Source organism: Halobacillus sp. A1 (assembly GCF_024189295.1).
Taxonomy (GTDB): Bacteria; Bacillota; Bacilli; order Bacillales; family Halobacillaceae; genus Halobacillus_A.
In genome coordinates, this window is the sequence record NZ_JAIZEN010000016.1 from 1 (window position 1) to 57,671 (window position 57,671).

Genomic DNA, 57,671 nt, shown 5'->3' on the forward strand with positions numbered 1-57,671 from the left:
GATAGCTGACAGGTTCATTGAAATACCTATGGACGATAACCAATTTTTCTTCCGGGGTTAATTTTTTCAAATGACGCACCTCCAATTTTTGGATGAAGGTGTGTCCAATAATTGGGGTGCGGTACACGTCCCGTCCTGCGGGATCTCACCAAGCACTCTCTTCCCACAGGAGTCTCCCCATTCCCCGCCGCCCCTTACTATAGATATGCTTCTCGAAATCCACTTAATAAGAAAATTCTTAATTAAAGAGGGAGAACCACAGCCTGGAGCAGCGGTCCACAATCTTAAATTAGTTTACGTCTCTTCCTATGCAAGGTGGATAAGAAAATGGAGAGATTTTAATCCATGCTCTCTCAACACATAGCGACAGAGGAGACTTTGTTCACTTCTGTACGGTAAGGAAACATCAATCCCTCCGTTCTTCGTGTTCTCCTTTTTCATCGCTAACTCAGTCCAGTCCATACGCCGCTGACCAAAGCGCTTCTGCTTTTCATAAAGAGCCTCCAGCTTTCCAACTACCCCATTCGATAGAGGTGAAAAACGGACCCTTTTATCAAGAAAGAGGTCCTCTATATGCCTGTCGAGTGATAAGATGGCGCTTTACATCTTTAACATAGGACACTTGTTATGAAAATTAGAAACATTTGCTTTTTCTTGAAGATATAGATGGCTATTAGGCAGAGGGGCGGAGGGAAACGGTGAGACTCCTGGGGGGAAGAGCGGGACAGGTGAGACCCCGGAGAGCAAAGCTCGAGGAGGCTCAGCGCCCGCCCCCCGGAAAGCGATCCGTTTCCCGGAGCCCCTAGATTCTCAATATGCCTCGAAACTGAGTCTTCCGCTAAAGGGAGCTTACATGAAGATCAACACGGAACTTTTACAAAGCCTTTCATTTAAGCAATAGTTTTAGTACAAAAACTAAAAGAGCAGTGCCGATAGTCTGTTAAACTCTCGGCACTGCTCTAATAATTTATCCCATAACTTTCTTTATGACTTTCAATCCTAGCTTAGAACCTGGGTATCTGAAGTTCTGATCGAATTTAGTCGTCTGTTTTGTAATACTTTTTTCATGAGTGAAGGTTTGGAAGCTTGCCTTGCCATGATAGCTTCCGATACCACTCTCACCTACACCGCCAAAAGGGAGGTGAGGGTTAAGAATGTGATAGAGTGTATCGTTAATGCATCCACCCCCAAATGAAAGGGACTCCGTTATTTTCTTCTGGTCGTCTTCGTTTTCTCCAAAATAATAAAGGGCGAGAGGTTTCGGGCGTTTTTCTACACGGTCGATGACTTCATCTAATTCATCATAAGTCAGGATAGGAAGTATAGGTCCGAAGATTTCTTCCTGCATTACGGAGTCTTCCCATGTAATCTGATCCATGACTGTCGGTTCGACACGCAATTTATTAGAATCGATACGTCCGCCGATCAATATTTCCCCTTCATCCAAATAGGCTGAAAGTCGATCAAAGTGCTGACGGTTGACGATCTTCACATAATCTTCATTAAGAAGAGATTCTTCACCATAGAACTCATGGATATATTTCTTGATTGCTGCAACCAGGTCGGCTTTTATTTCATGATGGACATAAAGATAATCTGGAGCGATACAAGTTTGCCCTGCATTAGTGAATTTCCCCCATACAATTCGTTTGGCAGCCAAATCTATTGATGCATCATGGTGGACAATTGCTGGACTTTTGCCGCCTAATTCAAGAGTGACAGGGGTAAGACGTTTACTGGCTTGTTCCATTACTTTTCTGCCGACAGCGACACTGCCTGTAAAAAACACATAATCCAGAGGCTGATCGAGCAGCTCCTGTGTCGTCTCTTTATCACCTTCTACTACGGCAATATAATGAGCAGGGAAGTACTGTTCGACCATACGTTTGATCACCCAGGATACGGTCGGTGTTAATTCTGACGGTTTGATGATAACGGTGTTTCCCCCGGCAATGGCTCCGATAACTGGGGCTAAAGCCAGCTGGATAGGATAATTCCAGGGGGCAATCACAAGTGTCGTACCATACGGCTCCTTAATAATATAATTTTTTGTTCCTGTATGGGTGAGGGGTGCTTTGACCTTCGTAGGAGCCATCCATGTTTTCAGGTGTTTTAAATGATCGTTGATCTCACTTTTCAAAAAGGCAATTTCCGATGTATATGCTTCATACTCGGATTTTCCTAAATCGAATTTTAGAGCTTTCAATATCGGTTCTTCAAAAGTATCAAGCATTTTTTTCATCGTAAGCAGCTGTTCTTTACGAAACTCATAGCTTTTTGTATGACCATCGCTATACCATTCTTTTTGTAATTTCACTAGCGTATTCATGTGAAACCTCCTCGGTTTACGTTATTTTGTGCTGATAGAAATCAAAAGCGAGAGTAGTATTCGGAAATATATCTTGCGCTTCCTGCTCTAATTCTTTAATCAACTCTCCATGATAACGAGAGGAAAGATGAGTTAAGATTAATTCTTTTACACCTGATTGTGCAGCTAACGTAGCAGCTTGTTTCACTGTGGAATGATAATAATCATATGCCATTGCTTCTTCATCACTTGCAAAAGTTGCTTCATGAACTAGGACATCCAAGCCAGACAGCTTTTCTTTCAATTCTGGGAGGTAACGCGTATCTCCTAGTATAGCCAGTCTTTTTCCTTTTTTAGGAGGGCCGAGGACATCTTTCCGATGAATGATCTGGCCGTCATCCAATCTGGTGGTTTCTTGCTGTTTGATTGTTTGATAAACAGGTCCAGGGTTAACGCCTAACTCCTTTAGACGTTCAGGCAGAAGTTCACCGAGTTTATCCTTTTCGTGAATGATGTATCCGAAACTTTCCAAACCATGCTGCAGTTTTACTGCTTCTACCTTAAAAGAATCATCTTCGAATAATAATCCTTCCTCTACTTCTTCCACAAAAAGCGGATATTTAAGCCTTGTTCCACTTACATGCAAGCTGATTTCAATAAAAGATTTTAAACCGCTGGGTCCATAAACCGTTACAGGGGTTTCTCCGCCCTGGAATGAACGGCTGCTAAGCAATCCCGGCAGTCCATAAATATGGTCGCCGTGAAGATGGGTGATGAATATTTTTTCAATGCGTCTAGGTCTAATATTCGTATTAAGAATTTGATGTTGGGTCGCTTCTCCGCAGTCAAATACCCATGTCGTACCACGCTTCTCGAGAAGTCGCAGCGCGAGTGAGGAGACATTGCGGTCTTTAGATGGTACACCTGATCCTGTACCGAGAAAAAAAAGTTCCATATATGTATCCTCCTTCCTATCTATAATACCACTGAGCCTTTACGGATACACATAAATTTCCCTATACAAAAACTGCCGAATATCAATGGCAGCTGAAATTTTTTCGAAGCAAGCTCTTTATAAAAAGAATAGCTCAGTTTGGGGAATATATATTTAATTAGTCAATTTTATTTTTGTAGAATTTTTTCAACTCTTTCAGGGAATAACGCTTATTGCGCCATTCGATGCCTCCGCGTAAATAAGTGAGCAGTAATGCCCTCATTAACATGTAGATAAATAATAAAGCAGAAAAAGGCAGACCGAGAATGATCCAAACTGGATAGTTTGTGAATCTCCGGGTCGACATACCGTATAAGTGAAATAATAGAATAACGATTAATACGCTAAGGATTCGAACTGACAAGGGACCGGACACGATAAAATAGAACGGTAATACTTGAGAAATGAAAACCCCTGATACAGCAAAAACAGCCAAGGTAATCGAATAATTCAACCCTGCCAGGGCATTTTTTTCAAATCCTTTGAGAGCACTGCGAATGTTCGGGTACCATTCAACACTTAGTAAATGAAGAGCTGTAACTAATCGTTGATGATAACCGGCTTTTTTGACGTTTACTCCTAAGGCTAAATCATCGTCTGGACGAAGTCTTATTTTCTTATGACCGCCAATAGCCTCGTAACATTCACGCTTGATCATCTGAAAAGCACCTATGCCGATGCCCCCTTTATTAGAAGAACTATTTGCGCTCCAAGGTCGTTTTAAATAACTGAAACCAAACAAAAAGAAAGAAATCAATCCTTTAAGTCTTAGTGAGGAAGCATGTAAATCAGGAGCAGCGGTCACATGATCTGCCTCCGAATTTTTCATGTAAGTAAAGATGCGGGCTAATGCATGTGGTTTAAAATGGATATCGGCATCCGTAAACACCAGCCAATTCCCTGCAGCCACTTTAGTTCCCATGTGTAAAGCATGATTTTTCCCAAGCCATCCCTCAGGAAGCTCTCTTATACTGACCAGCTTTACATTCCCGTACCTATTAGAAAGAGACTGTGCGATTGGTTCCGTAGAATCTGTGGAACGGTCATTAATGATAATGATTTCAAGATTGACTTCTTTTTGCTCAACGAGAGATTGTATAGTCTGGTGAATTGCCGAGTCCTCATCTTTAGCGGCAACAATGACGGAAACGAGCTCAGTATTAGTTTGATAGGGGTAATGATCAATGGAGGGAATCTTGCGGAATCCCCTTTGAAATTCTATCCATACAAGCACCCAGAATAGGAGCAGCACGGCATATAAATACGGCCACATTTACTTTTTCTCCGATCTCTGGATTTGAGTACGGTATTCCACAGCTTCGTAAGGACAATCTGTAAAAATGGCATCGCATTTCATTTTATAGCATCTCTTCATATCAGCCGGACGGTTTATGGTATAGACACGTAACGATATTTTATTTTTATGACAATCTTTCACCAGCTTTTTATCTAATAATCTGTAACGGACATGAAGGGACGTCGTTCCGAGCTTTTTTGCGAATTTCACTATATTGTAACGCTTTTTAGATGTCAGAAAAGCTGTTTGGACGTGTGGGTCGATGTCATTGACCGTCTTAATACTGTTGAAGTTGAAGCTGGAAATGACCGTGCGATCAAGCATTTGATGGAATTGCAAAGCATCATAGACTAAGCGTTCGATTCCTTTATATTCAATAACGTTTGTTTTCAGTTCCAGATTTAATAGCATGGGTAAAGTTTTAAACCAGCAAAGAAATTCATCCAATGTTACAATAGAACAGTCAGAAAATTTTGTAGAATACCAGCTGCCTGCGTCCAGTTTCTTGATTTGCTCACATGTGTATTCCTGAACTAAACCGGTACCATTCGTAGTTCTACGGACGTTTTCATCATGGATAATGACGGGTACCCGATCTTTAGTCAGCTGGACATCAATTTCAATTCCTTCAGCTCCTGATTCGCAGGCTAGCTGAAATGCAGGCATCGTATTTTCCGGAGCTAGACTACTTGCTCCTCTATGAGCATATATCAAAGTTTTCGACATGAATATCACCAACGATCTTTTTAAGTTTATTGTAGCTTTGGGAAATGGTTTTATGAAATTTTGGATGGTTAACACAATGCTTGATTCTTCATAAAAATCTATTCAACGTTATGGCAGTATTGTTGAAGACGATTCCGGGGTAATCGGGATTCGTAACCTTATACCGAATAAATTGTCTTACTTTGATATCAACAAGGACATCTAACAGAACCTTAAAAAAGGAGCGTTTCTAATGCACAAATGGCAAACGAAGCAGCAATTGACTGATTTACTTTGTTCACTAGTAGAATACCCTAGTATAACAGGTACTAAAGCAGAGATCGCTATTTTCGAATATCTCAATTATATTCTAAGTGATCATGAATATTATGAAAAACATCCTGATCATTTACAGCTGCATCCTTTAGAAGATGGCAGGCAGCTTCTATCAGCATTCGTAAAAAAAGATGAAGCGAAAGAAACACTGGTGCTGATCGCACATGCCGATGTAGTATCAGTCCAGGATTATGGTTCTTGGGAAAATCTGGCTTTTTATCCAGAAGAGTTGACGCAAGAGTTACATAAGAACATCGATAAATTACCCGTGGAAGCCGCTCGCGACCTAAAAACCGGCAATTGGATTTTTGGAAGAGGTACGATGGATATGAAAGCCGGGTTGACGGTACATCTATCTTTGCTCGAGAAAGCGATGGATGGAGAGTTCGATGGCAATTTACTGCTGCTTGCTGTGCCTGATGAAGAGGTGAATTCAGAAGGAATGTTAGCCGCACTCCCGGTCCTTGATGAGATGAAGGAAAAGTTCGACCTTAACTATAAGGCTGCAATAAATGCAGAACCAATGTTCAGTAAGTTCCCTGGGGACCCTTCTTACTATTTGTATACCGGTTCCATTGGCAAAGCTCTGCCCGGCTTTCTTTGCTATGGAAAAGAAACTCACGCAGGGGAGCCTTTCGGAGGGCTTAATGCTAACTTGATGATCAGTTACTTAGCTAAAGAGCTTGAACTGAATGAAGCGTTCATTGAAGAAGTAGACGGGGAAAGAACTCCTCCTCCAATAAGCTTGATGCAAAGAGATTTGAAAGAAGAGTATTCTGTTCAGACTCCTCAGGCCGCTGTCACGATGTATAACGTGTTATATATGAAGCAATCCATTAACGATATCAACGCTAAATTATTAAAAGCAGCGAATCGAGCGAAAGAGAAGATCATTGAGCATTATCATAAACAAGCTTCATTTTACTTGCAAGATGAGCAGCAATCAACGTTTGATCCATTCATTCACGTAATGACTTACGATCAGCTTTATAAAGCTGCGGTATCCCGATATGGAGAAGGAGAGGTCAAAAGAAGGATCAATCTGCTCATCAAGCAGCGTGATCAAGGCGATCGTGATTTTTCTACAACTATCGTCCAAAGTTTGGCAGCTCTCTGTAAAGACTTAACCCCGATGATGGTACTGTTCTATAGTCCGCCATTTTACCCGGCTGTCTCATCTAATAACGATCCTCTTATTAAAGAGACGGCAAAGTTTGCAATGGACTATGCTAAACAGCATTTTGGAGTAGATGTCCAGACACAGGAATATTTCCCTGGCTTGTCAGACTTGAGCTTCATAGGTCCCGTATCTACGAGTTCCTCTATAAATGAATTAGTCCAGCAAATGCCGATTCAGGGGAAAGGTTTTAACCTGCCATCCAATCTGATGGAGTCCGTGACGATGCCGATTATTAATATCGGTCCGTTAGGCAAGGATGCTCACCAGTGGACAGAACGTCTTGAGCTGACATACAGCTTTGAAAAACTTCCACAGATTTTAACTAGTACCATTCATCAATTATTTAAATCTTGATCGTACCGCCGGTCGGTTTCCGGCGGTTTTTTATAATGGATAAAAAAAGTTGCTTGTTTTAAGTCGTAGGATAATCGTTTTAATCATGCTACAATAAAAGAAACGAAATGAATGAGTATTCATTAATTTTGGGGGTTCTTTATGAAAACTTTAAAAGATACGATCCATAAACTGACGATTCCTACTCCATACGCTGTAGGGGATGTGCATGTATATATACTGGAAGGGGAAGCGGTGACTTTAATTGATGCAGGTGTTAAAACTGAAGAAGCCTGGGAATCCATGAAGAAGCAGCTTCTGGAATTAAACATCACCCCTGAAGATGTTGAACAGGTGGTATTGACTCATCATCATCCTGACCACATGGGTCTCGTTGAAAATTTTCCTAACGTTCGTCGAATAGCCGGCCACCCTAAATTGAAACCTTGGCTGGAGCGTGATTCTGAATTTTTTGATAGGTACGAACAATTCTTTCATGATATGTATAGTGAAGCTGGGGTGCCGAATGAATACTTTCACTTGTTGAAAGGGTTACGTAAGCCTTTGAAATGGACAGCTGAAGGGAAACTGAACTTAGAATTACTTGAGGGAGACTCGATACCTAATCATGAAGAATGGCGGGTTATAGAAACACCGGGCCATGCGCAGAGCCACCTATCCTTTTTTAGACATGAAGACGGGGCTCTGTTAGGAGGAGATCATTTACTCTTCCATATTTCTTCTAATCCCTTATTAGAGCCTCCATTTCAGCCCAATGAACCACGCCCTAAACCCTTAATCCAATACCGTCAATCTATGAAAAAGTTATTGGAATATCCGATAACAACTGTTTATCCTGGTCATGGTAAAACCTTCAATGGAGTAGAAGAATTAATAGAAAAGCGGATTCTCAAGCAAGAGGAACGGGCACTTAAAGTCAAGGAGATGTTTGTGAACGGACCGCTGACAGCTTTTCAAGTCTGTGAGCAGTTATTCCCTAAACACATTACGACACAGTTCGGTCTCACCATGTCAGAAACGATTGGACAGCTTGACTATCTCGAGGAAACAAATCAAATAGAAGTAAACCATCAAGGTAGACTGAAAAAATATTATGTAAACAGGTGAGGTTATGAAATCATTAGCAGGGAAAAAAATATTAGTTACAGGCGCTTCTAATGGATTAGGAATGTATTTAGCCATTCATATAGCGATGCGGGGCGGGGAGCCGATATTAGCTGCTCGTTCTTCAGAACGTTTGAAGAAGTTAGCAGAAGTGATCAAAGTTAAATTTGGTGGAGAAGTGCATTGGTATTGTGCTGATTTATCTAGAGATGAAGAGTGGAAGAGTATCCTTATGAAGATTCGTGATGAACAGGGACCGGTTGATGCTGTCATAAATAATGCGGGAATTGGAAGGTTTAGCGAAGTAGCAGAATCAAATTGGGAAGATATAGAAAATATGCTGTCTGTCAACGTTACTTCAGTCTTCAGAACGACCCACCACGTACTGCCCGAATTACTTCAACATGGAAAAGGTCATATCGTAAATATTGCGTCTCAAGCAGGGAAGATGGCGACCCCGAAATCCGCTGTCTATTCTGCGTCTAAACATGCAGTTCTCGGTTTCACGAATGCTCTGAGAATGGAAGTGAAGAACCAGGGGGTATATGTCACATCGGTGAACCTCGGACCGGTAAAGACTAATTTTTTTACACAAGCCGATCCGTCCGGTACGTATCAAAAAGCAGTAGAGCGATTTATGCTTGACCCTAACAAAGTCGCTCATAAGATCGCCGACAGCTTATTTACTCCTTGCCGTGAAATCAATTTGCCTGCCTGGATGAATACAGGAAGCAAATTGTATCAACTCGTGCCGTCCGCTATGGAGAAATTGTTAGAGAGTCAATTCCGAAAAAAGTAAACGTGTGATTTGAATTGCTTAAGAAAATTAATTAGGATAATGGAAAGAGGTGATAAAAGTGAAATTAAACATCACAGATGCAGCCCATGAGCAATTGAAATTGCTTCAAATTGAAGAATATTCTTATTTGAGATTGTATTATGATACAGAAGGAATGGGGTGCGGGGTCAATGGATTACCTACCATCCGTTTAACGAATAACTATTATGATAAAACAGATGAACGAGTTGAAAACGAACAGTACAGTGTCATTATCGATCATCAGCAAGCTACGTTTTTCAGAAAAGAAATGAAGCTTGATTTTATAAAAAACACATTCCGGTTATCCAGTCCAGAAGGGGTACTGAACCCGATCATTCCAACAGTAAGTGTTAAGAAAGAGGCAGTATTATGAGGAAGCATAAAGATGAAAAAAAGTCACTTTCATTGAATGATGATATGCTGAATAAACTCCGCTCTAAGAAAGAAGAGTTGAAAAAACATGAAGATGAACGTTTAGAGAATGAACGACAGCAAAGAATTCAACAGAGAAAAGAACGTGAAGCTAATAAAAGCTTCGAAGAGTTACTGGAAGAAAGTGAGTTGGATTGGGAGAATTTCAAAAAATAAAGTAGACAAAATCAATAAATACGCATAGTTAGTATTGCACCTGGAGAGGAGACGTTCGTTCTTCTCCATTTCTCTTCAAGGAGCGTTTATTTACATGTGTATTTTTCTTCATAAAAAAGGAAATTCCGTGAATTCGGAATTTCCTTTTTGAGATTATAATCTTTTTTCTACAAATCTTTTCATGCGCTCCATCGCTTCATCAAGCTGTTTAATAGAAGTCGCATAAGAACAGCGGACGTAACCTTCACCACCAGATCCAAATACTTCGCCAGGGACGACAGCCACTTGTTCTTCTTGTAATAACTGCTCCGCAAATTCTGCGGACGATAATCCTGTTTCCTTGATAGAAGGGAAGGCATAAAATGCGCCGCCCGGGTTAGGGCAGGACAAGCCAATTTCGTTCAAGCTGCTCACTATGAAATTCCTTCTTTGTTTATAACTTTCAGTCATCTCCTGAACACTTTGGCGACCATTTTTCATGGCTTCTAGTGCAGCGTGCTGAGCCATCGTAGGCGCGCACATCATCGTGTATTGGTGAATTTTAACCATAGCAGCTATGATATCGGCCGGTCCAGCAGCGTAGCCGAGCCGCCAGCCCGTCATAGCGAATGCTTTAGAGAACCCGCTGATCAAAATAGTACGCTCTTTCATTTTTTCAATGGAAGGGAAGCTCGTGTAATTATCATCATATGTGAGCTCAGCATAAATTTCATCTGATAATACAAGCAAGTCATGTTTCTCAATAACTTTCGCTAGCTGTTGCAACTCTTCTTTATTTAAGAAAGTACCAGTCGGGTTATTTGGGTTACAGAGCATGATCGCTTTTGTTTTTGGCGTAATGGCCTCTTCGATTTGTTCTGGTTTAAGTTTGAAGTCATCTTCCGCTTTAGTTTGAATCGTAATCGGAGTTCCGCCTGCTAAACTCACGATCGGCACGTAGGCTACAAAGCTTGGTTCAACAATAATTACTTCATCTCCAGGCTCGACCACTGTCCTTAATGCTAAATCGATCGCCTGACTGGCCCCGACAGTAACAACGAGCTGTTCATTTGGATCGTAATCCAATTGAAAACTGCCACTTAAATAGTTGCTGATTTCCTCGCGCAGCTCAATCATACCTGCATTTTCAGTATAAGACGTATAGCCCTGTTCAAGCGCATGGAAACTCTGTTCGATAAAATTCCAGGGAGTAACAAAATCCGGCTCGCCTACTCCGAGAGAAATAACATCATCCATCTGTGCTGCCAAATCAAAAAAACGTCTGATTCCAGATGGTTTCAAATTTTCAACTTGCCTGGATATATAAGAAGTTGTCTTCATGGTGATACCACAATTCTTTTATCATCGTCATCATCATCATGTAATATAATGCCGTCATGTTTATACCTTTTCAAAACAAAATGTGTTGTCGTCGATAAGACAGAATCGAGAGCAGATAGTTTTTCAGAAATAAACTTACCTATTTCTGTCATCGTTTTTCCTTTCACAGATACTGACAGATCGTATGCACCTGACATTAAATAAACTGCTTTCACTTCTGGGAACCGATAAATACGTTCGGCTACTTTATCAAATCCAACGCCACGTGCAGGTGTCACTTTGACGTCCACCATTGCTGTAACTTCTTCTGTATCCAGGACTTTTGCCCAGTCTATCAGTGTTGAATAGCCTAGAATGGCCTTTTTCTCTTCCAAATCACGCAGTAACTCCGAAACTTCATCTATACTTTTTCCCATTAACTTTGCGATTTTTTCAACTTTTAAGTTAGCATTTTTTTCAATTAGCTTTAGTAATTCCACTTCGATTTCTTTCATTTTAAACACCTACTTTTTCTCTGGTTCCTATCATTCTATCAGTATTGATAAAGAACGAAAACCCTATCGAGTAGTTATTTCTCAAGCTTGTCCATCTGGTGTTCAACTTTCCTTCCAATTCGTTGAAAGCCAGATTTATAAAATGAAAATTGTAGAGAAGGAGAAACGGAGGATGAGCGATCAGGAAGACAGTAAAAAATGCGCAGAAGAAGCCGTCTCTGCGCATTTTCTACTTAGTTAATTTACCTGTGCTTATCGTACATATTGGCTTTTGTCATCGCTTGGATCTCCCCGAAAATCTGTTCTGTCAAAGGGGCTGCCTCTAAATAGCTCAAATTATCTTCCAACTGGTCTACTGAACTTGCTCCAAATACAGCAGAAGCTACTGTATCATGGTGAAGAATGTATTGCAGAGCTAAAGCTTCAGACGAACGCTCAGGAGCTTTGTAATCCTGCCATTTTTTCACAACGGCGAGTATCTCTTCGTAGCTGTAGCTCAGAAAACCATCTTTACCTTTCTCTTTTGCTTTTTCTTCTCCGTTCGAAGAAAGCATTCCTTTTGCGAGAGGACCGCGAGCCAGCACACTGATTTCATTTTCTTTCAATAGACTAAGAATTTCTTCTTCTGGTCTGCGGTCAAGTGCGCTGTACTGCATCATGACACTGGCAATATCAGATTTTTCCACGAACTCTCTTATGACATTCGGACGAATGGAAGAAATTCCATATTCTCTAATAAGTCCTTCTTGCTTTAATTCATCAAACGCTTCAATGGTCTCATCTATGGGATCATCGATTGTTCCGCCATGCAGCTGGTACAAATCGATATAATCTGTGCCTAGACGCTGAAGACTATCTTTGACCCCGCTTTTTATGTGAGATTTGGAGGGGTCCCACGTCCACCCGTCTTGACCAGGGGTGAAATTGTTGCCCACTTTTGTACCGATAACCAAATCTTCTCGTCTTCCTTTTATCGCTTTTCCTACTATCCGCTCATTTTCACCAAAATCATATAAGTCGGCTGTATCAAGGTAATTGATACCAGCATCTAGTGCACGATCGATTATGGATTTGGCTTTCTTTGAGTCTGTGCCAAGGGACATACATCCTAAGCTGATTTCTGATATTTCAATAGATGAATGGCCGATTTTTCGAGTATTCATGAAATCTCCCTTTCTGCTTACCTTTTTAATTCGAAACCTTCCTTCTCTATGATAAACTTACAATAAATCGAAAGAGAGGAAGACGTATATGCGCAAATTTGAAGAAGTGACTACACATACAGAAGAGATATTTAAAGGTAAAATCATAGATTTGAATGTAGACACTGTTACATTACCCGATGGAAATACATCTAAACGAGAACTGATTAAACACCCTGGCGCTGTAGCTGTAATTGCGGTTAAAGAAGATGGGAAAATTATCTTTGTAGAGCAATATCGTAAAGCACTCGGAAAAAGCACACTGGAAATTCCAGCAGGTAAATTGGAAAAGGGAGAGGAACCTCTAATTACAGCCAGAAGGGAATTAGAAGAAGAGACCGGATACACTTCTGACAATTTAGAGTTAATCAATTCATTCTACACATCTCCGGGTTTTGCTGATGAACTCGTCCATATATATTTTACAGACGATCTAAGGAAACTAGAGGAAAATGTAGAGGGGGATGAAGATGAATTTGTCGAACTGGCCGAGCTCGACATAGAGGAAGCCGTGCAGCTTGAAAAAGAACAAAGAATTCACGATGCGAAAACGTCCTATGCTTTACTCTACCTCAAGCTGAGAGGGATCAAGTAAGTAAAAGTGTTTATGGAATTACATATCCATAATGCCAACTGTAATGGAAGAATTCTAGGATATCTCTCTTAAAGATGGTCTATTTCACTCCTTTTCATCATAGATTGTTTAAAGATCGTTGATGAGAAAGGATGAAGAATCCATGCAGCGCGGTGTCAAAATGGTCAGAAATGATATCAATAACCATATGAGTATTTTTGTATTTATCTTTGTACTATTTATCATGGGAATGGTCTTTGGTGCTATCATTGTGAACAGCATGAATTTTGTTCAGAAAGAGGATCTCTTTTTTTATCTGAAACAATTTTTCGAACAGATGGTGAACATGGAATCCACAGATAAAACAACTTTGTTAAAGGACAGTATTCTTTATCATGTAAAGTATATGCTCTTATTATTTTTTCTGGGAATATCTATTGTAGGTATGCCGATCATCACGGTTTTACTATTTATCAAAGGTTTAGTAGTAGGTTTTTCAGTTGGTTTTTTAGTGAATCAGATGGGGTGGTACGGGCTGCTATTGTCTTCTGCATCGATTGCACCACAAAACTTATTGATCATTCCTGTTTATTTGCTGGCGGGCGCGCTGGCTTTGCTCTTTTCTTTAAATCTATGCAAGCAATTGTTCATTAAAAGGGTGCATCAGCCTATCCTGCAAGCCTTCGCAAGATACAGCTTGCTTTTTGGAGCCTTATTATTGCTGCTCATCGGGGCAGCTGTAGTGGAAGTATTTATTGCCCATCCACTATTAGAAGTGGCAGTGAAATGGGTCTATAAGTAATCGGAATTATGTAATAATGATTATCATTAACAGTTTATAATGATTGTAATTTGACACTCTTTCCTTCTCTGCTTATAATGAAATTGGAATTACGAGGGAGGGACGAACGATATGGAACATCGAATGGAACGTATAAAGAAACAGTTACATTCCCAAAGTTATAAGCTTACACCCCAGCGTGAAGCGACGGTAAGAGTTCTTTTAGAAAATGAAGCAGACCATTTGAGTGCTGAAGATGTTTACCTCCTCGTAAAAGAGAAAGCACCTGAAATCGGCCTTGCTACCGTTTACCGTACATTAGAATTGTTATCAGAGCTTAAAGTTGTCGATAAAATAAATTTTGGGGACGGCGTATCACGCTATGACCTTCGAAAAGAAGGGGCTGAACACTTTCACCATCACCTTGTATGTACCGAATGTGGGTCTGTAGAAGAAATTGAAGAGGACTTATTAGGAGATGTTGAGAAATTAATTGAGGGCCAGTGGAACTTTAAAGTGAAGGACCATCGACTAACGTTTCACGGAATTTGTCGAGTTTGTCAACAAGTGTCAGTTCCGGATGACGATTCCTCTAAATGAATGGTATAATACGATAATGAGTCACTATGAATCTAGTATTCATAGTGACTTTTTTAGGTGGCATGTTTTTATTTACAAACGTGCAAAAATCGTGTACGTTTAATTTGTATGAGTGAATGGAAGGTATAATTAAGTGGTTTTCTGGCATATCCTTTATAAATGCTAGTTATGGAGGGTCATATGTCGATGAATAAATCACAATTCCGAGAACTCATCAAAGTGCTTGTCATTTTCACAATTTGTACAAGCGTATTCTATGTGGCATTACGCGTGGTTCATGCCCAGCATGAAAGAAGCCATCGTTATGACCCGCCAAGCGGAGCAGCTGTCAAAGTGATGAACCCGCTGGACCAGGAGTGGTCCGAACGTTTATCAATTTTCTTTCAACTAGGAGAGTAGAAAGAATGAAATTTGCCTTAGAGGATTTCTTTCATTATTTAACGGTGGAACGCGGACTATCAAGCAATACGATTCAATCTTATAAAAGAGATTTAACTCAGTATCAATTGTTCCTGGAAACAAGTTTGGAGCTGTCACATTGGGAACAGGTTTCCAGATCCCATATTATGAAATATTTATATGACTTGAATGATAAAGGGCGTTCATCTGCAACGATTGCAAGACTGCTATCGTCCATTCGACTGTTTCACCAATTTATGATCCGTGAAAAGATTACGACTCAGGACCCAAGTCTACATATCGAAACGCCAAAAAAAGAAAGAAAGCTTCCGAAAGTCTTATCTTCAGATGATGTAGACAAACTGTTGAATATTTCTGCAGTCGATCCATTATCCTCAAGAAATAAAGCTATGCTTGAAATTCTTTATGCTACAGGACTTCGAGTCACTGAGTTAATTACATTGAAGGTCAGCGACTTACATTTGACTATGGGGTTTGTCCGCTGCATGGGTAAAGGTTCAAAGGAAAGAATCATACCTTTAGGTGACTTAGCAAAACAAGCATTAGAGGACTATCTTGAGGGGCCAAGATCCCAGTTGGTCAAGCGCAAACAAACAGAAGAACTGTTTGTAAACCACCACGGTTCTCCATTGTCCCGACAGGGTTTCTGGAAAGTGTTGAAAGCGGTTGCCCTGGAGGCAGGAGTGATGAAGGAAATCACCCCTCATACGCTCAGACATTCTTTCGCTACACATCTTCTGGAGAATGGAGCGGATCTAAGGGCGGTCCAGGAAATGCTGGGACATGCAGATATTTCAACAACTCAAGTTTATACTCATGTTACAAAGTCAAGATTAAAAGACGTATACCGCTCGTATCATCCACGAGCGTAATTTCTTTTTTAAAAATAGTTGTCTGACATCCTACAACTAGTAAATTTGACTATTTTAATTAAGCTTTGGGAAAGTAATGATTAGGAGGGAATTAAACATGAATACTTTTAAACGAGTCTTTTTGATTGTATTGGATTCAGTAGGAGTAGGTGAGGCGCCAGATGCTGAAAAATTTAACGATAAAGGGGCACACACATTAGGGCACATTGCGGAACATATGAACGGCCTGAACATGCCCAACATGGCGAGTCTTGGACTTGGAAATATTTCGTCTATACAAGGAATCGATGAGACAAACCAGCCAAAGGCACATTATACGACTATGGTGGAAGCGTCAAACGGAAAAGATACAATGACCGGACATTGGGAGATCATGGGGCTTAACATCCAACAGCCTTTCCGCACTTTCCCGGAGGGTTTTCCCGATGAACTTTTAAACCAAATAAAGAACAAAACCGGACGCGGGATTGTTGGTAATAAACCGGCTTCTGGAACCGAAATTCTAGATGAATTAGGTGAGCATCACATGAAAACCGGTGATTTAATCGTGTACACATCAGCTGATTCAGTATTGCAGATTGCAGCTCATGAAGAAGTTGTGCCTCCAAAAGAACTTTTCGAAATTTGCGAGTATGCACGGGAACTGACTCGTGATGAAAAGTACATGGTCGGACGTGTCATCGCGCGTCCTTTTATTGGGGAGCCAGGTGCGTTTGAACGAACCTCCAACCGTCACGATTATGCACTGAAGCCTTTTGGGACAACAGTGATGAATCATTTGGAGAATGCAGGCAAGGATGTAATAGCTTTAGGTAAAATCTCTGATATTTATGATGGAGAAGGAGTTACACAATCCATCCGTACGAATGACAATATGGATGGGATGGATAAGCTTGTAGCTTCAATGGATGAGGATTTTACAGGATTGAATTTCTTGAATCTTGTCGATTTCGATGCAAAGTTCGGCCATCGCAGAGACCCCGAAGGGTATGGTGAGGCGCTGGAGGCATATGACCGACGCCTCCCTGAAGTATTGAGCAAGCTAAAGGAAGATGATCTGCTGATCATTACAGCTGATCACGGAAACGACCCAATTCATCATGGAACAGATCACACCCGAGAGCTTGTACCTCTTCTCGTTCACCATAAAGGAATTGAAAAGGGAGAACGGCTTGAACAGCGCAAAACTTTTGCCGATATCGGCGCTACGATCTCAGATAATTTCTCTGCTAAAATGCCGGAACATGGGCAAAGCTTTTTAAAAGACATTCAATAGGGGGAGTTAAAATGAATAGTAAAAGAAAAGAAGCCGCAGTTTTCATCCAGGAAAAACTAAATGTTGAGCCTACCGTAGGCTTGATTCTAGGTTCGGGGTTAGGTGTACTGGCTGAAGAAATAGAAAACCCGACAGTTATCAGCTATAAAGATATACCCCATTTTCCTGAATCCACAGTTTCTGGACACAAGGGCCAGTTAGTTATCGGACAGTTGGAAGGGCGGCAGGTCATTGCCATGCAGGGCCGCTTTCACTATTACGAAGGATATGATATGAAACAAGTGACATTTCCTGTCCGCGTTATGAAAGAGTTAGGTGTAGAAACTTTGTTCGTAACGAATGCCGCTGGCGGTATTAATGAGTCATTTGATGCTGGAAATTTAATGATCATTACCGACCATATTAACAATATGGGGGATAATCCGCTTATGGGAGCCAACGATGATGAGCTTGGTGCCCGCTTCCCTGATATGTCTGAAGCTTATGACCGCGCATTGATCCAGCACGCTGTGAAAAGTGCAGAACGTCTGAGTTTGCCGGTGAAAAAAGGTGTATATGTCGGTAACACTGGTCCGGCATACGAAACCGCTGCTGAAGTCCGTATGCTGCGTACTCTTGGCGGGGATGCAGTAGGGATGTCTACTGTTCCAGAGGTAACCGTAGCTAATCATGCCGGCATTCGTGTTTTGGGAATCTCCTGCATATCAAATATGGCCGCAGGAATTTTGGATCAGCCGCTTACTCACGACGAAGTGATCGAAACGACAGCTCAGGTACGTGAAGATTTCCTCGGCTTTGTAAAAGATTTACTAAAGACTCTGCCAGCATAAATTAAGAGGGGTGAAACTGATGAGAATGTACGACGTTATCGTTAAAAAAAGAGACGGCGGAGAGCTGTCTAAAGAAGAAATCGAATTCTTTGTTGAAGGTTATACGAACGGCGAAATTCCGGATTATCAGGCGGCTGCTTTGACGATGGCCATCTATTTTAAAGGGATGACTCAAGAGGAAACGGCTACACTTACTCAGGCGATGGTCGATTCAGGAGAGACTATTGATCTTTCTGCTATAAAAGGCCACAAAGTAGATAAGCATTCTACAGGCGGCGTAGGAGATACTACCTCGATAAAGACGACAAATTTTCATCTCAACCTTTCAAAGGGATTGAAGCTCAATTACTTTGAATGGCAAAAAAACATGTCCACACTAAAACCCGTTCTCTTTTTTAAACATTTCTCATCCAAGTCTCTACCCCTTTACTTAATAGGCGATAAGCTGACCCCTTATCGGCTACATAAACAAACTGGTGTAAGTTATTACAGTTGTAGGTCTTATTTAAACAGCCGACAATGTTTACCGAACCCTGACACAATTGATAAATTATTATCTACATTCGGAAAGAACATTGAGGATTTCATTAAGTATCTAGGGTTTTCCTTCGTGAATACAAGTGTATTCAATGACATCCTTGTACAAACAAATAGATGGTCAAAGCACTTTAATCCCAAAAATTCATTTACTACCTGAAGGAAAAGGTTGATTAATCTTTATGTTTGGTATTGATGACTTATTAAGAGTTAAACCAAAGCCTAAATATAATTTCAAGTTAAGAATGCATTCGTTGTCTAAAAGTGAGACGTATGATTATCAACACTGGATTGAAAATGCATGAGAAAGTGAAAAAAGGGTTTTCTAAATGTATAACTGTAAACCTTATAGCAATGGGGCTAGAACCCAACGCTTTAAACTTGAGTAAAGTCACAGGAATTACAAAAGATACATGTAGGAGATATCTAAGAGGCGAAAGTATCCCCAAAAAGCAATACATGCTTAAAGTTTTTGACGGACTTAATTACCCTATTGAAGGTTTTATAGCAATGCTCCATTTAAACTTAAGTGTCAAAGAATTTTTCATTTTGCTCAATAGTGGTGCTAAACCTAACTTACCGGAGAGGTGAAAATTATGAGAATGGTCGATGTGATACAGAAAAAGAGAAATGGTGAAGAACTAACCGAACAAGAAATCAGGTTCTTCGTTGATGGATATACAGAAGGAAGCATCCCTGACTATCAAGCTTCAGCTTTAATGATGGCAGTTTACTTTCGAGGTATGAATGATAAGGAAACTGCTACATTAACGCAAGCAATGGTTGATTCTGGCGAAACGATTGACTTATCCTCCATTCAAGGACATAAAGTAGATAAACACTCCACTGGCGGAGTTGGAGATAAGATTAGCTTCCTAACTGGACCGATTGTTGCATCTGTTGGGGTTCCAGTAGCAAAAATGAGCGGACGTGGTCTTGGTCATACTGGTGGTACTCTTGATAAGTTAGAATCACTAAGTGGTTTTAACGTAGAAATTACTAAAGAGCAGTTTATCGAGAATGTAAACAAAAACAAGCTTGCTGTGGCAGGACAAACTGGAAACCTTGCTCCAGCGGATAAAAAGCTTTATGCACTTAGAGATGTAACCGCCACAGTTGATTCTATTCCTCTAATTGCTGGTTCAATTATGAGTAAAAAGCTTGCTTCAGGAGCAGATAGTATTGTACTCGATGTAAAAACAGGTTCAGGAGCATTCATGAAGACGCTTGAAGATTCTGAAGCGCTTGCTCGTGAGATGGTTAACATCGGCAATAACTTAGGTAGAAACACTGTGGCAGTAATTAGTGATATGAACCAACCTCTAGGTTATGAAGTCGGTAACGCAAATGAAATCAAAGAGGCAGTAGAGGTTCTGCAAGGTAAGCGTGTAGATGATTTGAGAAGACTTTCACTCGAACTTGCTTCTCATATGACAATTCTTGCTGAAGTGTTCGATACTTATGAGGAAGCTTATGCCAAGTTAGAAGAGAACATCGAAAACGGTAAAGCGTTTGAAGCATTCCGTAAATTCATTGAGGCTCAGGGGGGCAACGTAGCAATGATTGATGACTTGAGCAAACTTCCATCCTCCAAATATCAGGTTGAAGTTAAAGCACCTAAGAGTGGATATGTTTCAGCTATTGATGCAGAATCAATTGGTGTAGCAGCTATGTACCTTGGTGCAGGAAGAGCAACTAAAGATGACGAAATCAATCATGGTGTAGGCATTTCACTTAAGAAGAAGATTGGTGATGAAGTATCAGAAGGTGACACTCTAGTTGTACTTAACTCTGATGATGAAGATCCAACGGATTCGATTGAGAAAGTACTAAGTGCATATGAAATAGATGCTTCAAAACCGGAAGAACTAACATTAATTCATAAAGTAATTAAATAAATGAACTCGCCAAACCTTCAAGGTAGTAAGATACCTTGGAGTTTTTTTGTACATAAAATGTTGAATTTGTTGTTCTTATGTCCAAATATACATTGAAAACCGTTGATGAAATTTGTCTAGGATAGTACTATTGAAATAAGAAAATATTGGTAAGGATTGGTGTTGCATGGCAAAAAATTTTGAAGAGAGTACATCTGCTGATAAAACTTCTCTAGGTTTCGAATATCAACATTACTATTTTATTTACCAATTATTGAAACTTAAAAAAGGAGAGAGTTTAGGCTACGAGGTAAAAGATGATGTTCATATTGAGAAAGAGAATATGAAGTTAGATTTAATTCAAGTGAAGCATACTCTTAAAGAAAATAAAAGTGGAACTAGTGCAAACCTTACAGAATTAGATGTGGATCTATGGAAAACATTAAGTAATTGGATAAGTCAGATATCTGAAAAAAGTGACAATAATAAGTTCATAGAAAATTCGAACTTTATTTTGGCTACTAACAAAAATGAAAGTGTGAGAAATAAATTTTTATCTAAATTGACAAAATACCAAAAAGAAGAAATCGATTTAAATGCTTTATATTCTTACACAGAAGGTTTATTAGGTAAAACACAAAATAAAGAAATAAAAAAATACATTCGAAATGTTTTAAGTATAGATGAAGATAACCTTTCAAACTTTTTTCTCAAAATAAACTTCGAGTATGCATTAGAAGACATTATTCAGATGATAAAGGATGAAATCAAAAATAAGTATATATCTGAAGAAAGAATTGAACAAGTTCTTTATTGTATAGAAGGCAATACAAGGATATGGAAATATGATCAGGTGAAAAAATACGAAAAAATTATAATAACATACGATGAAGCTTTCACTAGATTAAAGAAATGTTTTGAAGATAATCACAGAAGAATTTTGCCTAAACGAAATGTGGATACCACGATTGACGAAATTAAAGATTTAAAACAATTACCTTTTATAAAGCAATTAATCGATATAGATGATATTGAAGAAGATGACTTTACTCAGATGGCTGAGTATAACACATATATGCTAAAACTTAAAAATAATATGGAAAGATGGATAGCAGAGGGGGAGTTAACCGAAATAGATCGAAAAGACTTCATAGATAACAGTTATACTCATTGGTCTAACGTTCATAAACGGAACCATAGAGAAATAAATAGAAATCTTAAACGAGGAACAGTAAGTATATCCGAAGATGAAAAGATTGATGCTGCTCTAAAATGTTTGGATGAAATAAGAGACATTAGTTTAAATCTTGATGGAACAGAATTAGGTATCCAGTTAAGTAATGGTCAATTTTATTATTTATCTAATGATGGAATGATCGGTTGGATATATGATTGGAAGGAAAAATATGGATGAATATAAAGGTAATAATTATGAATACACCTTCAATGATAGCGCTTATACATTTAATAATGAAGCCATTGGTATGGTTGCCATAGCTTCTGTATTGAACTACATGCAAAGGGTTTCTATCTCAAAAGCTATGCTTATACTTCCTTTAGCGTTACATGAACCAACTATAAATTATTTAAAATTAAAAAGTGTTAAAGTTAAGAGTTTGGAACAACTAATTGCTGATAAATACCATCTTTTGACAAACTTTAACAAAAGATATAAAAGCCTAATGCCAATTAGTCTTAACTCCCTGTTCTTATTAGAAGAGATGGAGATTATAAGTATGAAAGGTGGAATAATATCATTAGAGAAAGAGATTAATTTTGATGATTCACGACTTGGTAAAAGAGGAAAAAATGTAAATAAATCAGCTCTCAATATTAAAAATATATTGGATGATGATGTTGAATACCTATATTTACAATTAAGGGTGGAATTATGAAATTTTCAATAATTAATATATTACTTTGGTGTGAAAATGGGACCTTAAGAAAGCTTACATTTAAAGAAAATAAGGTCAATGTAATAACGGGAGAAAGTGGTACAGGAAAAACGGCAATATGGTCAATTATTGATTATTGTCTATTAAACTCTGAGAATATAAACATTCCAGAAATAACAATTGGTGAAAATGTTACATGGTATGGAATTAGAATAAAACTAAATGGTCAAATTTATACCATTGCGAGAAATTCTTTCCTTTCTAAATCAAAACCTGCTTCGATTTTTTATTTGTCAGGAGTGGGTGAGATTCCAGACCTCCCTCAAGACAACATTAGAGAAAAGGACTTAAGAAAAATCATTGAAACAGAGTTTTCCATAGATAGTGATGTGAGGGTGCCTTATGGAGGTAAAGTTATAAGAAAAGGAAGTAAGGTGTCTTTCAGATATTTTTTATTATTCAATACTCAAACACAAAACGTAATTATAAATGATAATGTATTTTTTGATAAACAAAGTAGTACTAAGTATTCGGAAGCACTAGAAAGGATTTTTGATCTAGCTTTAACAATAGATACTATTGAGGGTACTTTGATAAGAGAAAAAATTAATGAACTACATAAGAATTTGAATAAACTGGAAAGAAAAAAAGAAGCACATGAGAAACAACATGAAGTGTTTCATGATGAAATATCAGAATTAATTAGAAAGGCTAAATATTATTCTTTAATTGATGACAATATTAGTGTGTATGAAGATGCTATTGATCAGTTAAGAGCTATTGTGAAAGATGTTACTAAAATTAATCAGAATACATCAGATGATAGTAACCAGCTAGAACCTTTGTTAGACCAGAGAAGGTTATTGAAGAGGAAAATTCGTAGCTTAAAGAATTTCATTAGTGAATATAATGAATACAAATCTGTCTTAGGTAAGACATACGAAAGTTTGCTACCTATAGAATATATTAAGAATAACGATATTGAATTACTCAGCGATAGTATATCTGATAACTTCATTAATCAATTAGAGGGTCAATTAAAAGATATTAAAGTGAAATTAAAAGAAAAATCACCAATAACTATAAAAACTGAAGCTAAAATAAAGGAATATAAGCAAGAGTTGAAGGGTTTAGAAAGTAAAATTGACATATTTAATACTGAAAAGCATGAAGAGCAAAAAGATTACTTGAAAAGGTATATGCTTCTTGGAGAGATAAAGACTAAGCTTTCTTTATATGATACAACTAAACTAAATGAGGATTTCGACAGTCAAATAGATGTTGTAAATGAGGAAATTAATATACTGAATCGTCAAATTAGCTCAAGAGATGAAGAAGTTCAGGTCATTATTTCCTTATTACAGGAATTAATACAGGAATATTTAGACAGAAGTAAAGTTGCATTAGAAAATTATGCAGGATATAAAGCAGTGTTTGATTACAAAAATAAGGTTTTAAAATTGAGAGAACCAAACAGTTCAAATATAATTAACACAGTAGGTAGTAGCTCTAATGATTTATTTCTCCATATATCTCTGTTCTTAGGTTTACATGACTTATTATTGTTGAGAAAATCACCTTTTGTTCCTCAGTTTCTATTCTTTGACCAACCAAGTAGACCTTATTATGATAGCAAGCCTGAGGTAGAAGAACCATTAGAAGGTACAGATAAACAAAAAATTTCTATTGCTTTTGAAGTATTAAATTATTTTATGAGAAAAATAAAAGAACGTGGAGAAAGCTTTCAAATGATTATTGTAGAGCATATACCTAAGGAAATATGGGAAGATCAAAATTTAGAGAATATATATCTTGTTGAGGAATTTAGAAATGGAAATAAGTTAATAAATGATGTAAATAAATCTTAGTATTACTGTTGTATTAATATAACTAGTGAATGTTAGTTTGGTGGTGTAGGCGATAAAGTAACATTTATTGTCGGACCTCTGGTGGCTTCGGTTGGAGTACCGGTAGCTAAAATGTCAGGCCGAGGGTTAGGTCATACAGGCGGGACCCTCGATAAATTGGAGTCTGTTAAAGGGCTTCAAATAGAAATGTCCAAAGAAGAATTCATTCATAATGTCAACGAGCATAAACTATCAGTTGCCGGCCAAACAGGTAATTTAGCGCCTGCAGCTAAAAAGCTTTATGCGCTTAGAGACGTCACAGGTACTGTGGATTCCCTGCCGCTGATCGCAGGTTCCATTATGAGTAAAAAACTCGCTTCCGGCGCGGATAGTATCGTATTAGATGTTAAGACAGGAAGCGGCGCCTTCATGAAGACGCTTGAGGACTCAGAAGCTCTTGCCCGCGAGATGGTAAACATCGGCAATAACTTAGGTAAAAATACAGTAGCTGTAATCAGTGATATGAACCAGCCTCTTGGATTTGAAGTTGGGAATGCCAATGAAATCAGGGAAGCAGCTGAAATCCTTCAAGGAAAACGTGTAGAGGACTTAAGAGAATTATCGTTAGAGATCGCTTCCCACATGACAGTGTTAGCTGAGGTGTTTTCTGATTATGAAGAAGCTTATCAAGCTCTTGAGAAAAATTTAGAAAACGGTAAAGCGTTCGCTTCATTTAGAAAGCTTATCGAAGCACAGCACGGCGATACTGCGATGATTGATGATTTAAGCCTCTTGCCGAAAGCCTCCTATGATATCGAAGTAACTGCTGAGATGGATGGCTTCGTTTCAGCAATTGATGCGGAATCAATTGGTGTGGCCGCGATGTACTTAGGAGCAGGGCGAGCAACCAAAGATGATGAGATCAATCATGGCGTAGGAATCACTCTCCAGAAAAAAATCGGAGATGAAATCAAGGTTGGAGAAGCTTTAGTGATCCTACACAGTGATGATGAAAATGCGCAAGCATCTATAAATAAAGTCAAGGAAGCTTATAATATTTCTAAAGAAAAAGTTGAGTCTCCAACGCTTATCCATAAAGTAATTAAATAAAAATAGTGTGCCAAAGAACTTCACGTTAGTGAGGTTCTTTTTTTATTGCATAGAAGCAGTGTTTCAGGGAAAAATAGGAACACTTACAGAAGCAGGAGGTAATAGAGATGCATAGGTTTATTTGTTTATTATTCACATTAATTATCATGTTCACCACGTTGCAGCCCAATCAGATTCAAGCCGAAGATAAAAACGATTCTATAGCAAAAAACGCCCAGTCAGCTATTTTGATGGAAAAAAATAGTGGGATGACACTTTACGATAAAAATGCTGATAAAGAATTGCCCCCGGCCAGCATGACAAAAATAATGACTTTGCTGCTCATTATGGAGGAGTTGGATAAAGAAAACCTCAAACTTGATGAGAAAATAAGAATCAGTGAGCACGCTGCGTCTATGGGAGGTTCACAAATCTTTTTAGAGGCAGGGGAAGAAATGACAGTGGAAGATCTGTTGAAAGGGGTGGCGGTAGCGTCAGGAAATGATGCTAGTGTTGCATTAGCCGAACGAATTGCCGGAAGTGAAGAAGAATTTGTAAAGCAAATGAACCAAAAAGCAAAAGATCTGGGGTTAAAGAACACAAAATTCCAGAATCCTACAGGACTGCCCGCAGATGACCATTACAGTACAGCTCATGATATGGCCGTTATGGCTAGAGAATTATTAATACATGAAGAAATCACAGACTATACGAGCATTTATGACGATTACTTAAGGAAAGGCGAGAAGAATGAATTCTGGTTAGTGAATACGAACAAATTAATCAAGTCTTATCCCGGAATGGATGGACTGAAAACTGGATTTACTGAAAAAGCGAAATATTGTCTAACCGCTTCAGCAAAAAAAGATGACCTGCACATGATTGCAGTAGTTATGGGAGCAGAAAAACCGAAAGAACGTAATGAAGCGATTACGAGCCTTCTGGATTACGGATTTGGACAATATGAAGGAATTAAGCTGCATGGAAAAGAGGAAGTACTTCATGAGATGACTAATCCAAGAGGCACTCCTAATACATTAGCGTTAGTTCCAGAAAAAGATGTCGTCGTTTTGAAGAAAAAGAATGAAGCAAAGTCGAATTACCAAACCTCCATCACTTTGAATGAAAAGGTTGAACTTCCAATCAAGAAAGGTGATCACATGGGGTGGGTAACTGTCAATAATGGTAAAGAAGAGGTTTCCAAAGTTCGTTTAGAAGCTTCAGAGCCTGTAAACAAAGCAAATATACTTGAATTGTGGAAGCGTTCTTTTAGAAATTTGGCAGGTTTTGAAAAGTTTTAGCGAGACCGCACTAGTTTTGTTTTAGTGCAGGAATCTACAGGATAAACTGCGAAAAGACTTAAGTAACTTTAATTGTTAAGGAGGAACTACACTTGAGTCTTTCCGTAGAATTCATTATCAAAGAATCCGTGTTACTTGTGCGCTTGGAAGGCGAGTTGGATCACCATGAAGCGACGAACCTTCGAGAAGAGTGGCAAGCTCAGCTGGCTCAGAATCAAGTAGGACATGTGATCGTTAATTTAGAGAAGTTAACATTTATGGATAGTTCGGGTCTTGGTGTCATGCTTGGACGCTATAAAGAAATACAGGCTGCAGGCTGGGAAATGGTGATTTGCTCAATATCTCCTGAAGTCCGCCGTTTATTTGACCTATCCGGTATGTTCAAAATCGTCAAACTCGTTGATAACGAAGACTTTGCCCTGCAAATGTTAGGGGTGGCCTCATGAAAAATCATATGAGAATTGAGTTTGCAAGCATCAGTCAAAATGAATCGTTAGCACGTATAGCCGTCGCTTCATTCATCAGTCCCCTGAATCCTACAATGGATGAGTTGACGGATATAAAAACAGTTGTTTCAGAAGCTGTGACGAATGCGATTATCCATGGGTATGAGGAAGACCCTGACCAATCCGTCATCTTAGAATGCCGTATCGAAGAGAGCCAGATTGAAATCATCATTAAGGATCATGGTACAGGAATTGAGAATATTGAGGAAGCCAGAGAACCATTATTCACCTCGAAACCCGAGTGGGAAAGGTCAGGTATGGGTTTTACGATCATGGAGAATTTCATGGACCAAGTTGAAATTCAATCGTCCAAAGATGAAGGAACCACAATTACGCTTTCAAAGCAATTAACCTCGACGAAAGCAATTTTTAATTAGGTCATGAATATGAAGACGGATACTAAACAGGTACGTCTATCCGATGAAGAAGTTCGCAGTCTCATAAGAAGAAGCCAATCTGGTGATCAAAATGCGCGGCATTTTTTAGTGGAAAAAAATACGAGGCTGGTATGGTCAGTCGTTCAGAGGTACTTGCGGCGAGGGTATGATCCTGATGATTTATATCAAATCGGTTGTATTGGTTTGTTGAAATCTGTAGATAAATTTGACCTTAGCTTTGACGTTAAGTTCTCCACATACGCTGTTCCAATGATTATTGGAGAAATCCAACGATTTATACGAGATGATGGCAGTGTAAAAGTGAGCCGCAGTCTGAAAGAAACATTTCATAAAGTGCGTGTAAAAAAAGAGGAACTCCTCAAAGAGTTCGGCCGGTCTCCGACGATTAATGAATTAGCTGAATCGTTAGAGCTTACGAGTGAAGAGGTCATTCAGGCAGAAGAAGCGGGACGATCTCCGCAATCTATTCACGAAACGGTTTATGAGAGTGAAGGGGATCCGATCACGCTAGTCGATCAGATTGCTGAAGAGGATTCGAGGTGGTTCGAACATTTAGCTTTGCATGAAGTGATGGATACTCTAGAAAAAAGGGAACGGTTGATCATTTACCTGAGGTATTTTAAAGACCAGACGCAATCAGAAGTAGCAGATCGCATAGGGATATCCCAAGTTCAAGTCTCCAGGCTGGAAAAGAAAATATTAGAGCATATGAAAGAATCAATGAGTGATTCATCTTAAACTACGCTAATGCGTAGTTTTTTTTATGTTCATTTTCTGTTTTCATAACTTTAGCTTTGGCATTATTGTATGAATTTGTATTGATTTCACATACTAACGAAGAGACATTCTGCCAGGAGGCGAAATGATGACAAAACCGCTATATATCCGTATGAAACAGTCGATTCGCATTCCACCGAAGCAAATGATCAGAGTATATGATGTGGCTCGTGTTACTGGGGATAGCCGAAAAAAGCATATGGTTGAACATATGATCCTCCATACCGTAAAACCGGAAGATAGGAATATCATCGTAGTTGACAGCTTCTCTATTATTGAGAGGATACTCAATCGTTTTCCCGATAGTGATGTAGAAATTCTAGGACCGAATCAGTGTGTCGTCCATGTGGAGGGTCAAAAGAGAAAACCGAACGTATTTCTAGTCAGTTTTATTTGGCTGCTGCTTTTTGTTGGGGCGGCGATGGCTATTATGAATTTTCACTATGATGTCAGTATGGAAATGGTTCAGCAAAAGCTTCACTTTATGCTGACAGGAGAAGAGGAAGAGTATCCTTTATGGATTCAAGTTCCTTATTCGATCGGACTCGGTGTCGGCATGATATTATTTTTTAACCACTGGTTCCAAAAACGCTTCAATGAAGAACCTAATCCAATGGAAGTAGAAGTCTTTAAGTATCAGGAAGATATAGATCACTATGTAGCTATTCATGAAAACAAGGTGGAGCAACAGGATGAGAATCGTTGAAGCATTCATTGGACTAGCTTCTGGTATTGCGGTAGGTGCGGGGTTTGTTGCTTTTATAACAGTACTTGGGATTGTACCTCGACTTATGCAATTAAGTCATTCGGAATCGAAAATCATCTTCTATCAGTTTGCAATTGTAGCAGGGGTTTTTTGCGGCATTTTTTTATCATTCAGTGACTATGCCGTAAATATTACAGTGTTTGGGCTCATTATCTGGGGGCTGCTTCACGGAATGTTCGTAGGTATGTTAGCGGCTGCTCTTACGGAAGTTTTGAACGTCTTTCCCCTCCTGTTTAAAAGAATCGGTATAGACAATTATTTATTTACATTACTTATGGCTCTTTCTTTAGGGAAAGTTGCAGGTTCACTGTTTCAGTGGGTTATTTTTGTAAAATGAAGGAGAATACGCTCATGTCAGGTTTGAATTCTAAGGATTATAAAAAAACAAGTAAATCTTACCAGCCTAAAACCACTTATGTATTGAATTGCTTGAAAGCATTTGTGGTTGGAGGAACGATTTGTATGATTGGGGAGCTTCTGTCTGAAATGTATATTCACTGGTTCAATTTCAGTGAAGAGAATGCAGGGAATCCAACAGTTGCGACTTTGATTTTCTTGGCTGCTCTCGCGACTGGATTGGGTGTATATGACAAGCTTGGTCAATTTGCTGGTGCAGGGTCAGCAGTTCCTGTAACGGGGTTCGCAAATTCGATCACATCAGCAGCGATGGAGCATAAAAGTGAGGGGCTCGTGCTAGGAGTAGCCACAAACTTATTTAAATTGGCGGGATCGGTTATCGTTTTCGGTGTAGTGGCTGCTTATGTATTAGGAATCATTCGTTTTACATGGCAGGCCATATTTTAGGGGGGACGACTCATGTCAAAAACTGGAAAGCAAACGTGGAGTTTTAATAAGCCGGTTTATATACAAGCAACAGGAACTGTAGTTGGACCGCTTGAAGGACAAGGACCTTTGAAAGCTGTATTTGATAAGGTGTATGATCAGCTCCACTGTAATGAAAATAATTGGGAATTAGCTGAAAGAAGATTAATGTTAGATGCTGTTCATTACTGTCTGCAAAAAGCAGGCGTCGACAAAACATCGATCGATTTGTTCTTAGCGGGTGATTTACTTAATCAAAATGTCACAGGCAATTATGTAGCACGTCAGTTGGAAATTCCGCTGTTAGGCATGTTCGGGGCTTGTTCTACTTCAATGGAAACTCTAGCTACAGGAGCAGCGCTTATTGAAAGCGGATATGCTGATCGGGCGATAGCTGCTGTAAGCTCTCACAATGCAACGGCAGAGCGGCAGTTCAGGTATCCGACGGAGTACGGGGGACAGAAACCGAAAACAGCTACATTTACGGTAACTGGCAGCGGAGCGGCACTGTTATCAACAGAACCTTCGCCTGTTCGGATTGAAGCAGCCACGATTGGTAAAGTGATGGATTATGGTGTCACCGACCCTTTTGATATGGGTTCCGCAATGGCTCCAGCTGCATACGACACCATTAAAACTCATCTGGAGGATATGGGAAGAGTCCCTGCTGATTATGATGTCATTGCTACAGGAGATTTGTCGGCAGTGGGAGCACCAATAGTTCGAGATATGCTTAAAGATGACGGTTATCATATTGGTGAAGTTCATAAAGACTGTGGACTTCTCGTTTATCATAGTGATCAGCCTGTATTCAGTGGAGGAAGCGGGTGTGCTTGTTCTGCGGTCGTTACGTATGGAAAACTGTTGGAGGATTTAAAAGCAGGCACCTATAAACGAATATTAGTAGTAGCAACAGGTGCTCTAATGAATCCGATGATGCTGCAGCAGAAAGAGTCAATACCGGGTATTGCCCACGCTGTTGCTTTTACGAAAGGGGAGGGATGAAAATGACTTTTCTTTGGGCTTTTCTAGTTGGAGGAGGAATTTGCGTTATTGGACAATTGCTTTTTGATGTCGCCAAGCTTACACCTGCTCATGTAATGTCCTCTTTCGTTGTGGCGGGTGCGGTGCTCGATGCTTTTGATTTGTATGATGACTTAATTGAATTCGCGGGGGCAGGAGCCACGGTACCAATCACAAGCTTTGGTCATTCCCTGATGCATGGAGCGATGGAGGAAGCAGATAAACATGGAGTTATTGGTGTAGCCGTAGGGATGTTTGGGTTGACTTCTGCAGGTATAGCTTCAGCGATTCTCTTTGGATTCATTATGGCTGTTATTTTTAAACCAAAAGGGTAAGAAAGGTTTTGTTTATTCTTAAGTCTTATGAACAATACTGTTTCTTCATTAGTAAGTTGTTAAAACATTTGGGTTGGGGAAGGCTTGTTTTGCGACATTTGGTGAGATTCCTCGGACGTTCCGTACTGCCAAAGGGGTCTCCCCATTCCCCACCGCCCCTCACTAAATATAGACTTCTTGAACTCGCTTGAATAAGAGCCTTTTGAATAACGTCAGTATCATGATCCACCATACTGATTATACGTTGAAGGAACAGTGATTACTTTCATTGACGTATTTTACAGAAGTGATGGGAGTCTTATTAATCGATAAGAGGTTAGCTGTGATAACACTTAGGTGGGCCGGAAGTCTATCCCCTTACAACGCCAGTTATCCGTTCGCTTCAATAGGGCTCTTAACCGTCATGATTCTTCCCATGTTTCGAAACTCTTTTCACGCAAATCCATTTATTTTTTGTGAAGACGTTCATACTAATGTTTCCGCTATTCATACAAACGTAAAAAGGTCCAGAATATGGTGAGATACCGGAGGACGTAAGCCTGAGGAAGTTCACAGTACGCCGATGGAAATAAAGTAATTCACTGAACTTCCAAACGCTGCCAAATAGAACGAAACAGTCCGATCATCTTGAACTGCGTATGCAATAATAGAGAGCTAAATTGAAATTGAACACTGTGGTTTAACAGAGAAAATACAGCCGTAAGGAGTTGAGGCGGATGGCGAGTGAAAAGAAAACCCCTATTGTCATGAAATTGGAACAGAATAGAAATATAATTAATAAGAAGGTAGGCACTGATGAATCATTTGATGTAGGATTTCGGACATTGGTTATTCTCGATCACGAAGTGAACTTATATTACGTGAATGGTTTGTGCGAGACCCCGATAATTGTAAATTTGCTGCGCCAGCTGTTTCAATTAAATGAAGGTACATTAGATAAAAAATCAGTATTCAAACATATTTACAATGATCTGGCCCACCAGCAAGTAGAAGTTGAAACTTCTATAGAAAAATGTGTGACGCAAATACTTTCAGGGCTTATTGTCCTGTTCGTTGAAGGTCATGCAGAAGCCATCATTGTAGATGTCCGTGCTTACCCCGGAAGGACACCGGAAGAACCTGATACAGAAAAAGTCGTAAGAGGTTCTAGAGACGGCTATACAGAAAACATTATAGAAAACACAGCATTGACTCGCCGGAGAATAAGAGATGAGCGGTTGAGGAATGAGCTTATTCAAGTAGGGCAGCGGTCAAAAACGGATATTTGTATTTCTTATATTAAAGATGTAGCTGATCCTGGACTTATAAAATTGATTAAAGATGAATTGAAAAAAATCGACATAGATGGTCTGTCTATGGCTGACAAGTCTGTAGAAGAATTTATAGTAAGCCAAGGATTCAATCCTTTTCCTCTCGTAAGGTATACTGAAAGACCGGATGTGGCGTCTGCACATTTATTGGAAGGTCATGTGCTCATTATGGTAGATACGTCTCCCAGTATGATTATTACACCGACTACGTATTTTCACCACGTGCAGCATGCGGAAGAGTACAGGCAATCCCCTGCTGTGGGTACGTTTGTAAGATGGGTTCGATTCTTTGGGTTATTTTCTTCCGTCTTTTTGCTTCCTTTGTGGATGTTATTTGTTATTCAGCCCGATTTACTACCAGAATCATTAGATTTCATAGGGCCGAATGAAGAGAGTACTTTGCCGATCATCGTCCAATTATTAATAGCTGATTTAGGGATAGAGATGCTGCGTATCGCAGCCATCCATACCCCAACGCCATTATCAACAGCTATGGGGTTGATCGCAGCCGTTTTAATTGGACAAATTGCCATAGACGTCGGTTTATTCGTGCCTGAAGTCATTTTATATGTAGCAGTAAGTGCGATAGGCTCTTACGCCACCCCAAGCTATGAATTATCCATTGCCAACAAAATGAGCCGAATCGCTTTGTTAGTGCTATCCGCTATTTTTGGTTTAAGTGGATTTGTTATAGGTTCTACATTGTATATTTTATTGCTGGCTCGGACCAAATCTTTGAATACGCCGTATTTATGGCCATTCCTTCCATTCAACGGTAAAGCGTTTATGCAGATTTTAGTGAGAATGTCTGTACCTTTAGGAAAAATCAGGCCGAGCATTGTCCATCCTCAAAACAATCATAAACAAAGATAATTGCCGGTTGATGATTGTTGTGATAAATTTAAATTAAATTCAAAATGTTCCTTTACTCTAAAGGAGCATTTTCTTTTATGTGATAATATCCAGCACTACCTGAATACCGTTCAGGCTAAGGAGAGGAAACCTGGTCTGAATGGCTTTTTAGTTAGTAAAGACAGGATGGGAAGGACGGACCACTATGATTCGAGAGACGAACGGACAAGGTCAGCTATTAATAGGCGGTATTCCCGCAGAAGATTTAGCCTCTGCATATGGAACGCCTCTTTATGTATACGATGTAGAAAGAATTCGAAGCAATGCCAAAGCTTTTGTTGATACTTTTAAGAAGCATAAGATACCCGCTCAGGTTGCCTATGCCAGTAAAGCCTTCTCTTCTGTAGCTATGCTCCAGGTTGCTAAAGAGGAAGGGCTGAGCCTGGATGTCGTTTCTGAGGGAGAGCTCCATACGGCTTTACAAGCTGAATTCCCTGTAGAAAAAATCCATATGCATGGAAATAATAAAAGCCTCTCAGAACTTGAAATGGCAGTGGATCATAAGATCGGCTGTATTGTAGTCGATAATTTTTATGAAATTGCTCTGTTAACAGATCTTCTTGCCGAAAAAAATACACAAATGGATGTTTTGCTGCGTGTCACACCTGGGATTGAAGCCCATACCCATGATTATATTTTAACTGGACAGGAAGATTCTAAATTCGGTTTTGACTTGTCCAGCGGCCAAGCTGAGAAAGCGTTCCAGCTGTTGAATTCAAATGAAATGACGAATGTAAAAGGCCTGCACTGCCATATAGGGTCGCAGATTTTTGAAACGAGCGGATTCACCTTAGCGACGAGGAAATTATTTGAAACTATGAGTGATTGGCGGGACCGTTTCGAATTTACGGCAGATGTCCTTAATTTAGGCGGTGGATTTGGTATACAATATACAGAAGAAGACGACCCTCTTGCTCTTGACCAATATGCTCTTGCTCTCATTGAAGAGGTGAAGCATCAGTCTGAAACACTGGACTATACAATGCCTGAAATATGGATCGAGCCGGGACGTGCCATTGTAGGGGATGCTGGGGTGACGCTATATCGAATGGGATCGATCAAAGAGATACCCGGCGTAAGGACGTATGCTTCAGTTGACGGAGGGATGACTGATAATATCAGGCCCGCCCTTTACCACGCAAAATATGATGCTGTTTTAGCTAATAAGATGCATGAGTCGCCGGACCAAGAATATGCTATAGCTGGAAAGTGCTGTGAATCTGGAGATATGCTATTATGGGATGTGAAGCTTCCTAAAGTAGAGCCGAAAGATTTGCTGGCGGTTTTCAGTACAGGTGCTTATGGTTATGCTATGTCCAATAACTATAACCGCTTTGGAAAATCAGCTGTCGTTTTCGTGGAAAATGGGGAGCATCAGTTAGTGGTACGTCGTGAGGACTATAAGGAAATCACGAGACTAGATTTATCATACAACCAACAGTAGGAGGAAATGAATAATGAAACAAGCAACGATTGAATTTGAAAATGGCGAGAAATTTCTAATTGAACTTTATGAGGAAGCGGCACCGAATACAGTAGAGAATTTCGAAAAATTAGCAAATAGTGAGTTTTATGATGGGCTAACGTTCCACCGTGTCATTCCTGATTTTGTAATTCAGGGGGGCGATCCTAATGGAAACGGTACTGGCGGACCAGGTTATACAATCAAATGCGAGACAGAAGGAAACCCGCATAAACATGAGCGAGGCACCTTATCAATGGCGCACGCTGGCAAAGACACAGGTGGAAGCCAATTTTTCGTATGTCACTCTCCTCAGCCTCATTTAGATGGCCGCCACACAGTATTTGGCAAGGTTGTCGAAGGTGTTGATACCGTCGATCGAGTACGTCCGGGAGACGTTATGCAGCGAGTGCGTGTTGAAGATAAATAATAGTCGTCAAGTGTTACCCAATGGTAAGATAATGCTTTAGATTGTTTTTAATTAATTAGGGCTGCTTCTTAACATTTCGTTGTTTCTATTAAACGTCGTGGCCTGTTTTGAGGACCTCGCCAAAGCTGAGTCAATCCTGAGCGTATGAAATGCCTTAAAATTACACATGACTATATGCAGCCCCTTTTACCCAAGGGGCTGCTCTTCTATTGTGAATTTTTACACCCCGTACATATTAGATTAAGGATGTTTTAACAATATAATTTTGTATCCTTTTTTAATAGTATTTAAAAGCGGTCATTCGTTTGATCTTACTTTCTGTTCAGTCTTTGCGAAACAGAAATGATCATTCATATTTATTATTGTAACGAACACGAATTGAATGGTTGTGGAAGACTTAATTTCTTATTTCGCCCGGTGGGTTGATTCTTTTATTCATATGCCGTATGATATTGCCTAGATAAGATCAGACGTGGGGGCAAGCCAATGAAAAAGAAGAATTGGAAGCTATTTGCGTTCCTGCTGATCCTTGGGATGGCCTGGGGCGTCTATTATTGGTTTGGTATAGTAATGTAATGACACCGTAAATAATTTTCGGTTCGCTTTAAAAAATCAAATGAGCAATACGAGGGGTTATTATGTTAATAAGATTTAAAAAGTCATATGAAAAAATCGCAATGGGCCTTCTTTCTTTCATGCCTGAATGTAAAGAAGTACGAAAATTACAAGACATTATCTACGACTATGAAGTGCAAGAAAATTGGCATCTTTTCCTGTGGAAAGAAGAGGATATCCTTGGAACGATCGGGGTGCGGACGGAGGGGTGCAAAGCCTATATCCAGCATGTCTCCGTAAGCCCTTCTCACAGGAATCTGGGCATAGGGAAAAAGATGATCCAATCTATCACTTCCCAATTTGAAAAAGACTATGAAGTTCTTCCTGATGAAGTGACAGAAACTTTTGTAGAGAAATGTCATCTTGAACGACCTTCATCAAAAGTTTAAACGGGAGGAGGCGCCATAATATGGCGCCTCCTTTCTAATTTCTGAACTTTTTCATGTGTTTGTTAATCAGCTTCGTGTTGCTGAAATCACTGGGAGTTCCGTAAATCACTCCCCACTCTTCACATCGCGACTTGATCAGCTGAATCAGATTTTCATCATAAATAGGGATGACAGGGCTTTGGTATCGTTTGAATGATTGAATATCGTCTTTAATCTCAAGGATCAGCTGAGTGAACATAACGGAGTCGATCCCCAGTTGCTCTAACTTTTTGTGGTTGATAGAAAGTTTATCGAAGGTTTTATTAATCAGGATTTCGGCTCCTTTTAGGTTCCCTCTTCTGAAGTGGTAGAGAGATACGGCAAATTGGATAAGTAGTACCCAGACAGAATCTCTGGATCCAGGTTCAGTCTCTTTCCAAAGTTCCTCAAGTTCTTCATGACATTCAAAATAATCTCTTGTACCATGGAAGTGGGTCAGGAAGTCCACATATGGTCGAGGGTACATACCATCCCCTCCTTTCTTGTTATTATAATTTTAACAAGATCAATCGAACAAGCAATTCGAGGAAGGTCCTCTATTACTATTAACATTTATGGTTCGTTTCTGATACTATTATTGCAGTACGTAACTCGTTTTGAAAAGGAAAGAACACTATGACCAATCGCTATCAAGTAAAACTCGAAGGATTTGAAGGTCCACTGGATCTGCTGCTTCACTTAATCAACCGCTATGAGATTGATATTTATGACATCCCGGTCTCCACGATCACAGATCAATACATGAATTATATTCAAACCATGAAAGAACTTGAATTAAATGTGGCGAGTGAGTACCTGGTAATGGCTGCAAGCTTGCTGGCTATCAAAAGCCAGATGCTTTTACCTAATATTAATACAGTTGATGAAGCAGTTGAAGAGGAAGAGGAAGATCCTAGGGACGAATTAATGCAGAAGTTAATCGAATATAAGAAGTTCAAAAGAGCGTCTGAAGAATTAAAAAACAAAGAACTAGAAGAGAACCGTATTTATACCAGGCCGCAAATGACTGTAGAAGATAAAGGGGAGGACACCGAGCCACTTACGCCAGGTGAAGTTTCTGTTTTCGATATTGTAGCAGCGGTACAACGGCTCTTGAAAAGCAGCAAGCAAGTCCAAAGGAATGAAACTAAAATAAAACGAGATGAGATCTCTATTCAGTTGAGGATGGATGACATCGTACAAAGAGTTTCAACGAGTAAGCAGGGGGTAAGCTTCAATAAACTATTTGAAGAAAGAACAAAACCTCATATAGTTGTGACTTTTATAGCGATATTGGAGCTGATGAAAAGTAATAACATTGTCTGTGTGCAGCCTAACCACTTTGATGAATTAATTGTATTTAAAACGGAGGAACCATAAATGAGTGCAGACAATTATAAAGCGCTGATCGAAGGCTTACTATTTGCGGCTGGAGAAGAAGGTGTAACGAAGAATAAGCTTTCCCAAATTATAGGATGTTCCCAAAAAGAAATGCAGAAAGCTCTTGACATGCTGCAAGAGGATTATGAACTCGGTGATAGGGGAATTAAAATAATGGAGTCTAATGGCACGCTGCATTTGACGACAAAACCAGAACATGCTGCATATTATGAGCATCTTCTAAATACTAAGGCTTCTACAAGATTGTCCCAGGCGGCACTTGAAGTACTTGCAATCATTGCTTATAGACAACCAATCACGAGAATAGAGATTGATGACCTCCGCGGGGTAAAGAGTGACCGAGCAGTTCAAACTTTAGTGAATAGAGGATTAATTGTGGAAACAGGCAGAAAAGAAGCTATAGGACGTCCTGTTTTATTTGGGACATCAACAGAATTCCTCACATATTTCGGCTTATCGTCTATTGAAGAGCTTCCGCCGCTTGAGGAATTGAATATTCAGGAAAATGCAGAAAATGAAGCCGATTTATTTTTTCAAAAGTTTGATGAAGACTGAAATTTGAAAAGATTACAGAAAGGCTGTGACCCATATGAAATTTCTTGCTGCCAGAGGTCAATGTAATCGCGAAGAAGTCTCAATGTGCAGTTCAGTCGTCATTTACGAAGATCAAAATGGACAGCAATATTTCGAAATTCGCTATGCGGAATATATTCAGCAAAAAGTTCTTGAACGTTTCGCCATAGAGGAGGGTGATGTTGTCTCGATTCTTGCTCTGGCGTACTTGATCAAATATCCGGAATATAAGTATCGCAAAAAAATCTTAATCAAGGAAGAAGAGTTAATGCTCGTGTTTGAAGATTTAAATATGGCAGCGATTTATGATCTTTATCATAAAATAGAGAACGCAGAAGAAGTGGAAGTGGACTCTTTTCGACATTATCATCTTATCTGAAGCTATGGTTTCAACTGGAGCAAACCCTGACAAGATAAATAATTGAGTTATATTAGTCAAAAATAAAAAAACTCAACCATATATCATATGTAAAAACCTCAGAGTCCTTATGACTCTGAGGTTTCCTTTTATTTATTAATAAAAGCTCTGTTTTTAGCACCTAGCATGACCACCTCAATAGTTAAAAAATAATTGCGTGGTCAGGTCATGGGCATCCTGCTATTTTGTCGTGCTATTACACTTGTTCAAGTTGCTGCTGTTTTTGCCTTCATAAGCTTGTACGCTTTTGCATATTGTAAACAAAAGGACAAGACTGGAGGCGACTACAAGTGAAATTCATTATACATATTATTATGGTAATTCTTGTGACTCTTCTGATAAAACCAGTTATTGGAAATGCTGAGCCTGAACTATATGTATCTGCCGAGCATGCTGTCTTATTGGATGCTCATTCTGGCAGAGTGCTTTATGAAAAAGATGGTTATTCTTCATCATTAATTGCCAGCACTACGAAAATTATGACAGCTCTACTAGCCATTGAATCTGGAAAAATGGATGAAGAAGTAGTAGTAAGTGAACGTGCAATACGTGCAGAGGGTTCTTCAATTTATCTTACAGAAGGAGAGAAGATACCGCTTAGGGACCTAGTTTATGGGTTGATGCTTCGTTCTGGGAATGATTCTGCAGTAGCAATTGCTGAACATGTAGGCGGGAGTCTGGAGGGATTTGTCCACCTTATGAACGAAAAAGCAAGCTGGCTCGGTATGAATGCATCCAATTTTGAAAATCCCCACGGACTTGATGGTGAAAATCATGTGTCCAGTGCCTATGATCTTGCACTCTTAATGGCGTATTCCATGAAAAATGAAACATTTCGTGAAGTGACGGGAAGTGAAATTTATAAATCCGAAAATCGCACATATTCCTGGCAGAATAAAAACAAATTGCTGACGATGCTATACGAAAACACAACCGGTGGGAAAACAGGATTTACAAAAGCTGCCGGCCGCACATTAGTGAGCAGCGCAGAGAAAGATGGAATGGAACTAATTGCAGTTACTCTTAATGCTCCTAGCGACTGGGATGACCATGAAAGGATGTACGAATGGGGGTTTGAACATTATGAAACGTACCAGATTCAAGAAGAAGGATACGTAGGTGTCAACGGAAAGAACTATTACTTACCTTCGGACATTCATATCCCTATGACAGAAGATGAAAAAAGCCGATTGCAAGCCGTATTCGAACAGAACTCAGAAGGACTGGATTATGCAGGGAAGCGGTTATTCCACTTAGACGATGAATTAGTTGCTGAAACCTTTGTATTAACTGAAAGGCCGACTCAGCCCTTTGTTACAAGCGGCTTATCATTTCTTAGGAGAATGATGGGGGTGGAGATGTGGTCAACGTAATCTGGGTCGTATTAGCTGTCAGTGGAATTGTTTATGCCGCATTTAATGGCACTATGGAGCAAGTAAACGAAGCGATATTTGAAACAATTGACGAAAGCATTCTCATCACAATGAGTTTACTCGGTGTATTAGTGTTTTGGTTAGGTCTAATGAAAATTGCAGAAGAAGCCGGTTTATTGAAAGGACTGGCCAAATTGTTCAAACCCGTTGTAAGACGATTATTTCCTGAAATCCCGGCAGATGACCCGGCGATGGGATATATCTTATCCAACATGACAGCAAATATTTTTGGACTTGGGAACGCTGCCACCCCGATGGGGCTTAAAGCGATGAAAGAGCTGAAACGGCTTTCGGGAGGCAGTACAGAAGCCAGTCGTTCCATGATTACATTATTAGCCATCAACACTTCTTCGTTGACGATTGTGCCAACGACGGTTATAGCCATACGTATGAAATATGAATCAGTGGAACCTACAACGATCATAGGGCCTACAATTTTAGCTACCCTCATTTCTACCATGGCCGCAATATTAATCGACCGATATTTTTACTACAGAAGACGACGTTTAGGGAGCATCTTATGAGCATATGGTTGATTCCGGCTATCATACTCATTATATTGGTGACGGCCACCGCCAAAAGAGTACCTGCATACGAAGTTTTTGTAGAAGGAAGTAAAGAGGGATTTCAAATCGCAATATCTCTTCTTCCATATTTGCTGGGGATGATGGTGTCCATCGCTATATTTCAAGCTTCTGGTGCAATGGATGCCTTTCTGCATTTATTTAAACCTCTTACGGCCGTATTCAATATTCCAGAACAAATACTTCCTCTAGCTATGGTCCGTCCTATCTCAGGGACAGCCGCTCTTAGCATGACAACAGAACTTATCCGAACGTTCGGACCAGACTCTCTAATTGGACAAATGGCATCTGTAATGCAGGGAAGTACAGACACCACTCTATATATCATTACAGTTTATTTTGGGGCAGTAGGTATCAAAAAAATGGGAGATGCTCTTAAAGTTGGACTTTTAGCAGATCTGGTTGGTATAATTGCTTCGATTATCATTGTGCTGATCTTATTTTCTTAAAGAGCTGATTCCATTGTTTAAATAGGTACCACTCATGTATAATACTATAAAGATAGTAAGCCGCGCTGGGCTTCCCAGCGTGGCTTCCTGGTGTTTTAAGATGGAAGGTCTGTTAAGAGTCCGCAAACTATCCTTTTTAGATGGATAAATAAATAATTATAGGAGGACGATCCAATGGCTAATCTGGAACGTCTGCAAAAAGTTATCGCTCATGCTGGAGTAGCATCGCGTAGAAAAGCAGAAGAAATGATTACAGAAGGAAAAGTGAAAGTGAACGGCAAAGTAGTGAAAGAACTTGGAACGAAAGTGAGTTCCAATGATGATGTAGAAGTGGAAGGGGTACCCATCGTCAAAGAAGCTCCAGTCTATTATTTATTGTATAAGCCGAGAGGTGTCATCTCGAGTGTGAAGGATGAGAAAGGTAGAAAAGTAGTAACCGACTATCTGCCTGAAGTAGAAGAAAGAATTTTTCCAGTAGGACGACTGGATTACGACACATCAGGTGTACTGCTATTAACGAATGACGGGGAATTTGCCAATCTGTTAATGCATCCAAAGCATGAGATAGATAAAGTATATATAGCGAAAACTAAAGGAATTCCTACGGATGATCAATTGAAGAAAATGAAAAAAGGAATGACTGTCGAAGGTGAAAAAATGAAAGCAGTCCACGTAAAAATAATGTCGACGGAACATAAGAAAGGGACCGCCATTGTGCAAGTCATACTCCATGAAGGAAAAAACCGGCAAGTGAGAAAGATGTTTGATGCACTCGGAGTTCCGGTAGATAAGCTGAAAAGAGAAAGATACGGTTCCATAACATTACACGGAATGAACGCTGGCGATCACCGTCCCTTGAAGCCTCATGAAGTGAAGCAGCTTCGTCAACAAGCAGAAAAAAATGTTGAATAATTTTCAAAAAATCCATCGCTCATCAATGATATAATGATGTGGGAGTGAATGCTATGAAGGAAAGTACTTTAAAAAAGAAAAAGAAACGATTAATCTTTCGCACGGCTATGCTGGCTGTCATGGTCGGTTTAATTGCTTTCGCCCTTATTTCCAACCTTAAGGATGATAAGAGTGCAGTGGCAAAAGGTGAACAAGCTCCGAATTTCCAGTTGAATAAATTCGGGACGGATGAAGTAGTTTCGCTTGATGATCTAGAAGGTCAAGGGGTCATGATCAATTTCTGGGCAACTTATTGTGAGCCATGCAAAGAAGAAATGCCCTACATGGAAGAGTTATATAGCGAGTATAAAGATAAAAACGTAGAAATCCTTGCAGTCAACTTGGATTCTACGAATATCGTGGTGGAACGTTTCCAAGAGAGGTACGGTTTATCTTTTCCTATTCTTCATGATAAAAATGGCCAAGTCATGGATCAATACAATGTAAGCAGGCTTCCATCCACATTATTTGTAAATGCAGATGGAGTAGTAGAGGAGCAGGTCGTAGGTCCTTTAACTCTAGATAAGCTCGATGGCTATTTGAACGAGATCACACCAGAGACATAAGTCCATATGAAATTGTGAGGTTTTACTATGAATGAAATTACATGTGAATGCGGGCATGTGAATCCTGAGGGGACGGTGTTATGTGAGTCGTGCGGTAAGCCGGTTGAGGATAATCAGCATCTTAACGGCAATGAGAATCAGACGTTGCTGAACATGAGATACGATGGCAGTGCCAGACGATCGCAAACATATAATCGGACGTTCATCGATAAGGTGTGGAATTTCTTTTCATCCGTTAAGGTCGGCGTCTGGCTCATCGTCATTACGCTGATAGCTTCAGCAATTGGAACACTTCTTCCCCAAGAGATGTACATACCTCCAGGTTCCGATGCATCCACGCATTATAGAGATCAATATGGATTGATTGGGCAGATTTACTATCAATTAGGATTTCATAACTTGTTTTCCTCTTGGTGGTATATGCTTTTACTTGCACTGATAGGTATTTCTATCATAATCGCCAGTCTCGATCGATTTATACCTTTATATAAGACATTAAAAACTCAGAAGCCGAAGCGCCATGATCAATTTATGAAAAAACAGCGGATATTCGGTAAGACAGAATCTGATTCTATAGATATGCATCTGATGAAAGAGAATCTCAAGAAGAATCGTTACAAAGTCACTGAAGAAGATGGAAGCCTTTTCGCAGAGAAAAACCGTTTCTCCAGGTGGGGCCCGTATGTCAACCATATTGGGTTGATTGTCTTTTTGCTGGGTACCTTACTTAGATTCGTTCCTGCACTATACGTAGATGAATTCGTCTGGGTCCGAGAAGGCGAAACTAAAATGATCACAGGTACCGAAGGGCAATATTATATTAAAAACGAAGATTTTATACTAGAGAATTACGACGAAAATGATGAACGCTTCCAGGAAGCCATAATGAGAAATGGCCAGCCTGTGCCAAAAACTTACCAGACGAACGCCGTCATTTATGAACGGACGGATGATATCGTTGTAGGAAAAGATCCTGAATTAAAAGAAGTTAAAGAGGCAGAAGCGAGGGTGAACCACCCGATAAAATTTGAAAATTATACACTGTACCAGGCAAGCTATCAGCAAAATGAATTCAACGAAATGACGTTCAAATTGCACGATATGGATGATGAAGATAGTTCATATGGTGAATTCACGATTGATTTGGACGACCCGGAAACAGAATATGAATTGGACAGTGGTCATGTTGTCGTGCTTGGCTCATATTTTCCGGAATATGAACTTGATGATGGAGAACCTGTATCAGTTTCCAAATACCCTCGAAACCCTGCTTTTGTTTTTAATGTCTATCCTCCAGGTGAATCTGATGGTGAGCCTGAAGTGAGCTTTGCCGGGATAGGGGCTAACGTAGATGGTTCTGGTGAAAATGAATTTAAAGTAGGTTTAGTTGATTTCGATGTTCGAGATGTTACCGGACTTACGGTCAGAAAAGATTATACACTGCCTTTCATAGCGTTAGGCGGCGCTATTTTTATGATCGGGGTCATTCAAGGCATGTATTGGAACCACAGACGTATATGGGTTAAACCTAAAGATAACGGTGTGTGGATCGCCGGACATACCAATAAGAACTGGGTAGCCTTGAAGAGAGAGATAGAAAAATCTACGAAAGGCACTGGAATAGAAACACCGGTCGATCAACAAGAATTGAAAGATTAACCTATATCAGTCTATAGAGGAGGAGAGAATATGGGCGATTTAAGTGCGATAAGCAGTAATTTACTCTATGCTGCTTTCGTCATCTATTTAGTTGCTACATTTTTCTTTGCAGGGGCAATACGAGATAAAAAAACTACATCACCTGATCGTGTCGGTAAAATTGGAATCATACTTTCGATTGTCGGTTTTCTTACGCAGCTTGGTTATTTTTTCACTCGCTGGGGTGCGGCCGGACATGCGCCTGTAAGTAACTTGTTTGAGTTTATTACGTTTTTCGGAATGATGCTTGTGTTCGCATTCATCATTATGTATTTCATTTACCGGATCAACGTTTTAGGTGTGATCGCTTTACCAGTTGCTTTACTTATTATTGCATTCGCAAGTATGTTTCCTACTGAGATCTCACCACTGGTTCCGTCATTACAGTCTCATTGGCTATATATACACGTAACGACAGCTGCCCTTGGACAGGCCATTTTATCGATCAGCTTTGTGGCCGGATTAATATTTCTGATTCGTCAAGTCGATCAGAATAAAAAGACGAAGCAGACATTTTGGTTGGAGTTCGTCATTTACATGGTAGCTACTACATTGGCTTTCATCATTATTTCTTCTGTATTCAGTGCTTTCAATTACGAGGCGTCTTTCGAGGCTCCGGTAGAAGGCCAGCCAGTTGAAATAACGTATGAAATGCCGGCTATTGCTGGTCCGTTTGAAGGTGAGTTGATCTCAGACGGTGCGATGTCTCCTTTATTTCAAGCTCCTGAATGGATGAGGGGGGTCGATGCGGCTATTAAATTCAATACGATGATCTGGTCCATCCTGGGTGGATTAGTATTGTATTGGCTTGTACGATTAGTCCTTAGAAAAAGAATCGGGTCTGCCCTTCAGCCGCTTTTAAGAAAAGCGAATCCTGAAATTGTTGATGAGGTAGGCTACCGTGCTGTAGCTATCGGATTTCCGATATTTACATTAGGTGCGCTTATATTTGCAATGATTTGGGCTCAGCAAGCCTGGGATCGGTTCTGGGGCTGGGATCCAAAAGAAGTATGGGCACTGATCACCTTTTTCTTTTACGCAGCATATCTTCACTTGAGATTATCGAGAGGGTGGCAGGGAACCAAGTCTGCCTGGCTGGCTGTGGGTGGTTTTGCCATCATCATGTTCAACTTGCTGGCAGTGAACTTAATTATTTCCGGTCTACATTCTTATGCTTAATTGACTACTAAGGCAGGTAGGATTTGTTTATCCTACCTGCCATTTATTATAATGAGTCTACACACTTTATGAGGAGGCTGTTTAATGGAACAAGAAGCAAGGATTTTAGTCGTCGATGATGAAGAACGTATTCGCCGACTCATTAAAATGTATTTAGAAAGAGAGAATTTTATTATAGAAGAAGCTGAAGATGGAGAAGAGGCTTTAAACAAAGCTTTGAACCAAGATTATGATGTCATCCTATTAGATATTATGATGCCTGGCAAAGACGGGGTAGAGGTCTGTAAGGAATTACGCGAGAAGAAGGCGACACCTGTGATTATGCTGACGGCAAAGGGAGAAGAAGCTAACCGCGTCCAGGGTTTTGAAGTGGGGACGGATGATTACATTGTTAAACCCTTCAGCCCAAGGGAAGTCGTTCTTCGGGTGAAAGCGCTTTTAAGAAGGGCTTCTACAACGAAATTTCTAGAGACCGATACATCGACAAGGAATGTTCTCGTTTTTCCTCATATGACGATAGATAACGATGCCCATAGAGTGACAGCGGACAGTAAAGAGGTTGCCTTGACACCAAAGGAATATGAACTATTGAATTATATGGCACAAGCCCCAGATAAAGTCTTTGCAAGAGAGCAGCTTTTGAAGGAAGTATGGCAGTATGAATTCTTTGGCGATCTACGTACAGTCGATACGCACGTTAAGAGGCTCCGGGAGAAGCTGAGCAAAGTATCGTCTAAAGCAGCAGGCATGATCGTTACGGTTTGGGGAGTAGGCTACAAATTCGAGGTCAGTGGGGATTAATGTTTTGGCGGAGTGTTGTAGGTAAGCTGTGGTTTACAATCCTATTACTCGTTTGTTTTGTTTTATTCATATTGACTGTACTCCTTCTCGGTTTTTTTGAAAACTATCATGTTGTGGAAGCAGAAAAGGATCTTTTGCAGACAGCATCTAAAGTATCAGACGTAGTAGCTGAATATGAAGAAAGTGACCTTGTTTTAACGATGACGGAGCTCGTTAAAGATCCATCCAGCCAGGTCGTTATTACTGATGACTCGGAAGAGATCCTGACAGTCGCCTCTGACAATGAAAACTTACCTGATATTTCATATGACTGGTTTATGAATGACGAAGAATTGGCGGGTGTGGCTGAGAATCAGGAAGATGTTATGAAAGTGGCTGAAATCAATAGCTCCGATCTGGGATTCATCGTAGTCGGAACGCCTCTCCAAGGTGAAGAGGGAGCAGTCTTCGTTTATCAATCATTGGATACGATTGAGGAAACTACGGATCAAACGACAAAGTTCATTTTCTTAGGTGCTGGAATCGCAATCATTCTCACAACGATCTTCGCTTTCTTCCTTTCAACTAGAATCACTTCCCCGTTAATTAAAATGCGGGAAGGGGCTCTCGAATTGACAAAAGGAGAATTCAATACAAAGATTCCTATCTTAACTCATGATGAAATCGGTGAGTTGGCTATGGCTTTTAACCGGATGGGAAGGCAATTAAAATTCCATATAGATGCATTGAATCACGAAAAGGAACAATTGTCGGGCATTTTACGTTCTATGGCAGATGGTGTCCTTACAATGAATCGTCAAGGTGATGTGCTCGTATCTAACCCTCCTGCTGATCAATATTTGCAGGCTTGGGCATTTGAAAATAAAAATGAAAGTGATGAAGGTGATGGGGAAGGTTATACACTGCCAGCTCCCATTCAACATGTTTTTAATGAAGTGATTGAGAATGAGGAAGAATTGATGACAGAAGTATCCGTACAGGGGCGCTCGTGGGTCATTATAATGACCCCTTTATACGACCAGGAAGACGTGCGGGGAGCTGTAGCTGTACTGAGAGATATGACTGACGAACGAAGACTTGATAAGCTAAGAAAAGACTTCATTGCCAATGTTTCTCATGAGCTGAGAACGCCGATTTCCATGCTGCAAGGATACAGTGAAGCCATTGTAGATGATATTGCAGAATCGAGAGAAGATAAAAATGAACTGGCGAAAATTATACATGATGAATCCCTTCGGATAGGCAGACTCGTGAATGAGCTTCTAGATTTGGCCCGAATGGAAGCAGGTCACATTTCTCTTTATAGAGACTCTGTAGAAACAGATGTATTTATAAAGAAAATCGTCAGAAAATTTAAAGGTCTGGCTGAAGAAAAGCAAGTGGATTTACGACTATCGATAGAAGATAAAGACGATCGAATGAACATTGATCCTGACCGCATGGAACAAGTGATGACGAATCTAATAGATAATGCTATCCGCCATACGGCTGAAAATGGAGTTGTAGACGTAATTGTCGCCAAATCCTCAAAGGAGTGGATATTCGAAATATCAGATTCCGGATACGGCATACCTGAGGATGATTTGCCGTTTATTTTCGAGAGATTCTATAAGGCGGATAAATCAAGAAAGCGGGAAACATCTCAGAAGGGAACAGGTCTAGGTTTAGCTATTGCAAAAAATATTGTAGAAGCCCATAATGGTAAAATTCATGTCCATAGTATTATGAACGAAGGGACAACCTTTACGGTCAAGATTCCAATTCAATTGGATGAAATTGAAAAATAGTTTGCTAATTCATCCATCATCATGTAATCTATTTATGAACTTAATATTTTGATAGCGGTGTCTGTAACAGGCTTAATAGGGAATCTGGTTAAAGTCCAGAACTGTCCTCGCAACTGTACGTGTAGACGAAAAGAAAAAACCACTGTATTTTTTACGGGAAGGTTTCTTAGTAGGGTGACGCACGAGTCAGTAGACCTGCCGATATCATTCGTTTCAAATCTTCGGGGATTGAGCATTTGAGGCAGCCAGTCGGTTATTCAACGAATTATTCTATAATCCTATGGTCTGTCTTAAGCCTGCTCTTCGAAATGAAGAGCAGGCTTTTTTGCATACTTCTTTTCTGAAGGCTTCGTTATTGTTACATAGTTTATTTTCATGTAAGGTCATAGATCTGGTAGAAGAAGGAGAGAGAGCATGGCTCCTGCGCCCAACATCTTATTAAACCAAATAAAAGAAAAATGTCTTAGGCTACTGCCTTATCGTTGAATAATTCTTATGTGAATATTAGCTGCAACAATTAGCACAGCTTTCAGAGAGCTAAGAAACAAGGGAAAATGGGGAGGCATTAAACATGGAGAAGCTGTATAAGGGATTAATTTTACTTATGTTTTCAACTGCGCTATTAGTTGGTTGTCAGGAAGAAGCGACTGAGGGGGCGGACGAGTCAGCAGCAGAAGATACTACTGTTGAGATCGAGATTTCAGAAAACGAGGGAGAAGAAGTCATCTCAAATGAGGAATATACCGTGGAAGAAGGCACGGTTTTGATGGAAGTGATGGAGGAAAATTATGAAGTTGAGCAAGAAGGAGGCTTCATCAACAGTATAGAAGGAATCGCTCCAGAAGAAGACGAACAAAAAGCCTGGATATATACAATAAACGGGGAAGACGCTTCTGTAGGTGCTCATGAGTACGAACTTGAAGATGGAGACGAAATCAACTTCGATTATCAATCCTGGGAATGATTTGAATGAACACATATAAGCTTACCTTGATTGCCATGCTGGCAGCTTTAGCTGTGGCGGGTAGAATAGCGATGTCACACTTACCAAATATTCAGCCTGTGACCGCTATTATCATAATAGCTGGATTCTGGCTTGGTCCTTTAGCTGGTGTATTGATGGCGGGATTAGTTACTTTCCTTTCAAATGTAATTTTGGGAATGGGGGTATGGACGCTGTGGCAGATCATATCGTGGTCTGTTATCGGTATGATTGCCGGTTTATTAGGTAAATATTGGTCGGCCATGCCTGTTTGGGTTCTCGCTATTTATGGTTTTGTTAGTGGCATATTTTTTGGTTTTATGATTTCAATCACGATGTATACTGCCGGCCAGCCTTTTTGGGGTTATTATTTAGCGGGGCTGCCAATGGATATCAACCATGCCGTGGCTAATACCGTGTTTATCGGACTATTGTCACCAGTGTTAGGTGCCTTGTTTCATCGTTATCAAAAGCGTCATGCCATTACTTGAGAAAGCCGCCTTTACAGGTGGCTTTTTTTGTTGATTGGTCGTCTGAGTAGTTAACTCCGCCAGCTCGGTCCAGTCCATACGCCGCTGAACGAAGCGCTTCCGCTTTCAAAGCCAGGAATCTCATCCATTCCTAACATCACCTAACTTATATTACGGGTCGGAACTAGGAAATGAGAAGAAAAAAACTCTCTTGTACTAACCGTTTCCTCTCGCCCCTCACTATAGATGTACAGTCACGCTAAAAAGCAGTAATTTTTAAAAGAAGTACCGCATAAGTAGTTTCCGGTATTCTCATAAAAGGCAAGAAGGTCCCGAAAATTACGAGACTCCTATGGGAGAACAGTACATGGTGAGATCCTGGAGGGCGTTAGACCGAGGAAGCTCGCTCACCGTACGCCCATGGAAAGCGAGTGATTTCCCGGACCTTCAACCACTATTTGTCTGGCGGAAACAGCACGGAATGCTCGAAACTGAGTCTTCCACAGAAAGAGCCAATTCTTTTCTTATTTCCCTAAAGGGTGTAACTTTTTATATATAGAAACGACATTAACAATGAACGGGAGAGTGTGATGAGGTGGAACCGTTCTTTGAAAAATTTTATGATAAATATCATAACGACTTATATCAATATGTATTCTATATGGTGAAAAACCGGCACGTCACCGAAGACTTGGTTCAGGAAATTTATATTAAAGTTCTGCGTTCCTATGAGAATTTTGATGGAAATAGTACAGAAAAGACGTGGCTGTTTTCGATTGCTAGACATGTGACGATTGACTATTTCCGTAAACAAGGGCGCACGAGGAAAAGGTTCATGGAGTTTTTTAATTGGAATGATAACGAAGAAATTTTACGGGATAAAGACTCTCTCCCTGAGGAGCTAATGGAGAAGAGCGAACAATCTAAAAGGATATATAACGGACTGGATCAATGTACTCTCGATCAAAAAAATGTCATTATTCTTCGTTTCATACAGGGGATGTCAATTCATGAGACCGCTGAAACCCTGGGCTTTTCAGAAAGCAAAGTCAAAACAACACAACACAGGGGATTAAAAATACTTAAAAGGGTTTTAGAGAAGGAGGGTGAAGGTGATGAGTAAAAGTGATAAGGAAATCGAACAGATTCTTTCCGACCTACCTCCGATCACAGATTCTGTAAGTAAAAATGAATACTTGCGAAACATTCAATTAACGATGGAAGGTAGCAGCAAGAAACGGCTTACTTGGCTGCTTCCTGGAGCATGTAGTTTCGCAGGACTAATGATTTTGTCTCTCCTTTTTCCTACTCCCCTTGACGAAGTGAGTGAAGTACCTCTTAATGAAGAGCCATCCTTAAAAAACGCCCCTTTGGAGAAAACAGAAACATTCAGCACCTCTTCAGTCGAACACTTGCCTGGATTGGACGACGAGGTATCTGATCGAGCGCTGGTCAGTTCTTCTATGGAAACTTATGTCTATCGAGCGGTACCTGATACCTCTGCTCAATATATTATTCCACTATCCGTCCCTCAGAATAAAGGGACGGAAGAAGAAATTATTGATAAGTTTTCAAACTCTGAAACAGGCCTTGGCGAAGATAGGCTTGAAAAGGCAGAAATTTTAATTGATGAAGAGAACAGAGAGGCAGTGATTGTTTTTCCTGATGGATTTGAAGGCGGGGGAATTAAATCTAGCCATACGACTATCGAAAGCATCCGATGGACCGTAGCTCCCTACAAAGTAAACTCCATTCGTATAAGTAATGAAAGTGGTAAAGGGGTTCCGTTTCATTCTAAAGGGGAACTTGATTCAATAGATCCAATTAAAGAAGGCGAATATGCTTTCCAATTGTTTAACGGATCAAGCCGAAATTTTCTTATCCCTTTTGCTAGTGAAGCGAACGGAAGATTTGAAAATGTACTAAGTGAAATGAAAAAGGTACAGCGTAATGAACGAACACGCTCAGCTATATTTGAAGGTCTGCACTTTCTTAAAGTTGAAGAAATGGGAGAAACGATTACTTTGGAATTTGATATTGAAGGTTCTGCAGACAGTGGAGAATTGAACACTTCAGTAGAAGCGATTCTTGTGACAGCTGGACAATTCGGTTTTGATTCGGTGAAATTTGAGCATGAGAACCTGCTAATGCTTGGAAGTTATGATATTTCCAGTGAACTTGATGTCCCCGAATATACGAATCCGATTGAAGACCAAGAGTGAAGAGCTTTATTCAAGGGACACTTAACGTGAATTGAAACAAACTCTTTGATAAAATAAGATTGAGGATTAAAGGGGAAGGTGTTCATGGATCACTATGAATTGAGAAAAGTAGTTTCCAGGAAGCTGAAACTTATTCGAGTAGAGTCCGGGTTTAACCAATCGCAAATGGCGAGTATATTAGGAATGTCCAAAAAAACCCTTGTGCAGATAGAGAAAGAACGGATAATGGCGAATTGGACAACTACGGTAGCAGTATGTGCGTTGTTTCCACGAACTGATACACTTCATTCAGCTCTCGAAGGCCGCCCGGAAGAAATTATTATTGAAATAGCACATTCGAAGGTGAAGGATCTGCCTCTACTTCCATGCCAGGTCAATAAAAAAAACCCCTCTTGAATAAGAGGGGAGAGTTTTTCATTCATATTTCAAGGGGTCGCCTTCGAAAGGTTTTTCAGCAATTTTTATGGAATCCGTCGGACAGCCTTCGAAAGCATCCTCCAAATCGTCTTCCAAAAAGTCCAGGACTTGCTCGTTTCCTTCATTATCGTCCAGGACGACGTAGGCTAACCCTTCATCATCATAATCGAATATATCCGGTGCCGCTGCACCACATGCTCCGCATGCAATACATGTATCTTGATCAACGATTGTAAATTTAGGCAAACGATGAACCTCCTTAATGTTTCGCCTCATGAAGTCAGTCGCAGAGGGTCAAGTTTTTAAAAATAGCTATAGAATTTATTGTAAATCGAGTGAATCGACTTTTCAATACATAAGGTAACTGAAATGAGGGCTTATCATGTTCGCAGCAATCCTGCTAGATTGTATCCAGTCCATTCAAGGAGAACGTTCGATCTCGGGAATTCACAATCTTATCCAAGGGAAAAAATCATCTCAAACTTTACAGGATGCTCGACTGTATAAATTAGAGAGGTATTTCGGAATATATCCCTCTCTCAGCAAATTAAATGCACATAAGACCGCAGAGTCTTTGGAAAGGCGTAATTTCATCAGATTTAATCAAGAAAACCATCCTGTCTTAACAGATGAGGGAGAAAAGTATTTAGAAGATTCTTTTATGAAAGACGGAAATTTCTTTTCAGGGATGGAGCACCACCGTAATATCATTCTTTTTGAAAAAAGATTAAGATTATTAATCCAAACTGTAACACATAGTGAATTAAAAGACTTTGCTTTTCTCCCTATTGTTGAAGACCCCTCTGTGCAGGCGTGGATGAAGAGATTATATAGAAATAACGTCATTTCAGATTTGCTCACTTCCCTATATGAAGAGCTTAACTCGGTACTTTCAGCATTATCACACCTCGAGGCTGAATTATTCACCAGAAGGCTGACAGGAGGTGGGCTGATCGGTGAAACGAGAGAGCAGCTGGCACATGATTATCACCTTTCTGTGGAAGATGTTGATTTATTGATTAAACATGCTCTTTTTTATATGTACCGCATTACATTAAGCAGGCAGGAGAACTATCCAGCCCTTACCTTATGTCTAGAAGGTATGGCAAAGGAGACATTAATCACATCTTCTGCAAAACAAACGTTACAATGGTTGAATATAGGTCTCAGCCTCGAAGATATTGTGCAAAAACGACGGTTAAAGCTGAGTACGATCCAGGATCACGTCGTTGAGGCGGCATTAATCGATCCAAGTTTCGATATTGATGGCTTTATATCAAAAGAAGGCCAAAAAGACATCCTTACCACCTTGGAAAACCTCAACACAAATAAACTCAAGAAATTATTTGAGGCGCTTGATCATAATTATAATTATTTTGAAATCAGACTGGTGGTAGCCAGCAGCAAACATACATTCAAGGAGGATCGTCATGCTCCGTCCTCGACTTCATGAACAGTTAAGCCATCACTTTGGGTTTTCGGAATTCCGAGAAGGTCAAAAAGAAATTATAGAAGATGTACTGCAAGGGCAGGATGTACTTGGTATATTACCGACAGGTGTAGGGAAATCTTTATGTTACCAATTACCTTCACTTTTAATGCACGGAACAACGCTAGTAGTGTCTCCCCTTATTTCCTTAATGGTCGACCAAGTCAAGCAGCTCAAAGCGAAGGGTTACAAGTCAGTTATCGCTTTAAACAGCTTCATGGATTATAGAGAACGAACAGCGGCATTGAATCAGCTGAACCATTACAGATTGATTTATGTATCTCCTGAAATGCTGCAAAATCCAAAAATCGAAAAGACACTTCATACGCTGGACGTCAGTTTGTTCGTCATTGATGAAGCTCACTGTATATCTCAGTGGGGTCATGAATTTCGGACAGATTATCTTAAAATGGATCAGGTGATCGAAAAGGTCGGCAACCCGCCGGTACTAGCTTTAAGTGCTACGGCTGCTCCCGATGTCCAAAAAGATATAAAAAAACAGCTTGGACGTACGAATATGATAGACCATATATATCCTATGGACAAGCCGAATATTAGTTTCGCTGTAGAATTCCATGAACACCAGGATGATAAAAAAGGACGTATCCGCCATATGTTAGCTGCACAACGCCTCCCCACCATGATATATTTTTCCAGTCGGCAATCTGCTGAACTGGTTGCTGAAGAGCTGAATATTGCTCTGGATCAGAGGGTCGCGTTCTACCATGGCGGAATGGAACAAATGGATCGACTTCTCGTCCAGCAGCAGTTCATGAAGGACCAGCTGGATGTGATATGCTGCACGAGTGCATTCGGAATGGGGGTGGATAAGCCGAATATTAGAAGGGTTATCCACTATCATTTCCCTACACAAGTAGAGTCCTATATACAAGAGATTGGGAGAGCAGGAAGGGATGGAAAACCATGCGCGAGTATCGTTATGTATACTCCTCATGACCAGTTACTGCCTAAGATGCTTATGGAAAGGGAACTTCCCGAGGAGTCTGCGATAGAACGATTATTCGCCTGGCTCACTAATCATTCGGCTCTGCTTTCGGATGAAGAGATGCACGAGCAATTACAATTATCTGAATCTCAATGGAATTTTCTAAAATACCAGCTGGAAGAGACACAAGTGATTTTACAGAGCAAGGTTATGTTTGACGTTGAGTTATGGAACAAAGCGAAAATGCACATTCGGGCCAATTTGCGGAAACGTTGGAATTATAAAAATGAAAAGTTTCATCAGATGAGAGACTGGTTGTACTTCACAGGTTGTAGGAGGTTGAAGCTTTACGAGCCTTTTCAAGAAGGCGTTAGAAACGCTGAAGTCGATTGCTGCGATCATTGTGGTTTTACTATAGATGATGCACAGCTTATGGAAGAGGAAGCTGCAGACGAGATAACACACAACTCCTGGGATGTCAGGCTTAAACGTATTTTCCTTCAGGAGTCTATAAATGAGTAGGGTGAAGCAAGCTGAGCTTATCAAACAAATGTCATCTAAAGAAATTACGTTTCACCTTTTAATCACACAGGTCGTCTTATTGCTGATCGCCATTGTTTTAAGCTTGATATTTTTTTCATCGCCGTTAGAGCAATGGATAAAGTTATTTGAAGTGCAGTTTCCGGAGTGGGTATTGTTCGGGGTCATTCCAGGTTTGATTGTTATCAGCGTAGACTTCCTTCTCATAGCTTTGCTGCCTGAACGATATTATGATGACGGGGGAATCAATAAAAAGGTATTTGAAAATCAGTCCGTTCTAAAAATTTTTCTTATCACTTTGCTTATTGCTATATGTGAAGAGGCTTTATTCAGAGGAGTACTACAGACGCAATTCGGTTTTGTGATAGCCAGTACTTTGTTTGCACTCATACATTTTCGTTATTTAAAAAAGGTTGTCTTATTCGTTTCTGTATTATTTGTGAGCTATTTCATTGGATATATCTTTCATATAACGGGCAGTCTGCCTATTACGATTACCTCGCATTTTCTTATTGATTTCTTGTTGGGGTTATGGATTTATTCAAGGAGTGGTGAAGGTAATTAGGGATGACGCTCTATGGTTAGTTTTTCAAAAAAAATTATCATTATAAAAATAATCAGCCTATGACCAACAGGCTGATTATTTAAATCAGAAATATTGTTTTTTATCCCTTTCTTGTTTGAGGATTTCTACTGCTTCTCTAAACCGCTGAGAATGAACAATTTCCCTTTCTCTTAGAAATTTAAGGCTGTCATTCAAACAAGGGTCATCTGACATATTTATAATCCATTGATAGGTGGCCCGGGCTTTTTCTTCGGCAGCAATATCTTCATACAAATCTGCGATGGGATCTCCCTTAGCTTGAATATAAGTCGCCGTCCATGGATTTCCTGCTGCATCGTGGTAAAACAACGCTTTATCATGATTGGCATAATGGGGACCGAGACCCGCTTCTTTTAGCTGATCCGGTGTAGCATCTTTCGTAAGTTTATAGACCATAGCAGCGATCATCTCTAAATGGGCGAACTCCTCTGTTCCTATATCTGTAAGCAGACCGATTACTTTGTCCGGAATGGAGTATCTTTGATTCAAGTAGCGCAGCGCTGCAGAAAGTTCCCCATCCGCTCCACCATACTGTTCAATTAAAAATCTAGCTAACCGGGGATTACACTCGCTAACTTTTACAGGATATTGCAATTTTTTTTCATATGTCCACATAGGCATCCTCCCTTTCAGCTATTACATTTGCCATGGCCACGGAGAGTCATTCCAATTCCATGGGTAGGCAGAATAACTGCCTCCAAATTGGCGTAGTGGTCCAAATTGCTGTTCATACTGTGATTTTAATTGTCTGCTCTCAGTTGCTAATTGATTAAACTGCTGAATCGCTCTATAATCTTGAGGGTGGGTGTCTAAGTATAAGGTAAGTTCTACTAGAGCGAAATCCACTTGTTGGATCTTCTCCATCAACTCCGTTTGTTCGCGGGGAGGGTTCAACTTTTATCACCTCGCAGCGGCGTTGGATACGGATTGGAAAGGTTACACTTGTTTGGACAGTTTCGTTAAGGTCAGTTACACTTTACTAAATATTTCAATCAAGGAGACTACACATGACCCCAAGGAATCGCCGTAACTTTACTGATGAATTTAAGAAGCAAGTGGTGCAGTTAAATGAAAACGGAAAACCGAGAAAAGAAATTTTAAAAGAATACGAATTATCATCTTCCGCCTTTGATCGTTGGCTTAGTCAGTTTAGAAATACGGGTTCTTTCAAGGAAGAAGACAACCGGACAGCTGAACAAAATGAAAATATCAGGCTGAAAAAAGAAAATCAGCGTCTTATGATGGAGGTTGATGTTTTAAAGCAAGCGGCGCTGATCATGGGACGAAAGTAAAGGTGATCCAAAACAACCGTCACCAATACTCGGTATCAGCAATGTGTGCCGTCCTACAACTTCCTAAAAGTACATTTTATTATGAAGCGAAAGAAAAAGACTCTTCTGAGGCGGATGATCTGACTCGTCAGATTACGGGGATTTTTCAAGAAAGCCGTCAAAACTACGGGACTCGAAAAATTAAGCACGAGCTCTATAAAAAAGGTTATCAGGTCTCTCGCCGAAGGATTGGGCGGATCATGAAAGAACAGGGACTTGTCTCGAAATACACCATCGCTCAATTTAAACCGATGAAGAGTGCGTGTAATGAGTCAAAACAAGGGAATACGTTGAACCGTGAATTCACTCAAGACCAGGCTCGTAAAGTCGTGGTTAGTGACCTAACTTACGTACGCGTTCATACAAAATGGCATTATATCTGTACGATTTTGGATCTGTATAACCGTGAGATTATCGGCTATAGCTCCGGTCCGCAAAAAGATGCAGCCTTAGTTCAAAAAGCCTT

General features: G+C 40.0%; 62 protein-coding genes, 2 pseudogenes and 1 riboswitch (1 of these 65 running past the window's edge). Of the genes and pseudogenes, 53 read left to right on the forward strand and 11 right to left on the reverse strand.

Features of this window, described 5'->3' with window-relative positions; all coding sequences use genetic code 11:
* Nucleotides 1-967: 967 nt before the first annotated feature.
* The 4 genes from LF817_RS14985 to LF817_RS15000 form a co-directional block, all read right to left on the reverse strand.
* The gene (locus LF817_RS14985) at nt 968-2,329 is read right to left on the reverse strand and encodes an aldehyde dehydrogenase (RefSeq protein WP_253936619.1); all 1,362 of its coding nucleotides are present in this window, start codon (nt 2,327-2,329) and stop codon (nt 968-970) included.
* A 16-nt stretch (nt 2,330-2,345) separates the two neighbouring features.
* Nucleotides 2,346-3,263 carry a ribonuclease Z gene (gene rnz / locus LF817_RS14990; RefSeq protein ID WP_253936620.1) on the reverse strand — a complete coding sequence of 306 codons (918 nt, stop codon included), beginning with the start codon at nt 3,261-3,263 and terminating at the stop codon, nt 2,346-2,348.
* 157 nt (nt 3,264-3,420) lie between these two features.
* Nucleotides 3,421-4,575, reverse strand: coding sequence for a glycosyltransferase family 2 protein (locus LF817_RS14995; RefSeq protein WP_253936621.1), 1,155 nt, complete (start codon nt 4,573-4,575; stop codon nt 3,421-3,423).
* A complete protein-coding gene (locus tag LF817_RS15000) occupies nt 4,576-5,325 on the reverse strand; it encodes a glycerophosphodiester phosphodiesterase (RefSeq protein ID WP_253936622.1) in 750 nt (249 codons plus the stop codon).
* Between the two features lie 232 nt (nt 5,326-5,557).
* Here LF817_RS15000 and LF817_RS15005 point away from each other — a divergent pair, with 232 nt between their 5' ends.
* The 5 genes from LF817_RS15005 to LF817_RS15025 all read left to right on the forward strand — a co-directional run bounded on the left by LF817_RS15005 (nt 5,558) and on the right by LF817_RS15025 (nt 9,686).
* Nucleotides 5,558-7,174 carry a M20/M25/M40 family metallo-hydrolase gene (locus tag LF817_RS15005; protein WP_253936623.1) on the forward strand — a complete coding sequence of 539 codons (1,617 nt, stop codon included), beginning with the start codon at nt 5,558-5,560 and terminating at the stop codon, nt 7,172-7,174.
* 141 nt (nt 7,175-7,315) lie between these two features.
* Nucleotides 7,316-8,281: an MBL fold metallo-hydrolase gene (locus LF817_RS15010; RefSeq protein ID WP_253936624.1), complete on the forward strand. Its 966-nt coding sequence runs from the start codon at nt 7,316-7,318 to the stop codon at nt 8,279-8,281.
* A gap of 4 nt (nt 8,282-8,285) precedes the next feature.
* Entirely contained in the window at nt 8,286-9,077 is a 792-nt protein-coding gene (locus tag LF817_RS15015; RefSeq protein WP_253936625.1) for an SDR family NAD(P)-dependent oxidoreductase, read from the forward strand.
* Nucleotides 9,078-9,135: 58 nt separating this feature from the next.
* On the forward strand, nt 9,136-9,471 hold the full coding sequence (locus LF817_RS15020) for an iron-sulfur cluster biosynthesis family protein (protein ID WP_253936626.1): 336 nt from the start codon (nt 9,136-9,138) through the stop codon (nt 9,469-9,471).
* Nucleotides 9,468-9,686, forward strand: coding sequence for a YqkE family protein (locus tag LF817_RS15025; protein ID WP_253936627.1), 219 nt, complete (start codon nt 9,468-9,470; stop codon nt 9,684-9,686). The genes LF817_RS15020 and LF817_RS15025 overlap by 4 nt, the downstream gene beginning before the upstream one ends.
* A 153-nt stretch (nt 9,687-9,839) precedes the next feature.
* Here the strand turns inward: LF817_RS15025 and LF817_RS15030 are convergent, their stop codons facing one another.
* The 3 genes from LF817_RS15030 to LF817_RS15040 all read right to left on the reverse strand — a co-directional run bounded on the left by LF817_RS15030 (nt 9,840) and on the right by LF817_RS15040 (nt 12,663).
* Nucleotides 9,840-11,006 (reverse strand): aminotransferase, encoded by a 1,167-nt coding sequence (locus LF817_RS15030; protein WP_253936628.1) that lies wholly within the window; start codon nt 11,004-11,006, stop codon nt 9,840-9,842.
* A complete protein-coding gene (locus LF817_RS15035; RefSeq protein WP_253936629.1) occupies nt 11,003-11,500 on the reverse strand; it encodes an Lrp/AsnC family transcriptional regulator in 498 nt (165 codons plus the stop codon). The genes LF817_RS15030 and LF817_RS15035 overlap by 4 nt, the downstream gene beginning before the upstream one ends.
* Before the next feature lie 242 nt (nt 11,501-11,742).
* Nucleotides 11,743-12,663, reverse strand: a complete 921-nt coding sequence (locus LF817_RS15040; protein ID WP_253936630.1) for an aldo/keto reductase — start codon at nt 12,661-12,663, stop codon at nt 11,743-11,745.
* An 88-nt stretch (nt 12,664-12,751) separates the two neighbouring features.
* Between LF817_RS15040 and LF817_RS15045 the strand changes: the two genes are divergently transcribed.
* The 27 genes and pseudogenes from LF817_RS15045 (at nt 12,752) to LF817_RS15175 (ending at nt 36,346) form a co-directional block, all read left to right on the forward strand.
* Entirely contained in the window at nt 12,752-13,297 is a 546-nt protein-coding gene (locus LF817_RS15045) for an NUDIX hydrolase (RefSeq protein WP_253936631.1), read from the forward strand.
* Nucleotides 13,298-13,439: 142 nt separating this feature from the next.
* The gene (gene spoIIM, locus LF817_RS15050) at nt 13,440-14,078 is read left to right on the forward strand and encodes a stage II sporulation protein M (protein ID WP_253936632.1); all 639 of its coding nucleotides are present in this window, start codon (nt 13,440-13,442) and stop codon (nt 14,076-14,078) included.
* Between the two features lie 111 nt (nt 14,079-14,189).
* A complete protein-coding gene (gene fur, locus LF817_RS15055) occupies nt 14,190-14,657 on the forward strand; it encodes a ferric iron uptake transcriptional regulator (protein ID WP_253936633.1) in 468 nt (155 codons plus the stop codon).
* Between the two features lie 186 nt (nt 14,658-14,843).
* Nucleotides 14,844-15,056 (forward strand): DUF4227 family protein, encoded by a 213-nt coding sequence (locus LF817_RS15060; RefSeq protein ID WP_253936634.1) that lies wholly within the window; start codon nt 14,844-14,846, stop codon nt 15,054-15,056.
* Nucleotides 15,057-15,061: 5 nt separating this feature from the next.
* Entirely contained in the window at nt 15,062-15,949 is an 888-nt protein-coding gene (gene xerD, locus LF817_RS15065) for a site-specific tyrosine recombinase XerD (protein WP_253936635.1), read from the forward strand.
* A gap of 97 nt (nt 15,950-16,046) precedes the next feature.
* The gene (gene deoB / locus LF817_RS15070) at nt 16,047-17,225 is read left to right on the forward strand and encodes a phosphopentomutase (RefSeq protein ID WP_253936636.1); all 1,179 of its coding nucleotides are present in this window, start codon (nt 16,047-16,049) and stop codon (nt 17,223-17,225) included.
* 11 nt (nt 17,226-17,236) lie between these two features.
* The gene (locus LF817_RS15075) at nt 17,237-18,055 is read left to right on the forward strand and encodes a purine-nucleoside phosphorylase (protein WP_253936637.1); all 819 of its coding nucleotides are present in this window, start codon (nt 17,237-17,239) and stop codon (nt 18,053-18,055) included.
* A gap of 19 nt (nt 18,056-18,074) precedes the next feature.
* Nucleotides 18,075-18,353 (forward strand): annotated as a pseudogene (deoA, locus tag LF817_RS15080) (pyrimidine-nucleoside phosphorylase); the annotation flags it as partial.
* A gap of 512 nt (nt 18,354-18,865) precedes the next feature.
* Complete coding sequence (locus LF817_RS15085; RefSeq protein WP_253936638.1) at nt 18,866-19,183, forward strand: helix-turn-helix domain-containing protein; 318 nt, start codon at nt 18,866-18,868, stop codon at nt 19,181-19,183.
* A gap of 5 nt (nt 19,184-19,188) precedes the next feature.
* The gene (locus LF817_RS15090) at nt 19,189-20,490 is read left to right on the forward strand and encodes a pyrimidine-nucleoside phosphorylase (RefSeq protein ID WP_253936639.1); all 1,302 of its coding nucleotides are present in this window, start codon (nt 19,189-19,191) and stop codon (nt 20,488-20,490) included.
* A 166-nt stretch (nt 20,491-20,656) separates the two neighbouring features.
* Nucleotides 20,657-21,883: a DUF4297 domain-containing protein gene (locus LF817_RS15095; protein ID WP_253936640.1), complete on the forward strand. Its 1,227-nt coding sequence runs from the start codon at nt 20,657-20,659 to the stop codon at nt 21,881-21,883.
* Entirely contained in the window at nt 21,876-22,364 is a 489-nt protein-coding gene (locus LF817_RS15100; RefSeq protein ID WP_253936641.1) for a three component ABC system middle component, read from the forward strand. Before LF817_RS15095 ends, LF817_RS15100 begins: the two co-directional genes overlap by 8 nt.
* Nucleotides 22,361-24,232, forward strand: coding sequence for a DUF3732 domain-containing protein (locus tag LF817_RS15105; protein ID WP_253936642.1), 1,872 nt, complete (start codon nt 22,361-22,363; stop codon nt 24,230-24,232). The genes LF817_RS15100 and LF817_RS15105 overlap by 4 nt, the downstream gene beginning before the upstream one ends.
* A 39-nt stretch (nt 24,233-24,271) precedes the next feature.
* Nucleotides 24,272-25,321: pseudogene (locus LF817_RS15110) on the forward strand (thymidine phosphorylase); the annotation flags it as partial.
* A gap of 107 nt (nt 25,322-25,428) precedes the next feature.
* Nucleotides 25,429-26,601 (forward strand): D-alanyl-D-alanine carboxypeptidase family protein, encoded by a 1,173-nt coding sequence (locus LF817_RS15115; RefSeq protein ID WP_253936643.1) that lies wholly within the window; start codon nt 25,429-25,431, stop codon nt 26,599-26,601.
* A gap of 92 nt (nt 26,602-26,693) precedes the next feature.
* Nucleotides 26,694-27,047, forward strand: coding sequence for an anti-sigma F factor antagonist (spoIIAA, locus tag LF817_RS15120; protein ID WP_253936644.1), 354 nt, complete (start codon nt 26,694-26,696; stop codon nt 27,045-27,047).
* On the forward strand, nt 27,044-27,484 hold the full coding sequence (gene spoIIAB, locus LF817_RS15125) for an anti-sigma F factor (protein ID WP_253936645.1): 441 nt from the start codon (nt 27,044-27,046) through the stop codon (nt 27,482-27,484). Before spoIIAA ends, spoIIAB begins: the two co-directional genes overlap by 4 nt.
* Before the next feature lie 3 nt (nt 27,485-27,487).
* Entirely contained in the window at nt 27,488-28,243 is a 756-nt protein-coding gene (gene sigF / locus LF817_RS15130; protein ID WP_253936646.1) for an RNA polymerase sporulation sigma factor SigF, read from the forward strand.
* A 127-nt stretch (nt 28,244-28,370) separates the two neighbouring features.
* On the forward strand, nt 28,371-28,988 hold the full coding sequence (locus tag LF817_RS15135) for a stage V sporulation protein AA (protein WP_253936647.1): 618 nt from the start codon (nt 28,371-28,373) through the stop codon (nt 28,986-28,988).
* Nucleotides 28,975-29,385 (forward strand): stage V sporulation protein AB, encoded by a 411-nt coding sequence (locus LF817_RS15140; protein WP_253936648.1) that lies wholly within the window; start codon nt 28,975-28,977, stop codon nt 29,383-29,385. The genes LF817_RS15135 and LF817_RS15140 overlap by 14 nt, the downstream gene beginning before the upstream one ends.
* Before the next feature lie 14 nt (nt 29,386-29,399).
* Nucleotides 29,400-29,852: a stage V sporulation protein AC gene (spoVAC, locus tag LF817_RS15145; RefSeq protein ID WP_253936649.1), complete on the forward strand. Its 453-nt coding sequence runs from the start codon at nt 29,400-29,402 to the stop codon at nt 29,850-29,852.
* Nucleotides 29,853-29,864: 12 nt separating this feature from the next.
* Complete coding sequence (spoVAD, locus tag LF817_RS15150; protein ID WP_253936650.1) at nt 29,865-30,875, forward strand: stage V sporulation protein AD; 1,011 nt, start codon at nt 29,865-29,867, stop codon at nt 30,873-30,875.
* A gap of 2 nt (nt 30,876-30,877) precedes the next feature.
* Complete coding sequence (gene spoVAE, locus LF817_RS15155) at nt 30,878-31,228, forward strand: stage V sporulation protein AE (protein ID WP_253936651.1); 351 nt, start codon at nt 30,878-30,880, stop codon at nt 31,226-31,228.
* 716 nt (nt 31,229-31,944) lie between these two features.
* Nucleotides 31,945-33,411, forward strand: coding sequence for a spore germination protein (locus LF817_RS15160; RefSeq protein WP_305882250.1), 1,467 nt, complete (start codon nt 31,945-31,947; stop codon nt 33,409-33,411).
* A gap of 184 nt (nt 33,412-33,595) precedes the next feature.
* Nucleotides 33,596-34,894 (forward strand): diaminopimelate decarboxylase, encoded by a 1,299-nt coding sequence (gene lysA / locus LF817_RS15165; RefSeq protein WP_253936652.1) that lies wholly within the window; start codon nt 33,596-33,598, stop codon nt 34,892-34,894.
* Between the two features lie 13 nt (nt 34,895-34,907).
* Nucleotides 34,908-35,342, forward strand: coding sequence for a peptidylprolyl isomerase (locus LF817_RS15170; RefSeq protein WP_253936653.1), 435 nt, complete (start codon nt 34,908-34,910; stop codon nt 35,340-35,342).
* 638 nt (nt 35,343-35,980) lie between these two features.
* The gene (locus LF817_RS15175) at nt 35,981-36,346 is read left to right on the forward strand and encodes a GNAT family N-acetyltransferase (RefSeq protein WP_253936654.1); all 366 of its coding nucleotides are present in this window, start codon (nt 35,981-35,983) and stop codon (nt 36,344-36,346) included.
* A gap of 34 nt (nt 36,347-36,380) precedes the next feature.
* Here LF817_RS15175 and LF817_RS15180 read toward each other — a convergent pair whose 3' ends face one another.
* Entirely contained in the window at nt 36,381-36,851 is a 471-nt protein-coding gene (locus LF817_RS15180; RefSeq protein ID WP_253936655.1) for a DUF309 domain-containing protein, read from the reverse strand.
* Between the two features lie 149 nt (nt 36,852-37,000).
* On the opposite strand from LF817_RS15180, the gene LF817_RS15185 reads away from it, so the two are divergent.
* The 17 genes from LF817_RS15185 to LF817_RS15265 all read left to right on the forward strand — a co-directional run bounded on the left by LF817_RS15185 (nt 37,001) and on the right by LF817_RS15265 (nt 52,274).
* On the forward strand, nt 37,001-37,744 hold the full coding sequence (locus LF817_RS15185; protein WP_253936656.1) for a segregation/condensation protein A: 744 nt from the start codon (nt 37,001-37,003) through the stop codon (nt 37,742-37,744).
* Nucleotides 37,745-38,320, forward strand: a complete 576-nt coding sequence (gene scpB / locus LF817_RS15190; RefSeq protein ID WP_253936657.1) for an SMC-Scp complex subunit ScpB — start codon at nt 37,745-37,747, stop codon at nt 38,318-38,320. It begins immediately after the preceding gene.
* Nucleotides 38,321-38,354: 34 nt separating this feature from the next.
* The gene (locus LF817_RS15195; RefSeq protein ID WP_253936658.1) at nt 38,355-38,717 is read left to right on the forward strand and encodes a hypothetical protein; all 363 of its coding nucleotides are present in this window, start codon (nt 38,355-38,357) and stop codon (nt 38,715-38,717) included.
* A gap of 353 nt (nt 38,718-39,070) precedes the next feature.
* Complete coding sequence (locus tag LF817_RS15200; RefSeq protein ID WP_305882251.1) at nt 39,071-40,129, forward strand: D-alanyl-D-alanine carboxypeptidase family protein; 1,059 nt, start codon at nt 39,071-39,073, stop codon at nt 40,127-40,129.
* Nucleotides 40,117-40,713, forward strand: coding sequence for a nucleoside recognition domain-containing protein (locus LF817_RS15205; protein ID WP_253936659.1), 597 nt, complete (start codon nt 40,117-40,119; stop codon nt 40,711-40,713). Before LF817_RS15200 ends, LF817_RS15205 begins: the two co-directional genes overlap by 13 nt.
* The gene (locus tag LF817_RS15210) at nt 40,710-41,222 is read left to right on the forward strand and encodes a spore maturation protein (protein ID WP_253936660.1); all 513 of its coding nucleotides are present in this window, start codon (nt 40,710-40,712) and stop codon (nt 41,220-41,222) included. Before LF817_RS15205 ends, LF817_RS15210 begins: the two co-directional genes overlap by 4 nt.
* A gap of 183 nt (nt 41,223-41,405) precedes the next feature.
* Nucleotides 41,406-42,134, forward strand: a complete 729-nt coding sequence (locus LF817_RS15215; RefSeq protein ID WP_253936687.1) for a pseudouridine synthase — start codon at nt 41,406-41,408, stop codon at nt 42,132-42,134.
* A 53-nt stretch (nt 42,135-42,187) separates the two neighbouring features.
* Nucleotides 42,188-42,739, forward strand: a complete 552-nt coding sequence (resA, locus tag LF817_RS15220; protein ID WP_253936661.1) for a thiol-disulfide oxidoreductase ResA — start codon at nt 42,188-42,190, stop codon at nt 42,737-42,739.
* A 27-nt stretch (nt 42,740-42,766) separates the two neighbouring features.
* Nucleotides 42,767-44,398 (forward strand): cytochrome c biogenesis protein ResB, encoded by a 1,632-nt coding sequence (resB, locus tag LF817_RS15225; protein WP_253936662.1) that lies wholly within the window; start codon nt 42,767-42,769, stop codon nt 44,396-44,398.
* 30 nt (nt 44,399-44,428) lie between these two features.
* Complete coding sequence (gene ccsB, locus LF817_RS15230) at nt 44,429-45,616, forward strand: c-type cytochrome biogenesis protein CcsB (protein ID WP_253936663.1); 1,188 nt, start codon at nt 44,429-44,431, stop codon at nt 45,614-45,616.
* Between the two features lie 84 nt (nt 45,617-45,700).
* Nucleotides 45,701-46,417 (forward strand): response regulator transcription factor, encoded by a 717-nt coding sequence (locus LF817_RS15235; RefSeq protein ID WP_253936664.1) that lies wholly within the window; start codon nt 45,701-45,703, stop codon nt 46,415-46,417.
* A complete protein-coding gene (locus LF817_RS15240; RefSeq protein WP_253936665.1) occupies nt 46,417-48,204 on the forward strand; it encodes an ATP-binding protein in 1,788 nt (595 codons plus the stop codon). The genes LF817_RS15235 and LF817_RS15240 overlap by 1 nt, the downstream gene beginning before the upstream one ends.
* A gap of 38 nt (nt 48,205-48,242) precedes the next feature.
* A riboswitch (cobalamin riboswitch) is annotated at nt 48,243-48,421 on the forward strand.
* 354 nt (nt 48,422-48,775) lie between these two features.
* Nucleotides 48,776-49,168 carry a DUF4430 domain-containing protein gene (locus LF817_RS15245; RefSeq protein WP_253936666.1) on the forward strand — a complete coding sequence of 131 codons (393 nt, stop codon included), beginning with the start codon at nt 48,776-48,778 and terminating at the stop codon, nt 49,166-49,168.
* A 5-nt stretch (nt 49,169-49,173) separates the two neighbouring features.
* Nucleotides 49,174-49,677 (forward strand): ECF transporter S component, encoded by a 504-nt coding sequence (locus LF817_RS15250; protein WP_253936667.1) that lies wholly within the window; start codon nt 49,174-49,176, stop codon nt 49,675-49,677.
* A gap of 574 nt (nt 49,678-50,251) precedes the next feature.
* Nucleotides 50,252-50,779 carry an RNA polymerase sigma factor SigX gene (gene sigX / locus LF817_RS15255; protein WP_253936668.1) on the forward strand — a complete coding sequence of 176 codons (528 nt, stop codon included), beginning with the start codon at nt 50,252-50,254 and terminating at the stop codon, nt 50,777-50,779.
* Nucleotides 50,772-51,878 (forward strand): hypothetical protein, encoded by a 1,107-nt coding sequence (locus LF817_RS15260; RefSeq protein WP_253936669.1) that lies wholly within the window; start codon nt 50,772-50,774, stop codon nt 51,876-51,878. The genes sigX and LF817_RS15260 overlap by 8 nt, the downstream gene beginning before the upstream one ends.
* 84 nt (nt 51,879-51,962) lie before the next feature.
* The gene (locus LF817_RS15265) at nt 51,963-52,274 is read left to right on the forward strand and encodes a helix-turn-helix transcriptional regulator (protein WP_253936670.1); all 312 of its coding nucleotides are present in this window, start codon (nt 51,963-51,965) and stop codon (nt 52,272-52,274) included.
* 18 nt (nt 52,275-52,292) lie between these two features.
* Here LF817_RS15265 and LF817_RS15270 read toward each other — a convergent pair whose 3' ends face one another.
* The gene (locus LF817_RS15270) at nt 52,293-52,541 is read right to left on the reverse strand and encodes a ferredoxin (protein ID WP_253936671.1); all 249 of its coding nucleotides are present in this window, start codon (nt 52,539-52,541) and stop codon (nt 52,293-52,295) included.
* A 136-nt stretch (nt 52,542-52,677) separates the two neighbouring features.
* On the opposite strand from LF817_RS15270, the gene LF817_RS15275 reads away from it, so the two are divergent.
* Genes LF817_RS15275 through LF817_RS15285 form a run of 3 tightly spaced genes read left to right on the forward strand, consistent with a single transcriptional unit; the run spans nt 52,678 to nt 55,835 of the window.
* Nucleotides 52,678-53,748 (forward strand): YpbB family protein, encoded by a 1,071-nt coding sequence (locus LF817_RS15275; protein WP_253936672.1) that lies wholly within the window; start codon nt 52,678-52,680, stop codon nt 53,746-53,748.
* Nucleotides 53,726-55,252, forward strand: a complete 1,527-nt coding sequence (locus LF817_RS15280) for a RecQ family ATP-dependent DNA helicase (RefSeq protein WP_253936673.1) — start codon at nt 53,726-53,728, stop codon at nt 55,250-55,252. Before LF817_RS15275 ends, LF817_RS15280 begins: the two co-directional genes overlap by 23 nt.
* Nucleotides 55,245-55,835, forward strand: coding sequence for a CPBP family intramembrane glutamic endopeptidase (locus tag LF817_RS15285; protein WP_253936674.1), 591 nt, complete (start codon nt 55,245-55,247; stop codon nt 55,833-55,835). Before LF817_RS15280 ends, LF817_RS15285 begins: the two co-directional genes overlap by 8 nt.
* Before the next feature lie 84 nt (nt 55,836-55,919).
* Here the strand turns inward: LF817_RS15285 and LF817_RS15290 are convergent, their stop codons facing one another.
* The gene (locus tag LF817_RS15290) at nt 55,920-56,489 is read right to left on the reverse strand and encodes a manganese catalase family protein (protein ID WP_253936675.1); all 570 of its coding nucleotides are present in this window, start codon (nt 56,487-56,489) and stop codon (nt 55,920-55,922) included.
* A gap of 21 nt (nt 56,490-56,510) precedes the next feature.
* Nucleotides 56,511-56,738 carry a spore coat protein CotJB gene (locus LF817_RS15295; protein WP_253936688.1) on the reverse strand — a complete coding sequence of 76 codons (228 nt, stop codon included), beginning with the start codon at nt 56,736-56,738 and terminating at the stop codon, nt 56,511-56,513.
* Nucleotides 56,739-56,881: 143 nt separating this feature from the next.
* Between LF817_RS15295 and LF817_RS15300 the strand changes: the two genes are divergently transcribed.
* Nucleotides 56,882-57,671, forward strand: a protein-coding gene (locus LF817_RS15300) for an IS3 family transposase (RefSeq protein ID WP_253936676.1) whose coding sequence is annotated in 2 segments (ribosomal slippage) — nt 56,882-57,131 and nt 57,131-57,671 — 1,128 coding nt in all; it runs 337 nt beyond the window's last position. Because the reading frame shifts where the segments join, the coding sequence is not laid out codon by codon here.

Coding starts and splice junctions, on each gene's coding strand:
- LF817_RS15280 (WP_253936673.1), top strand. CDS start 53,726: ATGCTCCGTCCTCGACTTCATGAACAGTTAAGCCATCACTTTGGGTTT.
- LF817_RS15005 (WP_253936623.1), top strand. CDS start 5,558: ATGCACAAATGGCAAACGAAGCAGCAATTGACTGATTTACTTTGTTCA.
- LF817_RS15045 (WP_253936631.1), top strand. CDS start 12,752: ATGCGCAAATTTGAAGAAGTGACTACACATACAGAAGAGATATTTAAA.
- resB (WP_253936662.1), top strand. CDS start 42,767: ATGAATGAAATTACATGTGAATGCGGGCATGTGAATCCTGAGGGGACG.
- LF817_RS15195 (WP_253936658.1), top strand. CDS start 38,355: ATGAAATTTCTTGCTGCCAGAGGTCAATGTAATCGCGAAGAAGTCTCA.
- LF817_RS14995 (WP_253936621.1), bottom strand. CDS start 4,575: ATGTGGCCGTATTTATATGCCGTGCTGCTCCTATTCTGGGTGCTTGTA.
- LF817_RS15135 (WP_253936647.1), top strand. CDS start 28,371: ATGACAAAACCGCTATATATCCGTATGAAACAGTCGATTCGCATTCCA.
- LF817_RS15250 (WP_253936667.1), top strand. CDS start 49,174: ATGAACACATATAAGCTTACCTTGATTGCCATGCTGGCAGCTTTAGCT.
- LF817_RS15035 (WP_253936629.1), bottom strand. CDS start 11,500: ATGAAAGAAATCGAAGTGGAATTACTAAAGCTAATTGAAAAAAATGCT.
- LF817_RS15085 (WP_253936638.1), top strand. CDS start 18,866: ATGATTATCAACACTGGATTGAAAATGCATGAGAAAGTGAAAAAAGGG.
- rnz (WP_253936620.1), bottom strand. CDS start 3,263: ATGGAACTTTTTTTTCTCGGTACAGGATCAGGTGTACCATCTAAAGAC.
- LF817_RS15140 (WP_253936648.1), top strand. CDS start 28,975: ATGAGAATCGTTGAAGCATTCATTGGACTAGCTTCTGGTATTGCGGTA.
- xerD (WP_253936635.1), top strand. CDS start 15,062: ATGAAATTTGCCTTAGAGGATTTCTTTCATTATTTAACGGTGGAACGC.
- LF817_RS15275 (WP_253936672.1), top strand. CDS start 52,678: ATGTTCGCAGCAATCCTGCTAGATTGTATCCAGTCCATTCAAGGAGAA.
- LF817_RS15000 (WP_253936622.1), bottom strand. CDS start 5,325: ATGTCGAAAACTTTGATATATGCTCATAGAGGAGCAAGTAGTCTAGCT.
- spoVAC (WP_253936649.1), top strand. CDS start 29,400: ATGTCAGGTTTGAATTCTAAGGATTATAAAAAAACAAGTAAATCTTAC.
- LF817_RS15290 (WP_253936675.1), bottom strand. CDS start 56,489: ATGTGGACATATGAAAAAAAATTGCAATATCCTGTAAAAGTTAGCGAG.
- LF817_RS15200 (WP_305882251.1), top strand. CDS start 39,071: ATGGTAATTCTTGTGACTCTTCTGATAAAACCAGTTATTGGAAATGCT.
- resA (WP_253936661.1), top strand. CDS start 42,188: ATGAAGGAAAGTACTTTAAAAAAGAAAAAGAAACGATTAATCTTTCGC.
- LF817_RS15245 (WP_253936666.1), top strand. CDS start 48,776: ATGGAGAAGCTGTATAAGGGATTAATTTTACTTATGTTTTCAACTGCG.
- LF817_RS15285 (WP_253936674.1), top strand. CDS start 55,245: ATGAGTAGGGTGAAGCAAGCTGAGCTTATCAAACAAATGTCATCTAAA.
- LF817_RS15265 (WP_253936670.1), top strand. CDS start 51,963: ATGGATCACTATGAATTGAGAAAAGTAGTTTCCAGGAAGCTGAAACTT.
- LF817_RS15160 (WP_305882250.1), top strand. CDS start 31,945: ATGGCGAGTGAAAAGAAAACCCCTATTGTCATGAAATTGGAACAGAAT.
- LF817_RS15260 (WP_253936669.1), top strand. CDS start 50,772: ATGAGTAAAAGTGATAAGGAAATCGAACAGATTCTTTCCGACCTACCT.
- LF817_RS15030 (WP_253936628.1), bottom strand. CDS start 11,006: ATGAAGACAACTTCTTATATATCCAGGCAAGTTGAAAATTTGAAACCA.
- LF817_RS15090 (WP_253936639.1), top strand. CDS start 19,189: ATGAGAATGGTCGATGTGATACAGAAAAAGAGAAATGGTGAAGAACTA.
- LF817_RS15240 (WP_253936665.1), top strand. CDS start 46,417: ATGTTTTGGCGGAGTGTTGTAGGTAAGCTGTGGTTTACAATCCTATTA.
- ccsB (WP_253936663.1), top strand. CDS start 44,429: ATGGGCGATTTAAGTGCGATAAGCAGTAATTTACTCTATGCTGCTTTC.
- LF817_RS15170 (WP_253936653.1), top strand. CDS start 34,908: ATGAAACAAGCAACGATTGAATTTGAAAATGGCGAGAAATTTCTAATT.
- LF817_RS15175 (WP_253936654.1), top strand. CDS start 35,981: ATGTTAATAAGATTTAAAAAGTCATATGAAAAAATCGCAATGGGCCTT.
- LF817_RS15015 (WP_253936625.1), top strand. CDS start 8,286: ATGAAATCATTAGCAGGGAAAAAAATATTAGTTACAGGCGCTTCTAAT.
- LF817_RS15060 (WP_253936634.1), top strand. CDS start 14,844: ATGAATAAATCACAATTCCGAGAACTCATCAAAGTGCTTGTCATTTTC.
- LF817_RS15040 (WP_253936630.1), bottom strand. CDS start 12,663: ATGAATACTCGAAAAATCGGCCATTCATCTATTGAAATATCAGAAATC.
- spoVAD (WP_253936650.1), top strand. CDS start 29,865: ATGTCAAAAACTGGAAAGCAAACGTGGAGTTTTAATAAGCCGGTTTAT.
- lysA (WP_253936652.1), top strand. CDS start 33,596: ATGATTCGAGAGACGAACGGACAAGGTCAGCTATTAATAGGCGGTATT.
- LF817_RS15235 (WP_253936664.1), top strand. CDS start 45,701: ATGGAACAAGAAGCAAGGATTTTAGTCGTCGATGATGAAGAACGTATT.
- LF817_RS15010 (WP_253936624.1), top strand. CDS start 7,316: ATGAAAACTTTAAAAGATACGATCCATAAACTGACGATTCCTACTCCA.
- LF817_RS15105 (WP_253936642.1), top strand. CDS start 22,361: ATGAAATTTTCAATAATTAATATATTACTTTGGTGTGAAAATGGGACC.
- LF817_RS15180 (WP_253936655.1), bottom strand. CDS start 36,851: ATGTACCCTCGACCATATGTGGACTTCCTGACCCACTTCCATGGTACA.
- LF817_RS15075 (WP_253936637.1), top strand. CDS start 17,237: ATGAATAGTAAAAGAAAAGAAGCCGCAGTTTTCATCCAGGAAAAACTA.
- LF817_RS15025 (WP_253936627.1), top strand. CDS start 9,468: ATGAGGAAGCATAAAGATGAAAAAAAGTCACTTTCATTGAATGATGAT.
- scpB (WP_253936657.1), top strand. CDS start 37,745: ATGAGTGCAGACAATTATAAAGCGCTGATCGAAGGCTTACTATTTGCG.
- spoIIM (WP_253936632.1), top strand. CDS start 13,440: ATGCAGCGCGGTGTCAAAATGGTCAGAAATGATATCAATAACCATATG.
- LF817_RS15210 (WP_253936660.1), top strand. CDS start 40,710: ATGAGCATATGGTTGATTCCGGCTATCATACTCATTATATTGGTGACG.
- LF817_RS15185 (WP_253936656.1), top strand. CDS start 37,001: ATGACCAATCGCTATCAAGTAAAACTCGAAGGATTTGAAGGTCCACTG.
- LF817_RS15115 (WP_253936643.1), top strand. CDS start 25,429: ATGCATAGGTTTATTTGTTTATTATTCACATTAATTATCATGTTCACC.
- fur (WP_253936633.1), top strand. CDS start 14,190: ATGGAACATCGAATGGAACGTATAAAGAAACAGTTACATTCCCAAAGT.
- LF817_RS15100 (WP_253936641.1), top strand. CDS start 21,876: ATGGATGAATATAAAGGTAATAATTATGAATACACCTTCAATGATAGC.
- LF817_RS15295 (WP_253936688.1), bottom strand. CDS start 56,738: ATGGAGAAGATCCAACAAGTGGATTTCGCTCTAGTAGAACTTACCTTA.
- spoVAE (WP_253936651.1), top strand. CDS start 30,878: ATGACTTTTCTTTGGGCTTTTCTAGTTGGAGGAGGAATTTGCGTTATT.
- sigF (WP_253936646.1), top strand. CDS start 27,488: ATGAATATGAAGACGGATACTAAACAGGTACGTCTATCCGATGAAGAA.
- LF817_RS15095 (WP_253936640.1), top strand. CDS start 20,657: ATGGCAAAAAATTTTGAAGAGAGTACATCTGCTGATAAAACTTCTCTA.
- deoB (WP_253936636.1), top strand. CDS start 16,047: ATGAATACTTTTAAACGAGTCTTTTTGATTGTATTGGATTCAGTAGGA.
- LF817_RS14985 (WP_253936619.1), bottom strand. CDS start 2,329: ATGAATACGCTAGTGAAATTACAAAAAGAATGGTATAGCGATGGTCAT.
- spoIIAB (WP_253936645.1), top strand. CDS start 27,044: ATGAAAAATCATATGAGAATTGAGTTTGCAAGCATCAGTCAAAATGAA.